Consider the following 57,671-nt stretch of genomic DNA (forward strand, 5'->3'; position numbering starts at 1 on the left):
TGATCAGATGCCACCGGCTGAATATGAAAACCTGTATTATCAACGGCTCGGAAGTGTCTAGATTATCCGTGGCGATTCAATTCATTAATTCACCGGTGCGTTCGCTAATACGATAGCCGCTGGTCATGGCCAGATAACGTAATTCAACAAGACGGCGTTTAGAGGAGAACACTTCATTTTCACTATCGAGTAAATCCAGCAGCGTACGCTCGCCAAGACTAAATTGATCCTGATAAGCCGTGCGCACTTTGACGCTGCGGTCGGCGTATTCTTCCGCCGAAGGAAGCTGAGCGCGTGCGTTTTGCAGTGCGGTCCAGGCCAGGCGCAGCTCCTGATTCAGCTGGCGCAGCGTGTTATTACGTACATCCTGAGCCTGCTTGTGCAGATAAGCACGGGAGTTCATGTTGGCTTTGTCGCTGCCGCCCTGGTACAGGTTGTAATGCAGTTTGACCATCGCTTCCCACTCTTCGGTGTGTGCGCGGGTGGTATCGGTGTTGTTGCTAATTCCGCGTGAAAGCTCAACGTCCACACGTGGATAGAAGGTTGATTTCGACGCTTCATACTGCTGGTGCGCAGCTTCGATATCCGCATTGGCAGACTTCAGTAATGGATTATTTTTTTCCATCCGACTTTTGGCATCTTCCAGCGAGGTTGGCAGCTGAGAGTCAATGCTCTCTGGCTGGCTTAAACCCTGCGGATCCATGCCCGTCACGCTGACAAAGGTAGTTTTCGCGTCTTCAAGGTTAGTCTGCTCGGTCAACAGGTTGTTACGCGCCTGTGCCAGACGCGCTTCGGCCTGCATAAAGTCCCCGGAGCGCCCAACGCCCTGATCGGTACGCAGTTTTATCTGGTCGTAAATGCGTTCGTGGTTCGCCAGATCGTCTTCAGCAAGGCGCACAAACTCTTCGCGTTGCAGCACGTCGAAATAGGCCTGAATCACCGCATAAGCGGTGCTTTCGCTGGTGTTCATCACGCTGTAAGCGCGTGAGTCTACGGTCGCTTTTTGTCGTGCCACTTCGCTGTTGGTCGCAAAGCCGTTAAACACATTTTGCTCAAGGCTGATAGTCGCCTCGTTAGGGGACTGAGTCAGGCCGTTATTGCGACCAGTCGCGCGGGTAGTTGCATCATCAACATTTTTGCGCCCGGCCTCTGCGTTTAAATTTAGTGATGGTAAATAACCACCTTGTGCGGCCCGCAGATCTTGCTCTGAGGAAAAACGGCTATTAATTGCAGCATTAACTTCAGGATGATTGGCTAATGCATCTTTAACTGTATTTTGTAAGTCTTCTGCATTTACTGCATTTATTGAAAAACATGAAAGCAGAAAAACTAAAAGCTTCTTCATGACATGAATGCCCTATATCTCACGGTTATGACATCCAGTTGTCATCGCTATCATCCATTTTTACAAACACGTTATATTAATTAACAAATGTGAATTATCTTAATTGAAGCCTGTAATCAGCTATTCAGCGACATGTTTTGTCACATCGTGTTTTTTTTTGGTTATTTTTTATTATATTCATTTGCCAGTCAAGTCTCATGTAATTGCATTCTATAAAATGTGTTTTTTTCTACATTGAGATATTAATGTTTACATTAATTGAATGTGATATTTGTTCGTTAATATATTAACGAGTTTATAAAAATAATGATGGTAATTAAGTGAGGTTACGGTGAGCAAATTACTCGGTGTGATCAAAGCAATTATTGGACAGGTTTACGTAGTTGATGCCAATGGTGCACAACGACTGGTTCATGAAGGCGACAGGGTATATAGCGGTGAAGAAATTGTGACCGGTGCCAGCGGCGCGGTAAGTATCTCTTTACCAGACGGAAAAACGCTGGATATAGGCCGTAATAGCCATTGGGGTGAGCATGGGCTACAGGTTAGCCATCATCCGGAAAGTAGTGCTCAGGATATTGCCGCCGCACAAAAGGCCATTGCCGATGGCGCTGACCCGACGCAGGTGCTGGAAGCCACCGCGGCGGGTAATGAAGCACCGGTAACCTTAGAAGGCGGCGGTGGGGGGCACACTCTGGTTCAGCTTGAACTGACCGGGCAGGTGGTTGATCCGACAGCAGGTTTTAACACCAAAAGTCTGGGAAGCCCGAACTGGGATATCAACTTGCCAATTGGGGGAATTGATGCAGGTTCCGCGAGTGTTTTCCCGCCTGAGGTACAAATTACCGAGTTTGCCGGCAACGACGGTTTCATTAACAAAAGCGAATTCCACCAGACCCATTTAAGCGGCACCAGTAATCAAAATCACATCACACTCACCTTCACCGATAGCCAAAAAAACACATTTACCGTTACTGTTCCGGTGAGCAACGGGCACTGGAATATTGATACCGATCTGGGGGGACTGGTTCCGGGAAATGTAACAGTGGTGGCAATCGCGACCGATGTGACGGGACGAACGGCAGAAAGTTTTGATCATGCGCTGATTGATATTACCGGACCACACATCGACATTACCGTTGATAATGTCACGCCGGATAACCTCATTAACTACGAAGAGTCACGTCAGCCGCAAACCCTGATCCACGGGTCGGTCGGCGGCGACACTAAACCTGGCGATATCGTTACTTTATTGGTTGATGGTAAAGAATATACCGGTGTTGTTACCGACCCCGGAAATGGGACTCTGACTTATACCATCCCGGTACTGACCCAAGGGTTACTGCATGACCCGAACATCCACGCCACGTTAACCTCTACTGACGACGCAGGAAATACCACCATTGTTTCCACGGATCATCATGTCGATAACGACCTGTATGCGCAAAATGCCGTGACCATTGAAACGGTGGCGAATGATGATGTCGTCAACGCTAATGAGTCTCGTATGCCGACCATTATTTCTGGCATTGCCAGCGGTGATGCGAAAGCGGGTGATCCGGTTACGTTGACCATTCAGGGCAAAGCGTTTCACGGCACGGTTTTCGACGATCATGGCCAGCTACGCTATGAAATCGTTGTGCCTTCCGCAACCCTCAAAGAGGGGGCCAACGATGTGCAGATGACGCTGGTCAGCCATGACGCGGTAGGCAATGAAGCCACTGCCGTGACGCACCGCACCGTGGTGCTGGATACCCAGGCGCATAACGTGCTGACTATCGACAATGTGACCGACGATAACACCCTGAACCGTGTAGAGCTGTATATGCGCAATCAGGTGATTTCCGGTACCGTCAGCGGGGAAGACGCGAAAGCTGGCGACCCAGTACTGGTAGAGATCAACGGTCACCAGTACAACGGTCAGATCATCGATCTCGGCAATAGCACGCTGGGCTATCGTATTGCGGTGAACGCTGTCGATTTTACCAACAACGCTGCAAAAATCGATGGTTATATGGACGTGAAGGTAACGGTCACCTCTCACGATGCGGCGGGCAACCTGGCGATTGCCACCGACACCCACAGCGTGCATGTCGACAATTTCGCGGAAAACACGGTACATATCGATACCGTGGCGAACGACAATGTGGTCAACGCCATTGAAAACCGCATGACCACGCTGATAAACGGCGTGGCAGGCGGCGATGCCAGCGCGGGGGATGTGGTTACCGTCAGCGTGCAGGGGCAGCGTTTTACCGGCACGGTGGTCGATGAAAACGGCGAGCTGCGCTACGAAGTGGCGGTGCCGGTCGGCACGCTGAAGGAAGGTAAAAATGATGTGCTGGTGACGCTGGTCAGCCACGATGTGGCGGGCAACGAAGTGACCGCGCTCGCGCACCGTACCGTGGTGCTGGACACCAAGGCGCATAACACCGTCAGTATTCATGATGTCACTGGCGATAACACCCTGAACTTTACTGAGCTGTCAGCGGCGAAGCAGACAATTACCGGGAACGTTCGCGGGGAAGATGCGAAAGCGGGCGACCCGGTACTGGTGGAGATCAACGGCCATCAGTATCACGGCCAGGTGATTGATACCGGGAAAAACACCCTCGGCTACCGCATCACGGTAGATACTTCTGACTTTGCCAACAACAGCGTACCGATTGACGGTAATGTGGAAGTGAAGGTAACGGTCACCTCTCACGATGCGGCGGGTAACCTGGCGATCGCCACCGGCACTCACAGCGTGCACATTGATAACTTCGCTATCAACCAGGTCAGCATTGATGCGGTAGCGACGGATGATGTAGTCAACGCCATTGAAAACCGTATGGTAACGCTGATTAGCGGTGCGGCTGGCGGTGATGCCAGAGCCGGCGATGTGGTCACTGTTAGCATGCATGGGCAAAACTATACCGGAACGGTCGTTAATGATAACGGCCAGTTGCGCTATGAAGTGGCGCTGCCGAAAACGGCCTTGTTGGAAGGCAAAAATGAGGTGGTGGTCTCGCTGGTCAGCCACGATGTGGCGGGCAACGAAGTGACCGCGCTCGCGCACCGAACCGTGGTACTGGACACCAAAGCGCATAACACCGTCAATATTCATGATGTCACCGCCGATAACACCCTGAACTTTACTGAGCTGTCGGCGGCTAAACAGACGATTACCGGTTTCGTTGGCGGTGAGGATGCAAAGGTAAACGATCCGGTCTTACTGGAGATAAATGGCCATCAGTACAGCGGTAAGGTGATTGATTTTGGCCGCGGTAAGCTGGGTTATAGCATCGATGTGGATTCTTCTGCATTTGCTGATAACAGCGGTCATGTGCTGACGAATGTGAAAATTACCGCGATGGTCACATCTCATGACGCAGCGGGAAACCTGGCGATCGCGACGGATTCCCATAAAGTCCATATCGATAACTACGCGGAAAACACGCTTAAAATTGATGCAGTGGCCACGGACAATGTGGTCAACGCCATTGAAAATCGGATGCCTACCATAATCAGCATCGTCGCTGGCGGCGATGCCAAAGTGGGCGATGCGGTGAAAATAAGCCTTCATGGGCAAGACTTTAACGGCAAGGTGGTCAACGAAAACGGCCAGCTACGTTATGAAGTGGTTCTGCCGCATGGAACCCTGCATGAAGGTAAGAACGCAGTGGTAGCGACACTGGTCAGCCATGACGCACTGGGCAATGAAGTAACCAGTGAGTCGCACCGTATTGTCACCCTTGATACTCATGCGCATAACACTATCTCGCTGGATAATATCGCTACGGACAATGTCCTCAATTACCAGGAACTGTCCGCGACAACACAGCGTATTACCGGCATCGTCGGTGGGGAAGATGCGAAAGTCGGCGATCCAATACAACTGGTGGTTAATGGTCATCAGTACGATAGCAAGGTCATTGACCTTGGTCACGGGCATCTGGGTTACAGCATTGATGTGGACTCATCGTCGTTTGCGAACAACAGCGACCATGTGTTGACCGATGTCGATGTACACGTCACGGTCACCTCTCATGACGCGGCGGGTAACCTTGCCATCGCTACCGATAGCCATAAAGTTCATATCGATAACTTTGCCAAAAACGCGGTGACGACGAATATCGTCGCGTCGGATGATGTGGTGAACGCGATTGAAAACCGCATGCCGACGCTGATTAGTGGTATCGCGAAAGGCCTCGATGCCAAAGCGGGCGATGTGGTTACCGTCCACGTACAGGGGCAAACACAGGACTTTAGCGGCACGGTGGTTAACGATCACGGCGTTCTGCGCTACGAAGTGTTTGTTCCAACAGGTGTGTTGCAAGAAGGCAGCAACGACGTGATGGTGACGCTGGTCAGTCACGACGCTGTGGGCAATCAGGCGGTTGCGGTGGAGCATCGAACCGTTACGCTGGATACGCAGGCACAAAGTACCGTCGATATTGATAGCGTCACTGTTGACGGCAAACTTAACCATCTTGAGCTGGATACACCGATGCAGCTCATCAGCGGTAAGGTGGGCGGGGACGCGCAGGTTGGCGATGCGGTGATCGTAGAAATCAATCACCAGACGTTTAACGGCAAGGTGATTGATCTTGGCGGCGGTCAATTAGGCTATCAGGTCCCGGTCAACTCAACGGTGTTCAGCGATAATAAAACCGATCAGGATAAAGATGTGACCGTGAGCGTCACGGTTATCTCTCACGATGCGGTGGAAAATGAGGTCATTACTACCGCAACCAGTGTTGTGCATATTGATAACCATGCCGATGCTAAAATCACCGTTGATACGGTGGCGGGCGATGACAAGCTGAACGGCGCAGAAGCCGCGAAACACCTCACTGAGGTGATGGGGACGGTTTCGGGCGATGTGCATGTCGGGACTAAAGTTCAGGTTATTGTCAACGGACATACTTACGATACAACCGTTCAGCGACTCCCGGAACATAACAATGCGCTGGGATATAAGCTGGACGTTCTGAGCCGCGATTTGGTTAAAGACCCGCATATCGTTGCCCGCGTAGTCGGCGAAGATAATGTGCAAAATTTCCATAAAGCGGAGATAACGCACGACCTGGTAGTTGATTTACATGCTAAGGCAATACTGACGATCGATCCCGTCACCGATGACAATATGATTAATGGCGATGAATCAAAACAGCCATTCACCTTGATAACCGGGAGAGTGGGGGGGGATGTTCACGTTAATGACGTTGTTTATCTCACCGTTAATGGTCACGTCCTGACGGGAAAAGTGCACGATGTGGGGGGCGGGGTTCTCGGCTATAGCATTAAAGTCAGTACTGCCGACCTTATCTCCGATCCGCATTTAACCGCGACGGTGAGCACCACCGATGGTGCGGGCAACCCGGCCACGGCTAATGCAGAAACCACCGTTATTATCGATACCCGTGTGGATGCTCAGATAACCATTGATTCCGTGACGCCGGATAATACGCTGAACCTTGCAGAGCAAATGCATGGCTATACGATAGTGAGCGGTACGGTGAGCGGTGAGGTCCATCCTGGCGATCCGTTTACCATGACCATCAATGGCCATAACTATGCCGGGGTGGTGGAAGATCGTGGCAATCAGCAGATGGGCTTCCACCTTCCGGTTTCAACGACCGACCTGGTTGCCAGTCCGCATATTGAAGTCTCAATGGATGTGACGGATGCGGCGCAGAACCATGCCCATATTGTGGCGCACCATGATGTTAATCTGGACAGTAAAGCTGAGGCCGAAATTACAATTGATCCCGTAACAGGGGATGATGTACTGAACGCCGTTGAACTGGGCAAGTCTCTAACGACCATTAGCGGTACAGTCGGCGGTGACTCGAAAATTAATGATGTGGTGCACCTGAATATCGGTGGCCATATGGTTGATGCCACAGTGACGCACCTGCCAAATCTTGGCACTCTGGGCTACTCCATTAATGTTGATACCCAGTGGCTGCAAAGCGATCCACATATTACTGCGACTATTACCACCACCGATGGGGCGGGGAATAACGCCACGGCGGATGCACGTAGTACCGTAGTCATTGACGATCAAGTTGACGCAACAGTGCATATCGACCCAATCGTTACCCATGATGGCGATGCGGTGATCAACCACGATGAAGCCCTGAATCCAGAAACCACCGTCACCGGGACGGTGGGCGGGGATGTTAAAATTGGCGATATGGTTGAACTGACCATCAACCATCAGACCTATTTTGCGCGGGTGGAAAATCAAAACGGTCAGCATGTATTCAGTACTAAGGTTTCGACCTTAGATCTGCTCATGGATCCGAATATTCATGCTGAAGTAACGGCTAAAGACGATGCAGGTAACATCGCGCGTGGGTACGATGATATGCCGGTGCAGGTTGATACCGTTGCTGACGCAGGGATCACCATTGATACGGCCTCTAATGGTCTGCCGCCGGGTCAGACGGTCGCGAATGATCTGTCTGCTGGCCACAGACCTGACTTTATCTCTGTATCCGGACATGTTGATCCCGATGCCATTAAGGGAGATACGATAACCATTACGGTTGGTCAAGGAATTGTCTATACCACCCATGTAGTGACCCTGGCGGATGGCACTCTCGGTTATCAGGCCAACATAGGTACAGGTGATCTTGCCGATGATGGCAATATTGTGGTTTCCATCACCACCCATGACAATCATGGTAATACAGCCACGGCGACAGAGCATAAATTTATCGATTTGCCCTGGTTACACAATACGGCAGTGAGCGGTAATACCCCTTATGGTTTCACTACCCCGCCAGTGGTAACGCCTCCTTCAACGGGTACAGGAACAACACAACCTCACCAACCGACCGTACACCTTACCGTTGATAAGGTGGCGGGCGATGACGTTCTCAATCATGACGAAGCGCTGAAATCGACAACGCCAATCCGTGGCTTTGTGACTGGCGATGTTCATATTGGTGATGATGTTATTGTGACTATTAACAATGTTTCATACACCGGGCACGTAAAGGCTATCCCGACTATGCCGGGACAACTGGCATATGAGGTTGATGTCCCGACCACAGCGCTTCAGGCGCATCCGTCGTTCGATGTCTCCGTCACAGTGAAAAATGCAGCGGGGACAGCAACAGACTCAGCGCACAAAAACATCACCGTAGATACGGAAAATCCGCTGCAGGTCACGATGGATAAGATTGCCGGGGATGATGTGATTAATGGCAAAGAAGCCCTGGCTGGTAAAGTAACCGTTAGCGGTACGGTCAGCGGTGAAGGTATCCATGACGGTAGCGTGGTGAACCTGCAGGTTAACGGTAATACGTTGACAGCCGTTGTTCATCTGCAACATGGTCAATGGGTCTGGTCGAAAGATGTCAGCGTCAATGACCTGCACAATAACCCGGATATTAAGGCGACGGTAACGGCGACGGACGATCATGGCAACCTGGGGAGTGCCTCTGCCAGCAGCCATGTTGTAGTCGATCTGAGTGCCGATGCCGGAGTCACTATCGATAAGATCGCGCAGGACAACGTGCTGAATGCGCAGGAATCGCTGCAACCTAAGATAGCCGTAACGGGTTCAGTATCGGGAGATGTGCATCCGGGTGATAAGGTGACCCTGACGGTTAACGGTAATGAATATGCGGCCACGGTGGACCAGAGCCATCATTACACTGTTGATATCTACACCAAAGACCTGCTGGCGGATCATGCCATTGTGGCGAAAGTAATGGGTTATGACGAGCATAAGAATGTGCAGTCCGCCAGCTTCACGCAGAATTATTCAATTGATACGACGACAACGGGCAGTGTGACCATCAATACCGTTGGTGGTGACGATGTTATCAATGCCGATGAGGTAAAAGCAGGAACCGTTGAAGTCAGCGGTCAGGTCGATGGCGATGTGCATCTCGGTGATAAAGTCGACATTCTCGTCGATGGTGTCACGGTTCATACGCGAGTCATTGAACTGCCGCATATGAACGGGCAATTGGGTTACAAAGCGATGGTGAGTACGGTCGGGCTGCAGAACGATCCGACTATTCATGTCAGCGTGCATGGGCACGATGCGGCGTTGAATCCAATGCATGCCGTCAACGACAAAACGGTCACTATCGACACGCAGGTGGATGCCAGCATCGTGTTGGATAAGGTGTCCATCGATGATGTGCTGAATAATGAGGAAACTCAGCATGCGAAAACCACCATCAGCGGCTATGTGACCGGGGACGTGGATGTTGGCGATCAGGTGACCATCACCGTTAACGGTAAAGACCTGGTTGCTGATGTGAAAAATAGCGGCGGTCAAAAGGTCTTTAGCGTAGACGCCAGTACGACTGACCTGATTCACGATCAAAAGATCCTCGCTCATGTTATCGCCCATGACGATGCCGGTAACCGTGATAAGGTCAATACCGATAAGACTATTACCATCGACAGAACCGCTGCGGGAACGATGGATATTGATAACGTCACCGCGGATAACGTTTTGAATCATCAGGAACTCCAGGGCGCGACGGTGAGGGTCACCGGGCATCTTGGCGGTGATGTTGATGTCTGGGATTCGATCAAATTAAAAATTGGCGGTCAGGATTTTACCGGTTCGGTAGATACGCTGAGCAATGGCGATCGGGTCTGGCACGTTGATGTGGACAGCCATGTCATGGAAGTGAACACCACGTTTTCGGTTGAGGTTAAAGGTCATGATGCGCCGGGCAACCCGTATTCAAAGACAACTTCCCACAGCTATTCTGTTGATCAACAGGCAGACGCCACGCTTATCGTCGATAAGGTTACCGGGGACAACCATATTTCACGTGCCGAATCACAGGATGCCGTCACGCATATTACCGGCAGCGTGAGCGGTGATGTACAGGACGGCGGTCATATTAAAGCGCTGGTAAATGGCCATCAGTACGATGCCATTCTACATCAGGGCAATAATGGGCTGACCTATGATATTGAGGTTGAGACTTCCGCATTCCGTGCCGGTCATAACCGCGTGAACGTATTGGTCGAGGCGCATGATGACCATGGAAATACCACACCCTACACGCAAACGCTGAACGTGACGATGGACGATCCCGTGCCAGTGAAAGGACATTCGGTGGATAAAGGGAATCATGCTGCGATGCAACATGCGCTGCACAACCTGTTCGATGACAACGCATTATCTCTGTCTTACGCACCAGCAGCGACCGGACACGGCCAGGCGACAGCGGTGCTCAGCGCCGATGATAAAGCGAAGGGGGTGCTCGAAAAAGTCGATCTCAGCGATCTGGCCCGTGAACTGCATGAAGGTGTGGATATTGCGAAGTATATTCAAAGCGGCGGCGATCATCACCTGATCGCCAGTCCGGCGAAGGTGGCGCATGGAATTGATACCGCGTTGTCGACTCCGGCAAGCGGCGATCTGCATTCTCCGAGCTACTCGTTGGATCACCTGATTGCTAAACCCGATCAAAACCACACTCACTAACGATTGCCTGCTGTCCTGTGTAAACAGGGCAGCAGCATCATGCAAAATGAAAAGGCACTGATATGAATTCTGATTCATCTGCTGCAAACGTGCAGGCAGAAGGCGTGGCAAAAAGTCCTGAAAATGACAACCAGCAGGCTTTAGCGATGCTGCAAAAAAGCGACCTGGAGATGGTTCGCGTACTCGACGATTTGATTTACCTGTTGATCCGTAAAGGCGTGATTGCCATTACCGATCTTCCACCGATGGCGCAGGTTAAATTAATGAATCGCGCGAACGCGCGCCAGGAACTTGGCGGGTTAGAACAACTGCTTGGTAACGATGAACGTATATTTTAGCTGATGCAGGCAGTTTGTAGGCCGGATAAGCGCAGCGCCATCCGGCTATACAAAGGCGTATCAAGACGCCAGTTTTATCACAATGGCGCGGGCTCACCTAATAATTGCCCCATTGCTCCATCAATCCCTAATTCTTGCAGCACCATAAGCTCACCTTCCGTTTCAACACGTTCGGCAATGAGCGGCAAATCAATACTGCGCGTGGCACTGCACAATACTTCAATAAACAAACGCTTATCATTTTCCTCATCAATTTTGCGGATATAGCTGCTGTCGATTTTCAGATAGGCAAGACCCCATTGCGACAGATGACCGATCATATCGAAACGGCTACCGAAGTGTTGCAGTCCCAGCGCGCAGCGATGCTGACCTACGGCTTTAACAAATGCCGCCATCTGATGGGGGCCTGGTAACTGATTTTCATCCAGTTCCAGAATCAGCTTGCTGGCTAATTTCGGTGAGTACCGTAACGGATTGAGCAGGTCTGCAATGGCGGTAGCGCTGGCGACAGAACTGCCAGAAATACTCAACGCTAGTTTTCCCGGCGCGGTTTTCAACTGGTTCAATGTGAGCTTCAACATGACTTTATCGAGTCGATGACTCCAGCCAAAGCGGTGGATCCACGGCAAGAACCGCCCCGCGGTAATGGCGTTACCCTGCTCATCAATAATGCGCGACAGCACCTTGTAATGCAGGATTTTGTCCGGCTGGCGGCAATCGACCACCGGCTGATAAACCAACTGAAACTGTTGATTTGCCAGCGCATGCTCCAGACGAACAAACCACAAATGCTGATCTTCTGTAGCCGCAGGTATTTCAGTGGTTGGAACGACCTGATGGTTGGTGTGTGTTTCCGCTTCAACCAGCAGGCGATCGGCCTGGATCAGCAATGACTGAGCATTTTCTCCGGCGCTGAATGGCACCATGCTGGTATAGGCAACCGGCTGTTGGTCTGACATTCCGGTGGCGTAAAAGGCCGTGAGTTTTTGGCACAGCGAATTGCATAAATCCAACATCTCACCATGTGTGACGCCAGGGCAGAGTAGGGCGAACTCACCGCCACGAATGCGGGCGAGCGTGCTGTCGAGAGGGGCATACTTTTCTCTGTGCGCGTTCAGCAGGTTGGCGATGTTGAGCAACAGCTTATCAGTATGCGGTCCGCCAAAGCGCTGATTCAGGCCACCTAAATCCTGAACGCGAACCAGCATCAGATATCCTGGTGCCGTATCGGTATCACTCAGTCGCGCCTGGAGCTGCATATCGAATGCCCGGCGGTTGGCAACCCCGGTCTGGCTGTCGAGATAAGCTTCATTGTGCAAGCGTTCGCTGTAGATAGCTTGTTCTTCAAATAACGATTTAAGCTTAGCTGCCATTAAATTCATGGCGCCTACAACGCGGCGTAATTCCGGCGTTTTGGGTAACTCGTGGAGTGTCAGAAACTCGCGACGGGTAATAGCTTCGGATTGTTTTGCCATGTAATTGAGCGGGCGCAGCAGTTTGCGTAGCAGCAAACTGCCGGCGATTAAGCAGGCGAGGCTACAGGACAGCATCCACAGCAGATTACCTAAGGTATTGTCCCACAGACGCTGCACGGCAAAGATAGGATCGCTGGTCACTTCCACGCGAGCAGCCTGCTGCCAACCGCGCATAATCGTTGCTTCACCAGTTTGCGGGGTGACATCCACCAGATCGACGAACCAAGCGGGGACGTTGGGAATTGTCGCTACCGCGCTACGCTCAAGCATTATTTTGCCGTTTGCCAGATCGACGATGCGGATTTTTTTGTAGTAACCACTATCGAAAATGGAGCTGACCATCAGCTCGATCATTGCCGGGTCGTTGACGTTGGGCGTTAGCGAAACGCCTAGCGCCGTTGCGGCATCCTGGGCATGTGAAAGGAGCTGGTTATTGGACTGATTGCGAGAACTCTCCAGCGTCACAATAAAATTGCCGCTGAACACAATCATCATAAAGAGAGAGATTGCCAGAAGTAACTGTTTAAAAAGAGACACGGGCGATTCCTATTTATCCATCGGGAAGCCTTCTTCCCGCATTTTGGTGAAAACTTGCTGCCAGCGAGAAAGCCTCTTGCTGTCCCCAACGCGTTTATTGTTTTGATTGCCGGGGAGCCAAAGGCCGGTGTTGTTAAAGGAGTAGACGGGTAATAAATCCATGCGCTGCGTCGCAGGAGAAATTGTGCTGGTCAGACTGTCGAGAACCAAAGGAATCGCCTCAGGGGTGGCGTACCAGGTCAGCACCATGTGTGCGCGGTTTAAACGCAGGGCTTTAACATAGGTGATGCGAAGTTTGTCTTCGGATACGCCCAACTGGCGGAGGGTGAAATATTTGGCGATCGCGTAGTCTTCACAATCTGCCTCACCTTTGCGCAGCGACTCGATAGGGGTTGCCCAGTAATCGACGTTATGCCAGACATCAATGTCTTCGGTATAGCGGATCTTCTCATTAAAAAATTGATTTACAGCGCGTAATTGCGTTTGCTCGTCAGCATTACGTAACTGGAGCAGAAGCTGTTGCCAGGCGCGGATTCGTTGCTGCGCTTCTGGTGTAGCCGGGCCATAAAGCGCATCGGACTTTTGTTGAATATTGGCAAAATCCCAGGCCGCGCGTAGCGAATGGACTGACAGCAATAGCAGCAGCGCCCCGGGGATTTTCCACAGGCGCAGCAGGCGATGGCGTAAGCAGCGGCGGATAATGTTCAATGGCTATGCTGACAACTGCCCGGAGACGGGTTTTTCAGCTTTTCGCAGGACCAAGGGGACAACCACTTTTTACGTAATTGCACGTTGGCCGGCGAAGCAAAAAAATCTTTCAGCGTACTGTTAACAAACGTCACAAACTGCGGATCGTTTTTCCTCATCATAATGGCATAGTGCATCTCATTGCCGATGCTCTCAGAAGAGACGCTGAACAGTTCAGGTTGCTCGCTATGATTAATTAGCGGCCAGGCCAGAATATCATCAACAAAGAAAGCAGCAGATTCATTATGCGCCATCTTCTCAAATGCGCCCTTTATGGTGGTGCTGGTAATCGTTGAAATATTAAGGTGTTGCTCTCTGTTTGCTTTATTAAATTCCAGCAAATCTTTTGAGCTTCCGGTCAGACTCACCGTGCGACCTTTAAGATCGGCAATTGACTGTATATTATTTTTACGTAATGAGATGATGCGCATCTTTGCGGTGTAATAGTTTTCAGAAAACGACACGCTGGAGGTCCGCTCCGGCGCATTGGTATTTACGCCACAGTCCATATCTATTTTACGCGAGTTTAATGCGGAGAAACGTTCGGAAAAATTCACGGGAATATAATGAATGGTTAAATTGTTGAGCTTCAGATACTGGCGCAACTTATCGGCAATCATGTTGCATACCGCGATGGTATAACCCGTGACTTTGCCATTGTGGTCAGTAAAAGAAAATGGCGGCAGCTGGCGATAACCCACGTTGAGCACGCTGCTGCTCTGAATATGATCGAGCGTCGCAGCGTTCTGTTGCGCCATCAGTGCGGGGGAGATGACGAGGCCTGCCAGTAAAAACAGCCATTGCGCCGTACGCTTCACCCTTGTCATCTCACGATTAATTATATTTTTCATAATCAAAACTGATCTTCTTTTTAGCAGACGTTAATGCTTTCAGGTTATCTGACATGGGAATGTTTAAATTAATGGCTTTCGGCGGAATCGGTGACTGAAACCATTTTTTGTACAGCGCAGTAAATTCGTTGCTGATCATCAGGGAAGAGAGCGTGTCATCAACAAATTCTTTAAATTCTTTATCGTGTAACGGTAGTAACAAGCCCGCCGGTAGCGGGGTGCTGAGCGCAATATCGGAAAGTTCATAGTCATCAGGATTAGGCGTTTGCGCGATCATCCCTTTGAGTAAAACCGTACTGGAGATCAGTGCAGAATACTCACCATTCTTCAGTTCATTGAAGGCGGTAATGTTGTTGGTATCGAGTTGAATATTAATATCCAGGTCATTGGCGGCATTCACTTTTTGCAGTTGCTCAACGTATATCGTGCCGCTTTTTACCAGTACGCTATGTCCGGAAAGCTCTGCCAGATTGTCGTTGCTTTCATTTTTACGCATGACGAAGCGGGTGCTTGAAAAATAAAACGGCAGCGAGAACTCGCTAATGCTGTGGCGACTTTTTGAATAAAAGGCCGGGATACACATGATGTCTGCCATGTGATTTTTAATCAGGACAAACTGCGATGCCGAGTTAGCTTTTATCCACTCGACCTTCAGCTTTTTAAGCTGAAGTTTTGTCTTGAGCGCGCTGACGATACTGTTGCAAATATCAATGGAATAGCCGGCAGGTACGTTGCCATTCTGCCAGGAGAAAGGAAACGCATCATCCTGATAACCAAGGGTAATGCTTTTCTTGCTGGCGATCTGCTCCAGCGTGTGTATCGGCAGGGGAGAGCCTGCTAAGCATGGCGTTGCTAACGCTATTAACAGGGCAAAAACCGTCAACATGCGCTTTACCGGGTGAAAGAAGTCAGACATTGCACAGTCCTTCTTCAATGACCTCTTTGGCAAATGCGGAAAGCACTTCACGCTCGCGCAGCGGATAGCTAAAGAAATATCCCTGCACATTCTGGCACTCAATGTCGCGCAGAATGTCACGCTGCTGCGCGGTTTCTACTCCTTCAGCGGTGACCGACATATTGTACTTATGGGCAAACTGAATCAGCATCACAATCAAATACTGACTGGCATTATCTTGCTGAAGCTTGTCGACCAGCGTGCGCGCAATCTTGATGCGGGTAAAAGGATAGATCAGCAGATAATCCAGTGCCGCGTAGCCGGTGCCTAAATCATCCATCGCGATTTCAATGCCCAGAGAGCGGATCTCTTGCAGCACGGGTAAGGCAATCGACTTATCCAGCTTTTCGGATTCGGTAATTTCTATTTCAAGGCGCTGGGCTGAAAGTTGACTAATGCGTAACGCATCTTTGATAACGTCAACCAGCCCCGGACTGTGCAGCTGGTAGGCCGAGATATTGACGGCTACCCTGATACGTTCCGGCCATTTGGCAGCGGCTTCACAGGACTGACGAATAATCCATTCGCCCAAACGGACAATCAGACCGGAGTTCTCGGCGATGTTGATAAAATAATCAGGATAAATCAGACCCTTGGTGGGATGATTCCAGCGTATCAGCGATTCGTAGCCATACACGCTTTCATCTTCCAGATTGATGATTGGCTGGTAATGAAGCTCGAATTCCTTGTTATCAATACCATCGATGATTTCCTGATTAATAAACAGGCTGTGGGTATGCTTCATCACCATGCCGTCTTCGAAGAAATGGAAGCAACCGCGGCCATGATGTTTTGAGGCGTACATGGCAAGGTCGGCATTGATCATCAACGTCGAGGTATTATTGCCCTGATACGGCGCGGTGGTGATACCGATACTGCAGCTGATGGAAAAAGTATGCGTGCTCCAGGTAAATGGGGTGCTCAGCGCACGAATAATCCGCTTCGCCAGCCGATTCGCTTCTTTGATGGCGTTATCGCTGACATGTTGCAGAATGGCGAATTCATCACCGCCCAGACGCGCTGTGATATCGTTAGGTCCCAGCAAGAGCTGCAGGCGCTGGGCAACGCTGATTAACAGCTCATCGCCCGCTTTATGACCAAAGGTGTCGTTTACTGGTTTGAAGTTGTCGAGGTCAATCAACAGCAGGTTAAATGGTTTTTCGTCCTGATGGATTTCACTGACGCGTTTATCTAACGCCTGGCCAAACGAAACGCGGTTGGGCAATCCGGTCAGTGAATCATGATGGGCCATATGCTCCATCTTTTGCGACATTTCATGCATTCGTTGCAGATAGCCGCGTTCTTTCATGGCGACGCGCAATTTTTCAATCGCCCCGGCCAGATGTCCAATCTCATCGTCCTGATCAAGATAGGGCGTTATACAGTCTGTCTCTTCATGGGCGATGCGGGTAAGGGAGTTAATCAGCAGCGGAACCGGACGGAATAAACGGCGCATAAACATCGTGACCAGTGCCAGCGTTACCAGCAAAATCAGGACAAAAATGATACTGCTTTTTTTCAGCATCGCATCGTAGGTGGCGTAGAGATCGCTTTTTTTTCCAATGCTGCTAATCAGGCTACCGAGGATCTCACCTGAAGGCGTCAGAATAGGAACGGCGCTGATAAAGCACTCTTCGCCATTAATTTGGGCGAAGCCAACATAGTAGTTACCCAGCACATCGCGCGGCAGACGGCCGGGGAAAGAGATGATCCCATCACCCTCTTCTGACTTGTTGTTGATGCCAACAAACCCTTTCTCCGGCGTATACAGAAACAACCAGGTGGGGCTATGGGTCTGTACTGATGCCAGTGCCAGAACGTCAACCGGGTTATAACCGGTTTGCATAATAGAGTCGGTGTCACCAATCTGTCTGTCGGAGACAATGCGGGATATCTGCCCTGCATCGCTGGTTTCGACCGAAACGGTGGTATACACGTTGCGGATGATGTAGGTCATAATCTGTGCATTCGCCTCAGCCCGTTGCACCCACTGCTGATAAGAAAAGTTATCTATCAGGCTCCAGTTGGTAAACGCGCCAGCACTAAACGCAATAACGATACCCGCCAGCAAGAATTGCGTTATTTTGCCAGTGATTGAATGTTGCCACCCTTTTATTGCTTTAAGGGAAAACAGAGACTTTGCCACGGATTATGTTAATTCCTGAAAAGATTATTCGGTGCTAAAATTAATTTCTGTTATTACTTGATGGAATATTATTGTTGCAAATAAGTAGATGAAAGATGTGAAACGTAATGACGTAACAAATAACTAACATTGAACCATGGAGAGTAATGACAAAATAACGGTATGCGAATATAGATAACGCTGCTCTTTTCGTCAATAGGAAAAAGTGTACATAAAAATACATTTTCAGAATGCCCCTTTCAGGATATTAATGTTGACATTCATGATGCTTGAGAAGATTTTTTATACGTACTGGTTGGAGGTGTTGGGAAACTGACAAAGGTTTTTTTGTTTTTTACGAAACATCAATGAATTAGCGGTTTTTCGGATAGGCGTTTTAGTGATTTTATCCCCACAGGATGTCCATTTTTGTCTATAAATGGGTATTTATTTCCTGATTTGATATGAATAATATGCTCTCTTCATTATAGAACCTTATTTTATTTTCTCAGTGCGCGGTCAATGTTGACAATTTTGCTATGGTTTATCGGCTGACCCAAAAGGATTTGTTTGTGACATTCGAGTCTGGATTAAAGTCCTATTGGTATAGTGCATAGCGGATAAATTGATTTGGACGCAATAATAAATTCAAACACGATAAAAAACATTCGGGAATGGTGCCTGCCACTTGTCTTACCTGGCCTTTTTTACCCGCTGGCACAATATCTTAACGGTTACAGCGTTCTCAATAATACTATTTTAACAGTTTACGATCTCAAGCTAGCCGTATTTTCTGCCGCATTGGTCTTGTTTGGTTTTCGGGTGTTGCCGGGATTTCTTCTGTTCCTGACGGTCATGTTTGTGGTCGGTCCGCAAAATGAACGGGTAGATGCGTTGTGCCTGATCATCGCGTCGACCTTAAGTTATGCAGCGTACCGCAAATTCACCGGCAGACGCAGCTGCGTTAGCTTTGGTCGCATCAAAATTAGCTTTAATCGCCTGGTTTGGCTTTGTGGCTACAACGTCCTGCTGTATCTGGTGTTCAGCAAACTCTTTGCAATGTTTGTCGCCCACGGACAACGCCCCGATGTGGATAACATTCCGGCGTTGAGTCTGGGCATGCTGGTACGTATTCAGGGGATCATCAACGGTTGCCTGACGGGGATCCCTTTATTTTACAAGATTTACCGCATCATTCGTCGACCGTCTTTCCTGTTGACCTTTCTGCGGGCCATTGCCGAACAGTGTAAAGGCAATATCGGCGTCTACGGCGTTGTGTCCTGGTGCATCTTGCTGTTTTTTCTGATGTTTTTCTTAACATCACCGGATAATTTGGATGTTTTTTTCTCTATCTATAGCCTGATCCTGTTATTCCCGTTGATGTTATGGGGAGCAATCAAGATTGGCCACTTGTTCACAATGCTGGTGTGGACGATCGTATTAATCATCTTAGGCAAACATAACGACAGCTATATCGCCAGCGATGTTAACTTCATGCTGCATCAGGCGCTGGTTTCGACGTTGATCTTTGTCTTTTCACTCACCATTGTGATCATGGGGGTACTGGCAAAATTTACCCGTCAGCGCTTTAACCAGGCGCTGCTGCTGGGGCTGACTGACCCGATGACAGGCATGGCAAATTTACGGGCGCTGAAGACGGAGCTATTTACCACTGAACGCGCGACCGTATGTCTGATACAGATCCCTGAGCTGGAGCTTTTTTCGCGTCGCTATGGTTTTCATTTCCGCGCCCGCTACCAGAAGATCCTTGCTGAGCATTTGCGCAGACATCTGGTGAAAAGCGAGAAAGTCTATTACCACGCGGGTTATGATCTGCTCATCCGGCTGGAAAATGGCACCTGGGAGCGGCTATGCGATCTGTATCAGGCCGCCAACAGTTTTCGTCTCTTTTACAACAACCATCGATTGGGTTTTCGCAGTGGTTTGGGCTATTGCCTGATTAACGATCTGAGTGATGACATTTATCAGCTGGTGGGGAAACTGGGCATGGTGGCGGGTTTATCACTCACCAACGGCAGGCCGGAAAACCTTGAGGCGCAGCATAGCCGGATCCTTGGCAACCACATTGTTGATAAAACAGAAATTCGCACTGCGCTGCAAAATGCGCTGGATAACAATGCGTTTGTCCTGATGGCACAGCCAATAGTTAGTACCCACGGTGAAGCGCCGTATCATGAAATATTGATCCGTATGCTTAATGAACGGGGTGAATTTATTCCACCGAACAGTTTCCTGCCGGTTGCTCATGATGCGGGGCTGGCACCGGATATCGATCTCTGGGTTATCGAAAATACCCTCAAATTTATGCGTAACCACCCGCAGCATTGTTTTTCTATTAACCTGGCACCGGTGACGGTATGTCGTTCAAATATTGTCATGAAGATCACCCAACTCCTGCACGACTACGCGGTGGAGCCACAGCGGATTATTTTTGAAATAACGGAAGCAGATACGTTATCAGACAAAGAACAAACCGTGGAAACGCTACGTTTAATACGTCAGCTGGGATGTCGGGTGGCAATTGATGACTTTGGCACCGGGTTTGCCAGTCATGCGCGCTTGATGAACATCGAAGCAGATATCCTGAAAATAGATGGCTCGTTTATTCGACGGATCACCGAAAGTGAAATTAGTTACTACATCGTTGAGTCATTTTGCCGCGTTGCTGAAATGAAAAAAATGCAGGTGGTCGCTGAATTTGTCGAGAACGCCACTATTCAGGCCTGTCTGGAAAAAATGAATGTGGGCTGGTTACAGGGATATCACATTGGCAAACCTACGCCGCTGTTCACGCTCGAATCACAGGGCGCTAGCTCCTGATGACCAAAAAAAGAGTAATTTCTTCTCAGGTAGAGAATAAAAATCATGAGTGACATTATTAAAGTAAAAAATCGAACGGCGAATACCACTAGTGAGGGACCGCGCGCTCGACTATTGTCCTGGCTGCACAACATCCATCCCGGTGTGGCGATGAAGCTCGGTATGATTTTGGTTGTTTGTATCGCAACGTTGCTGATTGGCGCCTCTTTTATATTATCGTCTTATCTTTCCAGAGAATTGCAGGTCAATGCGCTGGAGATGATTAAAACCAACACGCGGATATTCCACAACAGTATTTCTAACGAGTTTCAGCGTGTGACTCGCGATGCGGAACATTACAGCAATGTTTATATTAATAATTATCAAAACGTTGCCAATAAACCGCTGCGTTATATGGACTCTACTGAATTAAAAGCGGTGCTGAGCAACCCGAATACCAACTCACATTTCACCGAATTAACCAGCGTATTTGCCAGTACGTTTATTCTGCAAGGCGAGCAATTTGTACGTGTCAGCAGTACGTTACTGGCGAGTTCAGGCAATACGGCAACGGCAACAGCACTAGGGCATGATAATCCGGCGTTGCCGCTGCTTTTGAAAAATAAACCCTTTTCCGGTGTGGTCACACTGTTCGGTAAACAGTTTATTAGTCACTACGAACCGATTGCTGACAAATATGGTCAGGTGGTGGGGGCCGTCGCGGTGGGTTTCGACGTCAAACAGAGTTTGCAACCGATCATTCAGCGTTTGTTGAATGTGCATATTGGTAAAGATGGCTACGCCTACGTGCTGGATGCCGGATTTGAACCCGGTCGTATGTTGGTCCATCCCTCGTTGAGCAACCAGCAGGCAATTAATATTACCGATGCCAATGGTTTTAAGCTGTTTGCCGACATGCTCGAACACAAGAATGGCATCACTTACTACAACTGGGTGAGCGGTTATGGCGCATTGCCGAAGACCAAAGTTGCCGTTTATGAATACGTTGAAGGGATTAACTGGATAATCGCCACCACCAACTATGTTGATGATGTCGCCAAGAGCAGCAATCTGGTGCGTAACGGTCTGCTGCTGTTCACCGCGCTGCTGCTGCCCATCATTTTACTGCTGATTGCTGTGGCCAGTCGTTTCCTGATCTCGCGGCGATTAAACCGTGTCCTGGGGATTGCACAAACCATTGCCGAAGGTGACTTAACGGTAGATGTTCAGGTCGATCACCACGATGAGATAGGCGAACTGCTGAGCGCGGTGGAGATGATGCGTCAGCGTCTGCACTCGTTGGTAGGCGGTATGGTTTCTCATGCAAATTCGGTACATCAGGCATCTTTGCATATTACCGAAGCGGTCGATGGGCAGGCATCAACCAGCGTGGAAACCTCATCTTCAGTAGCTGAAATTACCTCCACCATGGAAGAGCTGTCTGCCTCATCGACACAGATAGCCGAACACTCACGGGCGGTTGTGGATATTGCCAACCAGACGCTCGAGGACTGCAATAAAGGCTCCGAGTCGATGTCGCAATTGCTGATGCGTATGACGGATATTGATACCGACAATCAGCAAAACATGCGTGAAATCATGATGCTCGGTAATAAGTCGACGGAAATCAGTCGCGTGATGGTGATCATTAACAGCGTCGCGGATCAGACGAAACTTATCGCCTTTAACGCAGCGCTCGAAGCTGCCAGCGCCGGGGAAGCCGGTAAGCGTTTCTCGGTTGTGGCGGCTGAAATCCGTCGTCTGGCGGATTCGGTGACGGAATCGACGGTTGAAATTGAAAATAAGATCAGCGAGATCCAAAACGCGATTAATCGTCTGGTGCTGAACGCGGAAAAAGGTGGCGAGAGCATTAAAGCGGGCGCAATTGCCTGTAAAGTCAGCGCCGAACACCTGAACGATATTGTTGTGACTGCCGAGCAAACCTCGACGGCAGCGCTGCAAATATCGCTATCAACACAGCAACAGAAAACGGCGAGTAATCAGGTGGTGATGGCGCTGCGTGAGATCGTTGTTGCCAGTAACTATACCTCGCAATCTATCAAAGACATTCTGGTTGTCAGTCAGGATATGACACAACTGTCGAAAGCGCTGAAAGAGGCTTCGTCCTCATTCACACTGACGGAAACAGATGCATGAATAGCAGCAACATTCGGGTGCTGATCCTCGACCTGGGCAGCGCATCGCGTAATGAGCTGGTCAGGCAACTGGAGGATCACCCGCACATTAAGGTGGTGGGGCAAGTAGCCCATCGCAGGCAGGCGATCCGACTATTGCAACAGCTGATGCCTGACCTGCTGATTCTGACGCTGGATATTTCGAGCGTCGATAACGTCGAGATCGTGGAAACGATCATGGCAACCAGCGCAATCCCGATCCTTGTCATGAGATTTTGTCCAGAGAATCAATGGGATGATGACTACATTTCCCGTGGTGCGTTGGCGGTGTTGCACCATAGCAGTGATTCACCACTCTCAACGGATGCTTTGCATCGTAAAGTAGAATTATTGGTCGGTGTGAAAGTTATTCGACATATCAAGGGATTACGCTATCCAGGCGAACCGGTAATCCCCACTGCACGACCGATGATAGACGTTGTAAAAACGCCACAGGACTGGCCCTTTGTGCTGGCGATTGCCTGTTCGACGGGCGGGCCGCAGGCGCTCAGTAAGCTGTTGCAGGATCTACCCGGTACGTTCCCGTGCCCGGTACTTATTGCCCAACATATTGCCGATGGCTTCGCGAAAAATATGGTGCATTGGCTGGATAGCGTGACCGATCTGAAGGTGCGACTGGCGCAGGAGGACGATCGGGTGGAAGCGGGGTATGTGTATATATTGCCGCCGGAGCAGCACCTGATCGTCAAAAGCAACCAGCGTTTAGCGGCGATCCCAAGACAGGAAAGCGACGTTTACCATCCCAGTTGCAACCTGTTGCTGGAGTCGGTGGCTGAGGTGTTTCGCGAAAAAGCCGTCGGACTGATTATGACCGGCATGGGCAGCGATGGCTGCCGCGGCATTGAGCTTATTGTCCGCCGTGGCGGAACAACGCTGGCGCAGGACGAAGAAAGTTCGGTGGTATTCGGTATGAATAAGAACGCGATCGACAAGCAACTAATACACCGCACGATCCCTCTGGATGGTCTTGCTGCGGTACTGCTTTCGATGGCTTGCCACGGGCATGTTGAGAGTAAATTGCCATGATCCCTAATCTTCCTGACTATGCGCGCCTGATCAAAGAGCGGGTCGGTTTGCATTTCGATAACGCCATGGAAGCATTGCTGAAAACGGCGCTGGGTCGGCGAATGGCCGAGCGAAAAATCAATGATTACTATGAATACTATGAACAACTGCGTAGCTCGCAGAATGAGTTTGATAGTTTCATCACGCTGATTACGATTAACGAAACCTATTTTTTCCGTGAAAGCGATACGCTGGATTTAATCTGCGATAAATGGATCCCGCGTCTGTTGCAACAGCGCAGCGGCCCGGTGCGTATTCTGAGTGCCGGATGCTCTTCCGGAGAGGAAGCCTACTCGTTGGCGATCAAGCTGCATGAGAAATACCTCGGCGGGATGGCCCAGCGCATCGAAATTTACGGCTGTGATATTGACCCGGCAATCCTGGCAAAAGCCCGCAACGCCTGCTATTCAAGCTACTCGTTTCGTGGCGTCGACCCGAGTATTCAGCAACGCTACTTCACCCGCTCGGGAAACCTCTACCGGCTGCATGATGAGATCCGTGAGAAGGTCTCCTTCCATCGCACCAACATTATAAAAGAACAGTTACTGCCGGAAGTGGACATCATTTTGCTGCGCAATGTATCCATCTATTTTGATACGCCAACGCGTCGCGAGCTGCACAGTAATTTGCTGAAGATGTTGCAACCGCAGGGAGCCTTATTTTTTGGCAATGCGGAAACGCTGGCTAACAATTTCGACATTCTGAAGCTGGAGCAGGAAGAGGGGATTTTCTATTTTTGCCACCATCGTGAAGCGCCAAAGGCTGCGCCTGTACCCAGAGTTGCGGTGCGCATTCCGCAGCCGAGAACGGTGGTTGAACAGGTTCCTCTGGTGCCCACGGCGCAGCAGAGTAATGACTGGCTGAAGAAAGCACGCGCCAGCCTCGATGAAAAATGTTTTTCTGAAGCTGAAAAGTGTATCGCCTGTGTATTACGTGACGATCCCCGTAATCAGGATGCGCTGCTGATCCAGGGGGTTATTGCCCTCGAGCAGCGTGAATTTTCTCAAACAGCCGGAAACGCACAGCAGATCCTCGCCCAGGATGAGTGGTCGGCAGAGGCCAAAATGCTGCTCGGCCTGGCGATGATGTGGCAACACCAGACCCAGCAGGCCATCGCCTGGTTCAAGCAGGTGGTTTATCAGGAACCCGGCTACTGGCCTGCACACTATTATCTGGCTGAAATGTACCGGCAAAGCGAGTTATACCAGCCTGCTCAACGGACTTATCGTGTGGTGATGCAGTTACTGAACGACGAGATAAACAATCCGTCATCGGTTTGTCGTCTGCGTTTGCCAATGGTATTTCCTGGCAATACGTTTCGTTTCCTGTGTGAACACCAACTGGCGCAATTCGCCCATCAAAGTGGCTAATAAGAGCGATTATGGCTATCGATCTGAAAAAATTCGTTCTGCGCTTTATTGATGAAGGGAGAGGCCATTTGCAGACGATCAGCGAAGGGGCGTTTCTCCTCTCCGCTGATGAACATACCGACGCCTGGATAGGTGAGATGTTTCGCGCTGCGCATACCCTGAAAGGGGGCGCGCGGATGCTGAAGCTGCAAAGCATTGCCGATGTCACGCATCATCTTGAAGATGTATTGAGTGAACTACGTGATAACAAACTGACGCCGGACAGGGCGCTGGGCAATCTGATCCATGAGTCTGTGGAGTACCTTTCTGGTCAGCTTACCCAGCTTTTTGTCAGCGAAGGGGATAATCAGTTGCCACCGGCGGATGCCGGGCTGTGCGAACGCCTTGCCCGCGCCAGTCGGGGAGAGGATATCACGCTGACTGTCGAAACTGCCGGGGCAACAGAAAAACCGGTAGTCCCAGCGCCTGCAACACCTTCCAGCATGGATGCCGGTATTAAGCAGGCGGATTTCGTTCGGGTAAAGCTGAATAAGCTCGATGGCCTGATCGACATTCTGGGGGAGGTGCTCGCCGGACATGATCGCCTGGAACAGCAGATACAAAACCTGAGTCAGCTGGTACCGCGGTTACCGGGATTGAGCGCTGAACAGCTTCGCCAGCAGATCCACGACTTTAGCGCCCAGTTAAAAGAGAGCGTCCAGCTCCAGCATTTGCAGATGTTTGAACTATACGATGTGGCGGCGCGGATCCGTATGCTGCCACTGTCAACGTTGTTTGAACCTATTTCGCTGCAGGTCAGCGAACTGGCTTCCACACTGAATAAGCAGGTGGTGTGCCGCTTTGTTGGCGGAGAAGTGGAAATCGACCGCCAGCTCATTGACCGGCTTTCGGAGTCGCTGACGCATCTACTGCGTAATGCCGTCGATCACGGGATTGGCGAGATCGACGAACGTCTGGCGCTCGGTAAATCCACTCGCGGCACGATTACCATCACTACTCAGCAGGACGGCAGCGGGATATTACTGCGTATCGAAGATGATGGCCGTGGTCTGAACTATGAGGCCATCAGCGCGAAGGCGGTCAGTAAAGGTCTGGTTCCTGCTTCAATGGCCGGGCAGCTCTCCGAGCAGGAATGCAATGAGCTGATTTTTCATCCCGGCTTTTCGACCAGCAAGATCGTCTCCGAGCTTTCTGGTCGCGGCGTTGGTCTTGATGTGGTGCGCAAAACGGTGGTGACAGACCTGCAAGGCGATTTGCAGGTTTATAGCCGTCCGGGAGTCGGAACCAGCTTTAACCTGCGGTTGCCTGTTTCGTTAACCATGATGCGGATTCTGCAATTTGAAGAGCAGGGACACCTGTTTGGACTGGCTGCGCAGTATGTGGTTGAGGTAGTGGAATGCACTGCTCAGGGGATCAGCGATATCGCCGGACGTCCTGCCATTATCTTGCATAACGAGTTTATCCCGGTGGTTTGCGTAGGCAGCTTGCTGGGCATTCATGAACGCCAGAGCAGCTTTTCAACGCCTGGACAGCGATTAATCGTGGTGCAGAACCAGTACAGCAAAATGGCGCTGCAAGTGGATAAGCTCCTCGATGAACGCAAGATGATGATCAAACCGTTACCGAAGCATATGCAACAGCAGTCGCTGGTCTCCGGGATGGTACAAACACCGGATAACCAACTGGTCAGCATCCTGCACGTTCCTGCGCTGATGGCGATGGCGCAACAATCACGGCAAACCAGTACACCAGCGCCCGCCACGAGCGTAACGCAGGATGCATGGCATGTGCTGGTGGTCGATGACTCATTGAATACCCGTGAGATAGAAAAGAACGTGCTGGAAGCGCACGGCTATCAGGTGACACTGGCAGAAGACGGGCTGTCGGGGCTGCAAAAAGCGAAACTGACCCAGTTTGATGCCGTACTGACGGATGTCGAAATGCCGTTTATGGATGGCTTCACCTTCACCAAATCGTTGCGTGGGGAGAAAAACTACCAGCATACGCCAATCATCATCGTGACGTCCCGCGCGAAGGAAGAGGACCGGCGACGGGGGATTCAGGTGGGCGCGGATGCCTATATCGCCAAGGGCGATTTCGAGCAGGACAGTTTGATAAAAACATTAAAAATGCTTTTGTGCTGATGGCGCAAAATCGAGAGAGAAAATGCGAATTTTATTAGTTGATGATGATCTTTTTGCGGCTGAACTGGCATCCATATTTTTGCAAATGGACGGCTACGATGTGGTGATTGTGGAAAGCGCGATTTCCGCCCTGGCATGCCTGGACTCGGATAACAGCATCGACCTGGTGATTAGCGATCTGCATATGCCAGAGATCAGTGGGTTGGATTTGCTGGCGCTGTTACGCGCTCAGGATTGGGCTAAGCCTTTTATTTTACTGAGTGCCAATGAAGTAACGGGCAGCGACGCTCTGTACGACCGTTGGGTGAAAAAAGATGAAAACCTCGCGGAAAATCTGGGGGCTGCTGTCAATGCGCTACTGCAACCATCTGCGATTAACTGAATAAGCCTACGTGTTTGATGAAACAAGAAAATAAGCATATAGCGATGGCGGCAGCGCAGGAAAAAATAGCGCGTTTGCGGCAGGGGTTTCTACGCCGAATTCCCGACATGCTGGCACAAGCGGAAAGATTACTCGTTCAACTGGTCGCAGAGCCTAGCGAAGCCTGTCGCAAACAGCTACATATTCTGCTGCACAGTATTCACGGTTCGGCAGGGTCCTTTGGCTTTAGCCCGCTGGCTAATGCCTCAGCAGAAGGTGAGCGTTTACTAACCGAGCCGGAAACAGAGCAAAGCACATTGCATTACGATGAGCTGCGTCGAATCATCAGGTGGCTGTACACCCTGACCCAGGAGCAGCTCAATCTTGAACATCGTATCAGCGATACGGAGTTCACATTACCGATCGCCGCACAGCGCCCGGAAGAGGGATATGTTCGGCGGGCCAGTAAGCCTATCTACCTGTGTGATGATGATATTGACCAGGTCGAGCTGCTCGCGACCCAACTGCGCTGTTTCGGCTTTACCTGCCATGTGTTCGCGAACACGCAGGATTTTACTCAGGCCGTATTGTCGCAACCGCCTGCCGTGGTGATTATGGATGTCAGCTTTCCGGACAATGCCTACGGTGGGCCGCTGGCGATGTCGGATCTGAAACAAAAAGTGGGCAAACCTTTCCCGGTGCTGTTCCTCTCGTGTCATAGCGATTTCAATGCCCGCGTCAACGCCATCAAATCTGGCTGCGATGGCTACTACGTAAAACCTGCGTCTATCACCGATTTAGTCCAGGAACTTCATCGCCTGACTCAACCGTCGCTGAAAAAGCCTTACCAGGTATTGTTGATCGATGACGAACCCGCAGTGGCGGAATACAACGCGGAGATGCTGCGCTTGGCGGGCATGGAAGTGCATGTGCTGGAAAAACCTCACTATCTACTGCATGTACTGAATGCGCAGCCGATCGATCTGGTGTTGATGGATTACCACATGCCGGAGTTCAGCGGTGAGGAACTGACAAAACTGATTCGCCAAATACCGCAGCATATTGGCCTGCCTATCGCCTATCTCTCCAGTGAGACCAACAAGCATGCGCAGTTGGGAGCAATGAGCATCGGCGCGGAGGATTTTATCCTCAAACAGAGCGACCCTGAGGAGCTGATCCGCGCCGTATCGATTCGTGCGGAAAGAATGCGAGTCCTGCGTGCCCGTATGTCGCAGGACAGTCTGAGCGGGTTATATAACCACTCAACGACCACCCATTTTCTCAAAAGCGCGATTGCCGAGTCGAACTACAGCGGCAACCCGTTTTGTATGGTGATGGTGGACCTGGATCGCTTTAAAAGTATTAACGATACCTACGGTCATGCGGTCGGTGACCAGGTAATTGTCGGTATTTCGCAGTTGTTCTCCCATCGATTACGCAGCACTGATATCGTTGGCCGTTACGGTGGTGAAGAGTTTGTCATCATTATGCCCAACACCAGCAGTGACAAGGCTGCGCGCGTGGTCGAACGATTGCGCAGGGATTACGAGCAGGTCACGTTTTCCGTTAACGACGCCAGTTTTCACAGTACCTTCAGCGCGGGCATTGCCCAGTGGCAGTTTGGCGATCGGATTGAAACGCTGCGCGAGCGTGCCGATCAGGCGCTGTATGCCGCGAAGCAAAATGGCCGTAACACTTTCTGCATTGCCGAGTAAAAGGAGTCAATATGAGCCAACAGCTGGAGCAGATGCTTGCGCTGAACCATGGTGAAAAACCGGAGTGTGAAAACGTTGATGAACCCCAGCGCACGCTGGTGTTATTTCAACTGGCGGGTAAAAATTTTGCCTTCTATGGGGCGCAAATTAAAGAGATCCTTGCTGAGCGCCCGATCTCCTGGGTTCCCTGTTGTGCGCCAATGCTTGAAGGGGTCATCAACTATCGTGGACGGGTGGAATCGGTGATGAGACTGGACAGCCTGATCGATAAACCTACCGTTAATTCGGCAGGTAAGCGCACTATTCTGATTGGATGCGCCGAGAAAATGCAAAGTGGGATCCTGATAGATAAATTGATTGATGTGTTGGAAGTCGCCGAAAGCCAAATTCATTTGCCAGGAGATTCGTTGCCCCCGGCGTTACAAAGCATCGCTGTGGGGGTGGTTAACGTGATGGAAACCTGGTACACGCTGCTCGATCTGAATCTGGTCTTTGAGCGTTATCAGGAGACCAGCGGTTATGACGGCTCCCACTAATTTGGCGGCGGTACGTATTACTTTGGGAGCGCTAACGTTGTATATACCGGCAAACCAGGTTGGTGTGTGCTCGTTAGTGACTCAGGTTGTGCCTGAAATCCCCCGATTTAGCCAGTGGCTGGGGATTGCGGATGAGCCGCAGGAGGGATGGCATTTGCATTTGCGCGTCCCTGACAGTGGCGTTGAAACCGGCTGGTACCTATGGGGACAACTTGAGAATGTGATGCTCTCCGGCGACATTATTTTTGCCGTACCTCCGCTTCTGGCGCGTAACTGTCATCTACCTGCGCTTCGTGCCCTGGTGGGCCGCGAGGCGTTTAGCCCGCTATTAAGCTGGCGCTGACACGCTGCGGGAGCTTTAACGGTCCCGCAGCATGAGAAGGCTGGGAGTGCTATATCCCGTTACTGGATATAAGCATCAACAGCCCGACTGACCAGCTTAGTCATAAAGTTGTCAATCTTATCAATGGTCTGCTTGTCCTGAAGATCGTAGGTTTTTGCTACGTCATCCAGGTTTTCATAACCGACCCAAACTCGCCCGATCTTATCCTGCCATACGGAGACACGTAACGGCAGATCCAGCGCGACACCCTGTTTATCCTGCATCAGTTTTGTGCCGACTTTAGGGTTACCAAATACCAGGACTTTCGTTGGCCTCAGGTTCATTCCCGCGCCCTCGGCATTTTTCTCGTGATCAATTTCAGTGAATACCGGAACGCCTTCGCTTTTCAGAATGGCTTTCAGTCGGGAGACCGTTTCATCGACAGAGAATTTACTTTCCTGGTTTTTGATCTTCTCTGAATTTAACCCAGAACCCAGCCCGATTTTATAGGCTTCAGCGATATCACGAGCCACCTGAGTCATGTCTACGCCTTCTTTGTTGGTCAGCATTGTCACGCAAACCAGTTCATCACCGGCGGTAAAACGGCTCAGATAGGCACTAAATCCACCTGTGGTTCCTTTGATTTCCAGAAAACCAGGATGGCGGGTAAATTCCCAGCCGGCCATGGCAGGCACGACTTTGCCATTTTTCAGTTTTGCCGGGCTATAGATAATGTCGCGCAGCTTTTTGTCTTTAACCAGCGTGCTGCCGGCAAGACCGATATCCCACTTACTGATGTCTTCCGCTGACGACCACAGACCACCATAGGCGTACAGATTATCAGTGGCGATCGCACTGACAGGCGCCAGTTTGTCACCCGCTGCGACGTAACCTGTTGCAGGCTCAACAGGGTTGATCCAGTCAATTTCTGACTTAAATTTCGAATGCTGATTATGTTGCTTATCAGGCGTCGGGCGATCAAGGAATGCTTTCGTTGGCATGTCTTTTGCGAACATGGTGCTTTGCAGACCTAACGGCGCAATTTGGTATTTGTTGACGAAGTCTACGTAACTCATTCCGCTGACTTTCTCGATAGCCATACCTAGCAGGATAAAGTCAGTTGCGCTGGAGTTGATATCCGTGCCGTTTTTAAATTCGAGCGGTTTATCTTTAACAAGATCAACCAGCTGCGCAGGTGTATATTTTTGCTCTTGTTTATAGCCGAAAGATCTGAAATCAGGGATCCCGGATGAGTGCTGCATTAATTCCAGAATCGTAATGTTATGCCAGCTTTCCGGTAGGCCAGGCAAATAAACACTCACAGGAGTATTCAGATCCAATTTGCCTTGCTCTACAAGTTGCATTACTGCGACTGCAGTAAAAGCTTGCGTGATAGGGCCAATTCCCCACATGGTTTTGGTGGAAGCAAGCTCATCATTGGCTGCTGTTGCCAGACCGTATCCCGCTGAGCGCGGAATATAAGGCGCCTGAACAATCGCCATGGATAAACCCGGCAGATTATTTTTCGCCATTACCTCAGCAATGATCTGATCGATATATTTGCCGTTGACCTTTAATTGTGGATCACCACGGTTAACTAAGTAAGTTGTCTCATTTGTATTGGCAGCGGCCAATACCTGAGTAGCTGAAACTGACATGGAAAGTAAAATACATGCCGAAATAACCTTTAACTTAAGATTCATGGAAAAGCTCCGCGCTTAATGAAATTTATTTTGATGGCTAATGGATAAGTGATGTTGTACATACAATTACCCTCGGTAACCGTACTCATAGCTATTACTTAGCTGCTGCCTTTACCTTTTCAACCGTGGTGTCGGTGTCCCATAAATCATTGGCAATGATGCGGTAGTTGGTTAGAGCGGCGAGATAACCGTCACCTTCCGGAATGCGCGGACCCGCTGTCGCATCTTTAACGACGACAACTTCAAAACCTTGCTCAATCAATTCACGCATATGGGATTCAATACACAGATTGGCAGCCATACCGGCGAGAATGACCTGTGAGACACCGCGTTTTCTTAATTGCAGTACCAGGTCGTTGGTTTCTGGTCCGAAAATCTTATGCGGTGAGGCAATGACCGTTTCGCCATCATAAATATATGGCTTAAACTGCGGTAAAAAGTCTGCGCCGGAATTTTCAAAATTTTCCATTGTCAGTGGACCTTTACGATTGAACATTCCAGTGCCGTGCATAAATGTTTCTCCCGGTGCGGTAGATTGCCATTTATGGTCGTGCGGAAAGTAATAATGCGGAGAGACAAAAACAGGCATTTGTGCTTCTTTTGCCATTTTGAACAACGTTTCGAGATTTTCTACGGTATTATTTTCAATAATGCTGTCTTTGAAAACCTCCCAGCCAATACCCTGAGGGCTTAAAAAATCGATCTGTGGATCGACTACCACCAACGCAGCTTCCTTATTATTAAGTGTTATACCTTTGCGTGGTAAGCCATAGGCCTCTGGTTCAGAATAGATTTCTGACATGCTCATCTTGCTCATAAAATTTACCTGTATTTTTATCTAATGTGATAGTGACTATCTGATTATTAAATAGCGCTGGTAAATATGGCATGGTTTCAGAACGGGGCATTTGTTCAGGACGCTGGGAATATTGTCATTACGTATTCTAAAAACGATAGCGGGCATATCACTGCCCACTCCATCAGAGGTCGTATTGCTGGCGTCGCCGTTCTAAACGACGATCGCGCAGGGTGGAATAAATAAAGGTCATCACAAACAGTAGCGAAAATAGTACGACGATGGTGGGGGCCGGTGCACTGTCGATGAAAAAAGACAGGTACACGCCCATAAACGAGGTAACGACCGACATAATCACCGCCAGCCACAAGGCGTGGGAAAATTTCCGCGTCATTAAAATCGCAATGGCGCCAGGCGCAATCAGTAAGGAGATCGACAAAATAATCCCTACTGATTTTAGCGTGGCGACAATCGTCAGGGCGATCATGCACAGCAGGCCGTAATGTAGCAGCGCAGTATTAAGCCCACTGGCCTTTGCCTGATGCGGGTCGAACGCATGCAGCAGCAGATCTTTCCACTTAAGCCCAATAATAAGCGCTATCCCAAGCGTAATAACCGCGGTTTGTATGATGTCGCTGAACGATACGCCCAGCATGTCGCCGAACAGAATATGATCGAGATGGACCTCTGACTGGATAGAGACGTAGAGCACCAGTCCTGCACCAAACATGCCGGAAAAGACGATTCCCATCAGGGTATCGCGTTTGATGCGGCTGTTATCGTCGAGATAACCCGTCGCCACCGCACAGAACAGCCCGGCGATAAATGCGCCAATTGCCAGTGGGATGCCCGCAATCCACGCCAGTACAATTCCCGGGAAAACCGCGTGGCTCATTGCATCGCCCATCAGAGCCCAGCCTTTGAGTACTAAAAATACAGACAGCAGCGCGCAGGGCACGGCGACAATGGTGGAGATGACCAGCGCATTGACCATAAAACCAAACTGAAAGGGTTCCAGCAGCGTTGTTAAGATCATACTGACTCCTTGTTCACCAGACGGGCGCGGCGGCGATTCGCCAGCAGACCGTGTTTTGGCGCGAAGACAAATGCCAGCAGGAACAGCAGCGTTTGCAGAACGACAATAATTCCGCCGGTTGCACCGTCCAGCCAGTAGCTCAGCCAGGCGCCGAAAAAGCTGGTCAGGCTGCCAATAGCTACGGCGATAGTGAGCAGGCGTGGAAAACGATCGGTCAGCAGCCAGGCCGTTGCACCTGGCGTAACCACCAGGCAAATCACCAGAAACGCGCCGACGGTTTGCAGCGCGGCGACTGTGGAAACGGAGAGCAGCGTAAAAAATAACAGCTTCAACCGGCCCGGATTCAGACCGATAGAGCGCGCGTGGTTTTCATCAAAAAAAACCACCATCAGATCTTTCCACTTCAAAAACAGGATGGTTAGCGAAATAACCCCGATGATGGCCAGTTGTAGAATATCTTCTGGCGCAATCGCCAGCACGTTGCCGAGAATAATGGTCTGAATGTTCACCGACATCGGATTGAGCGACACCATAAACAGCCCGATACCGAAAAAAGACGAAAAAATCAGTCCGATAATCGCATCTTCCTTCAGGCGCGAACGTTGATTAAGAAACAGCATACTGCCCGCCGCCAGTCCGCCGGAAAGGAATGCGCCAAGCGCGAAGGGAAGCCCTAACATATAAGCGCCTGCCACGCCCGGAACGATAGAATGCGACAGCGCATCGCCAATCAGCGACCAGCCTTTGAGCATCAGATAGCAGGAGAGAAACGCACACAGGCCGCCGACCATCGCCGAGACCCACATGGCGTTGAGCATGTACTGGTAGCCAAACGGCTCCGTTAGCCAGTTCATGGTTATTCCCCCTCGTTTGCCGTGCGTCGAGAAATAAACGGGCGTTCATCATCGGTAATCACGTGCTGTTCACCGCCGCTCAGCGCAACGTGACGCAGTACGCCGCTGAATGCCAGTTCAAGATTCTCGGGGGTAAAGGTGGTTTCGGTGGGGCCACTTGCCAGCACCGTGCCCTTAATCATCACCGTGTAATCACAAAACTCAGTGACGGATCCCAAATTATGGGTAGAGACCAGCATGGTTCGACCCTCATCACGCAGTTCACGCAGCAGGTCGATGATCCGGGCCTCGGTTTTTACATCCACACCGGTAAAGGGTTCATCCAGTAAAATAACCTGTCCGTCCTGTGCGATGGCCCTTGCCAGAAAAACACGCTTTTTCTGCCCACCGGACAGTTCACCTATCTGACGATGGCGATAATCCAGCATATCAACCCGCGCCAGCGCCGCATCCACGCAGGCGTGGTCAATTTGTTTTGGTCGACGCAGCCAGCCCATATGGCCAAAGCGTCCCATCATCACCACATCTTCCACCAGTACCGGAAACGACCAGTCCACCTCTTCTGACTGGGGGACATAGGCGATCAGATTCTGTTTGAGCGCCTTATTTACCGGCTGTTGCAGAATTGAGATTTCCCCCTGCGCCAGGCGGACAAAACCCATCAGCGCTTTAAAAAGCGTTGATTTTCCTGAACCGTTTACGCCGACCAGAGCGGCAATTGAGCCGCCCGGAACCTGAAAAGTGGCGTCCCGCAATGCGGTATGACCGTTGCGATACGTCACCGTAACCTGATTTACGGTAATCGCAGAGTGACTCATGGTTGGCTCTCCAGACCCTTGTTGATGCCGTTAACAATGGTTTGCGTGGTGACGCGCAGTAAATCCAGATAGGTCGGTACCGGACCGTCGGCTGCACTGAGCGAATCGACATACAGCACGCCGCCGTAATGTGCGCCAGACTCACGGGCAACCTGACGCGCAGGTTTGTCGGACACGGTGCTTTCGCTAAATACCGTTGGAATATGATGCGCTCTGATGGCATCGATAACCTTGCGTACCTGCTTGGGCGTACCTTGCTGATCGGCATTGATCGGCCACAGATACAGCTCCTTGAGATTGTTATCTCGAGCTAAATAAGAGAATGCGCCTTCGCTGGTGACCAGCCAGCGTTTATCAGCAGGGAGCTTTGCCAGTTCTGTATGCAGTGGCGCCAGAGTCTGCTGGATTTTCGCTTTATAATTCTGTGCATTATTCTGGTAGGTTGCAGCATTGTCCGGATCGTATTTCATCAGCGCATCGCGAATATTATCCACGTAGATAAGCGCGTTCTCCGCTGACATCCAGGCATGCGGGTTTGGTTTACCGTTATACGGCCCTTCGCTGATGCCCATTGGCTGCACGCCGTTTGAGACCATCACTTCCGGTACGCCGGACAAATTTTGGTAGAAGCGGGCAAACCATAGTTCGAGGTTAAGACCGTTGGAGAGAATAAGCTGTGCGCCTTGTGCCCGTTTAATATCACCTGGGGTTGGTTGATATTCGTGAATTTCAGCCCCCGGTTTGGTGATAGAACTAACGTCCGCCGCGTCACCTGCCACATTGCTAGCCATATCGGCAATCACCGTAAAGGTGGTTACCACTTTGAATTTTTCTTTCGCCCAGGCGGGTGACAGCGTCAGCGCTGTTAACGCGCTGGCAAGGAGAAATGACTTCAGATGGGGCAGATGCGGCATAGTATCCCTCACAACAAAGTGGTTAATTTATCATCGAATATAGCCTTTGCTATGTTATATAGCACATGGCATAAACAAATGAAAATAATTCTTATTTGCGTAGGGTGCTAAGGAATAGATGGGGGATAATGTGTTTCACGCCGGTACGATTGCCGGCGTGAAGGGGATGAATAACCCGGTGATTATGACTTTTGGAACTCAGTGACGGTTTCCCATGCTACCTGTTGTAACGCTTTGGCTGTGGCAGGGGTCATGTCTGTATCAACAGGAAGCGCGCCGCCGACCGGAGACCGGTTATACAGGGTGGCGAAGAATACGCAGGCGGCGAGATACGTTCCAGAAATAGAAGGGTGGACACCATCATGATAATACAGGTTGATTTCCGGATGGGTCTTGCGCGCTTTCTCGAAAGCAAGGCCTACCGGAGCCACATATCCCCCCGTTTTCTGCGCAATCGAGATATAAGCGTCCGCCAGTTTTTGGCTGTCTTCGGGTTTAGCTTTCTTCGGCCAGGTCATGAAATAGACAACTTTTGCACCCGCTTTATGTGCCATGTCGGCCATTTGGGTGGCAGAGTCAACGAAGTTTTGTCGGGTACTTTCTTTCTTTGAAATCGTTTCTGTGGAGTTTCCCTGTAGTACCACCACATCCCATTTCTGTAACGTATTCTGGTAGCGCATATTCTCAATCTGCCAGCCTAAATGACCGCTGGAAATCGTGATCCCCCGATATTTATAGCCTTTAGCATGGTCAGGCAGTAAAGACTGCGTCAAATCCCGTAATCGGGTATTGATATTATTGTTATAGAACGTGAACGAGTTACCATAAAGCGCGACGATTTTATTCTCGCCATCCATTTTTGCATGTGCGGAAGGCGCTAATAACGTATCCGCGTGAGCGCAGATACTGCTCAGCGCCAGGGCCGTTGCTGTGGCAAGCAAAGTTATCTTTTTCATCGGTTATCTCTTAGAAATCATAACGAAGTCCAACGATGAGCGCATCATCATTGGTTTTTTTGTTCTTACTGGCGAATTCTTTATCGTAAGTAAATGATAACCACGTATCTTCAGCCAATGTTAATTGTGCTTCAGCACGCCAGTCTTCTTTTTCCGCAATATCTTTACCATCTTCATTTAAAAAACTATATCCGGTGAGAACCTTGACGGTGCCAAAATTGTAGGAAATGAGTGAATCCATCCCTTTATAATTATTATCACTTTTGTTATCGCGAGAAATAGAAGTACGCAATGCGGTTACCGCGACTTCATAGGCTTTATAGCTGAGTTGTAATCCTCCCATAATTTGATCGTTTTGATTACGCCCATCGGTGGTCACTACGCCATCCTGTCGTTTGTAACGACTGGCCGCGAGTGCTGGTGTAATTCTAAAATCACCAAATTTGAAAGACTTGCGATAGCTGGCCATCGCGCCGTAATCCAGGGCTTCGTTATCGCTGTTGCCATTACCGGAAACCCATGCCAGCTGAATTTCATTTCCGGCAAATTTGGCGTTCCACTGTACGGTGCCATCCTGTCGGTTGAACTGGTACGAATCATCAATGGTTGTAATGCCATAGCTATAGATATTAGGGGTGAAATTTTTGTACTTATCGGTCATTTTCATAACCTGATACAACGGGTTTTTGGTTCTCCCGGTGATCAGTTCACCCCATGTTTTATTTGACAGACCGACATAGGAATAGCGGGCCTCCATATCGCTTTCACCGGTATTGTTATCATTTTTCTCGGTACGCACCTGCCATTCCAGGCGACCCACGATTTTGGTATCTGGCAGAAGATCCAGATCTCGGGTGAGGTAAATACCTACACGGCCACCCAGATCGCTTCGGCTTTCACTGCCAGCAAATGAATTCTGGCCACTCGCAATTTTACCCTCAACGCGGCCATAGATATCCAGAGTATTCCCATCCTTATTATAGACGTTTAAGGCGAACGCCGAGGAACTCATACCCATTAGTAATATTAGTGAATAGTTTTTTAGCTTCATGTCATCCCTCAAACCAACATTAGTTTCCTGACCATAAAATAAAGTTCACAGCGGGGTGATTGTTTGTGGAAAAGGAATGTTAGCGGTATGGGAATTATTTTTTCTCGTGATGAAATGTGATTATTCACGCATAAATATCACTAATTTCACTGTTGTATTAATGGTTCTTATATTTAATGCGCGTTTTTTATTAAATATTACGCCTACTTAAAATGTAATTCACAAATTACTGTGAAGTACATCGCATTTCTACTTGGTGAAAAAACTGAAAATGGGAATGTTGTATTCTCATTGCCGTTTTTTGGGTGGGAATACTATTTTCCCCTATAATCTGGAAAACAGATCCTGCAAAATTGATTAATCACATTTTCGATTATGACGCATTCATTGGCCGGAGAGGCGCTGTATGTTCGGTAAGCAAACAACGGTATTTGATTCTGATCTTTATTCTTCATTGTTCACCCAAGGTCGGATGCGGGAAATATGGTCTGACGACAATCTGCTGCGGTGTTGGTTGCGATTTGAGGCAACAGTCGCTCGCGTGCAAGGTGAGCTGGGGATTATCCCTGCGCAAGCCGCCGTCGAAATTGAAAAAACGTGCAGGGAAATACGGATAGATTGGCCAGCCCTTGCACAGGAAACACAGACGGTTGGTATGGCGATAAAACCGCTGATCGATCAGATCTCTGCTTGCGGTACACCGTTAGTAAGTCAGTATCTGCACTGGGGATGTACTACCCAGGACCTGCTGGACTCTGGCATGGCGATGAGACTGCAACAAACGTTGCAGCTGCTGCGCGAGCAATTGCTCGATGTTGGCGAAGTGATGAAAGCGATGGCAATACGTCATACCCGAACGGTGATGGTTGCACGCACCAATTCGGTGGATGCCTCTGCGACAACATGGGGGTTGCATGTTTGCAGTTATCTGGCAGAGATTAACCGCCATCTGATAAGACTTCAGCAGCTGTACCCGCGAGCTGTAACCGGGCTCTTTGGCGGCGCGGTAGGTAATTTGGCCTCCGTAGGCGAGCAGGGAATGGAAACGCGTGAACGACTGATGTTGGCACTGGGTCTGAACGTACCCTGCGGCATTAATAATGCCAGCCAGGATGCGGTTGTTGAAGTTGTGCAGTTTTTTGCCCTTGTTCACGGCACGCTATGTCGTCTGGCCAACGATGTCGAAACAATGGGACGCACGCCGATTGCTGAAGTGCTTGAGGGAGAAGGTGGTGGAGGGTCGAGCACGATGCCGCATAAGGTTAATCCGCGCGCCAGTAACATGATGCAAACGCTGGCAAGGATGGGATGGATGTATGCGTCTGGCGCCCCAGCAATGCTGGATCAACAGGATGTGCGAGCCGCCTCAATGAGGGTATTAAACTGGACAATCCTCCCGGAGGCCTCAAATGCTTTATCGACCAGCCTGACACGCGCAAAGAATCTGCTTTCGCATCTCATCATTAATGAAGAGAAGATGCGTGCTAATTTCGATTGCTCGAAGCACTTTATTATGTCGGAATCACTGACGATGAAACTTGCCGCCAAAATCGGCAGAGAGTCCGCCTATAACTTAGTGAAAAACCTGCTAAAGCATGCAACTGGAGAGCACAGCTTCATGGAGATCGTGCAGGCTAGCCCGGAAATCCGCGCATCATTGTCTGTAGAGGAAATTACCGCCGCCTGCGAGCCGCTGTCATATATCGGGGCTAACGACGCGCTAATCGCTGAAACTTTAGCTGAGTTCGATCGCGTGAAAACGGTAGAGATTGCCTGATTTGTCTTGCTGCCGGGAGGGGTAACTCTCCTGGCGGTGCTAAGTGTTGTGTGCTGATGCAGAAAACGTTTCGAAAAAGACAAATAATTCCTCCAGTTGTGCAAAATTCCCCTCGTTATCTCCCTTCTCATAAGCCAGATGCAATATGAGTTCGATAAAAAAGAAGCCGAGTATACGGCTTTGAAAAATGGACTGTACGTCGCTGGGAAGAACAAACTGCAGATCGCAGAACTTACCGTAAGGGTTCGCTTCTGAGTTGGTAACCAGTACCACGACGGCATTCTTTTTTCTGAACCATTTTGCAATATTGAGGGCAACCCGATTAAATCGATAGTAGGAGAACACAATCAGGACATCCTCTTCCTCAATATTGATGAGACATTTGGGGAGTTCGCTGATGTCCGTCGGTAACAGAGTGATGTCACTGCGAAAGTACTTTAGCAGTGTACAAAAATGCGTCGCCATTGCATGAGAAGATGAAGGGCCGACGACATAAATATGACGCTGATTGTTCAGTACCAGATCGATAAACGCATTAAGACTTTCAATATCGATATTATTTTTAAATTGATTAAATAATTCTGATACTTTATGGGTGAAATCAGTAACGATAGTTTCAGTTGTGATGCAAGGATTGTTACGTAGTTTGATGTTTTTCTCAAAAGGTGCAGATATTTTATTTTTTGACAGAGTAATGTCTAATGCTTTGCGGAAAGCAGCATAACCCGTAAACCCAATTTTATTTAAAAATCGGCCAATGGTTGCTTTACTTACCATCGCGTTTTGTGAGAGGTCAACAATGCCATGATAGGGAAGTTCATTGAAGTGTTTATTAATATACTCATTAAGTCGACACTCAGATTCAGTCAGATCACCCATATTAAGAGTAAGTGAGTTATACTCATCCAGACTTAATGTGTTTTTTTTGTACATGGATAACACCCGATGGCTGTTGTATATCAACGTTGTTATAGGGTAATACGCTTTCGACGTCAATCATAGAATGAATATGTTGGAAACCCGTATCCAGCCTTCTTTGGAAGGTGCGACCATATTCAGATGAGTTGCGATCTTACTCACAAAAAGGGGTGGGAAAACACCTTTCCCGTATTTTACAACCACACAACCCATTACAATTAAATCTCAATATTTGAGTATGTAATACGATAAATTTACGGACATATTATTGCTGCTTATATATGGGTGTGGTTTTTTACAATCCTACATAAGATATGATGATATGACGGGTAACCCTACCAGATTTGTATGGCATAGGAATTGTTATTATGACGGCGTTTATTATAGCAATAGTGATAACAGTTATTGCTGCATGGTTAATTGTGAAAAATTATCAGCCGCAAACTGTTTTATTACTCGCTGGACTGGCATTATTGACCATTACCGTACTGTTTTATCCTGAAAACAGTATTCTCTATGATAAAGCGAAATCCACTGGGTCAACCTGGTTGGATATCTTTAGCTTTGCAAAAGAATCGCTTACCACACAAATTGCTGGTATTGGTCTTATCATCATGGCTGCGGGTGGATTTGCCAGCTATATGGATCACATTAAAGCGTCGAATGCGATGGTCAATATGTGCATTCGCCCGCTGCAGGTAATTAAAGCGCCTTATCTGATCCTCGCGCTGGGGTATATCTGTGCACAGCTTCTGCATGTGGCAATTTCAAGTGCGGCGGGGCTGGCGATGTTGCTGCTGGTGACATTCTTCCCGGTTCTGGTTCGTCTGGGGGTCAGTAAAGCCTCTGCGGCCGCGATGATTGGTCTGTGCGCGTTTATGGATCTAGGGCCCGCGGTAGGTACGGCGAATCTGGCGGCTAAACATGCTGGCATGGAAAGCGCTATCTACTTTGCCCATTACCAGATGCCGGTGGCGGTGGTGGTGATGCTGGCCGTGGCGGTGGTGATTTACTTTACCGCGAAGTATTTCGACAAAAAAGATGGCTTCGTACCGGGGGCGCAAAGCGTGGCGCAAGCGGAAGAAGAAGGCCGAAAGGTACCCGCTATTTACGCGCTGTTACCCGTCCTGCCTGTCGTACTGGTGCTGGTCTTTAGCCCTTTGGTTATCAAGTCCATCAAAATAGACGTGGTCACGGCGATGATCCTTGGCGCTGTCGTCGCATTTTTCTTTGAACTGGTGGCTACCCGAGATTTCAAAAGCTGCTGTAAAGGGATACAGGTCTTTTTCAAAGGAATGGGCAGCATGTTTACCAGCATCGTTTCCTTGCTGGTGTGTGCGGATATCTATGCCCAGGGGCTGCAGAAAATTGGCGCGGTGGACTACCTGTTACAGTCAGTGCAAAACGCAGGGCTGGGCTTTACCAGCATGACCCTGGTGATGACCGCGCTGGTGGGCGTAACCGCCGTCCTGACGGGCTCTGGCGTTGCCGCCTTTTTCTCCTTCTCCGGCCTGGCCCCCTCCATTGCGGCAAAATTTGGTGAGAGCGCCGTCAATATGATCCTGCCTATGCAGTTAATGGCGGGAATGGGGCGCTCAATGTCCCCAGTGGCTGGAATCATTATTGCGGTGAGTAAAGCAGGAGAATGTTCACCGTTTATGATCGTCAGAAGAACGCTGCTTCCAGCGCTGGCCGGTATCGCGGCGATGCTGGTTGCCAACTATGTCCTGATTTGAATCCCGAGAGCCTGCTAATGCTGGCTCTTATTTTTTATCTGGTTGTAATTTATGGATGGCAACGTGACAAACGATGTTTTATACGTCCCGTTTACGGGGAAGTTACTGCTTGAATCTCCGTTATTAAACAAGGGAAGCAGCTTCACGCAGCAAGAAAGGCATGACTTTAACCTGAGTGGGCTACTGCCTTGCGCCATTGAGAATATTGATGAACAAGCCGAACGGGCGTATCAACAATATCTTGAGGCTGAATCCCACAACGCTCGACATATTTACCTGCGTAATATCCAGGATACTAACGAAACGTTATTTTATTACCTGTTGAAAAAGCATCTTCCAGAGATGCTGCCTATCGTTTATACCCCGGTAGTCGGGGCCGCCTGTGAAAAATTCTCGTGGATATATCGTCGTGCACGCGGTGTCTTTATCTCCTGGCCCGATCGCGATCGTATTGACGATATTTTGCATGATATTCCGCGGCACGATATCAAGGTCATCGTCGTCACCGATGGTGAGCGCATTCTGGGGCTAGGTGACCAGGGCGTTGGCGGTATGGGGATTCCTATCGGGAAACTGTCGCTCTATACCGTCTGTGGTGGGGTTAATCCGGCGAATACGCTACCCATTCTACTGGATGTCGGCACGAATAACGCGCGACTGCTGGACGATCCGCGCTATATCGGCTGGCGTCATCCGCGCATAACTGGTGAAGACTATTTCGCATTTATTGGAATGTTTATTGCTGCCGTAAAACGGCGCTGGCCTAACGTTCTGCTGCAGTTTGAAGATTTTGCCCAGCATACCGCGGTGCCGCTGCTGGACCGTTATCGCGATGAGCTGTGCTGTTTTAACGATGATATTCAGGGCACGGCGTCGGTGGCTCTGGCGACTCTGGTTGCTGCCTGCCGGGGCAGCGGTCGTGACTTCCGTCAGCAATCAATCGTAATTGTGGGGGCGGGGGCTGCAGGATGCGGGATCGCCCGGCATATTATTGCCTGCCGTATCAGTGAAGGAATGAGCGAGGCCGAAGCCAGACGGACCATTTTTATGGTGGATCGCGACGGTCTGGTGATGACCACCAATAATGCTTTAGCTGATTTCCAGCAGCCGCTGGCGCAGTCTCCCGAGGCCGTATCTGACTGGCAGTATGAGGGGCTGGCACCGTCATTATTGGAGGTGATCCACAATGCCAAACCCACGGTGATGCTGGGGGTGTCGGGTCAGGCTGGATTGTTCTCGCAGGAGGTCATTAGCACGATGTACCAATACTGCGAGCGCCCGATCGTTATGCCGTTGTCGAATCCCACTTCGAGAATGGAAGCGCGACCAGAAGATATCATTCGCTGGACCGAGGGGCAGGCCATCATCGCGACCGGCAGTCCCTGCGATGTGATTGAATTTAATGGACGCTCCATTCCGGTGGCGCAGTGTAATAACGTGTATGTTTTCCCGGCCATCGGTCTGGGGGCTATCGCCAGCGGCGCGACACGCGTAACAGAGGCTATGCTGATGGCGGCAAGCCGTGCGCTGGCTGATGCTTCCCCGTTGGTGCGTAACGGGGAAGGCGCTCTGTTGCCGGAGATTGGGACAATCGGTGAGGTGACCCGCAGCATTGCCTTTGAGGTCGGTAAGGCGGCACAGCAGTCGGGCGTGGCAGAGAAGATGAGCGACGACGCGCTGTTGCAAAGCATCAAAGATAACTTTTGGTTACCACACTACCGTCCTTATAAACGTAGGGCAATTTAGTCGCTGTGACGAGTAAGCGGTACTCGGGTCTTGGTTGCCTTCATGATTAAGGTGTATTATTTATGCAACTTAACTATGGAGGCATCATGTCCGGCAAACGTATTGCACGTGAAAAAATGACGATCCAGAGAATGATTTCGCTCTACGAGAGCCAGTGCCCGCAGGCTTCAGACGAACCGGGGCATTATGATGCGTTGTTTGCCTATGCGCAAAAGCGCCTCGACAAGTGCGTATTTGGTGAGGAAAAACCAGCCTGCAAACAGTGTCCGGTACACTGTTATCAGCCTGCTAAACGCGAAGAGATGAAGCAAATTATGCGTTGGGCTGGACCTAGAATGCTCTGGCGTCACCCGATCCTGACAGTGCGTCATCTGATTGATGACAAACGTCCGGTTCCGGAATTACCTGAGAAATATCAGCGCAAGAAGTAATCTGGTAATTTTGTGCCGGATGGCGGCGATGCCTTATCCGGCCTACAAGAGCAAGTGCATTGTCGCGTAGGCCCGATAAGCGTAGCGCCATCGGGCATTAACTATCCGGTACCGAATGGCGATTACGCTTTGGTGGCAATCAGAATAGCTGAGGCTTTGATCAGCGCAACAACGCGGCTTCCCTGGCTCAGTTTCATTTCTTGCTGACTTTCGTTGGTGACGACGGCAACAATCTCAAAGCCTGCGTCAGTTTTGATATGTACCGTGGCGTTGACTGCGCCTTCGGTGACCTGGGAAACACTGCCAGCAAACTGGTTGCGGGCAGAGAACTTCAGACCGCAGTCTTCAGTTGCCAGCGTCACCCATGGCGCTTTAATCAGGGCAATTGCCTCTTTCCCTTTCGCCAGACCCAGTGCCTGCTGGCTGCTATGGGTTACAATAGCGACCAGTTTCGCGCCGCCAGCCAGCGTCAGTTCAACTTCATCATTCACTGCACCCGTAGCGACTGCGCTCACCGTACCGGTTAATTGATTACGTGCTGATACCGCCATACTGCCTCCTTTCGTTGAGATATGACCCAGTATAGCCGCACTTACTAAACCAGCGCATCCTTATCAATACCCAATCGCTTCATGCGTGAGAGTAACGTGGTACGTTTCAGCCCCAGCCTTTGTGCCGCGCCTTTGGGACCGGCAACCACACCGTTGGTTTCTTTCAATACGCGCATAATCAACTGGTATTCATCTTCGCCGTCCTGCGCGACTTCGGTTGCCACCGGAGGCGTAGACGGCGTCAAAGGGGCAATATCCGGAAGGGACAGTTGCAGTACGTTGCCCCGGGTGAGCAGAACCGCACGTTCTACCACGTTTTCCAGCTCACGCACGTTACCCGGCCATTCCATACAGCTCAGCGTGCGCAGAGCCTCGGCAGGAATACTGTCGATATTGCGTCCCATCCGACGAGCAATTTTAAAGGTGAAGGCTTTTACCAGCAGCGGAATATCTTCCGGGCGCTCACGCAGCGGCGGCAGATGGATCGGGAAGACGTTCAGCCGGTAGTACAGATCGTTACGAAATTCGCGATCGGCAACCATCTTCTTCAGATCGCGGTTGGTAGCGGCGATCAGGCGCACGTCGGTCTGGATCAGCTTATTACTGCCCAGGCGTTCAAACTCCTGCTCTTGCAGTACGCGCAGTAGCTTAGGCTGAAGCTCCAGCGGCATATCGCCAACTTCATCGAGGAACAGCGAACTTTTATCTGCCAGCTCGAAACGACCAATCCGCTGCGTGCTGGCACCGGTAAATGCGCCACGCTCATGACCGAAAAGATCGCTTTCCAGTAATCCGGCAGGCATTGCCGCGCAGTTCATTTTCACCATCCGACGGGCGTTACGTCCGCTCAGGTTGTGAATGGCCCGTGCGATCAGCTCTTTACCTGTTCCGGTCTCACCCAGAATCAAGACGGTGCTGTCGCTTTGCGCCACCATTTCGACCTGCTTGAGTACGCTGTACATCGCTTCGCTGCGCCCGATGATTTCACCGAACTCACTCTCTACGTTGTTGAGTTGTTCAGTCAACGCCAGGTTTTCATCGACCAGACGTTCCTTCAGGCGGTGAATCTCCTGGTAGGCAAGCGCGTTATCCACGGCAATTGCCACACGCTCGGCGATTTGGCGCAATAGCTTGAGGTTGGCGGTAGTGAACACTTTCTCTTCACACTGTGCCAGCTTGAGTACGCCGAGCATAGTATTGCCGGACATCAACGGTAGCAGGCACAGGGTTTGTAACTGGTTGCCCCAGGTTTCGAACAGCATGCGTTCATAAGGGGCAAGGATGTCACGCTCGCTCAGGTTAATCAGCAGCATCTCTTTGCTTTTGAAGACCCGTTCAGAGAGCGTGCCCGCTTCGTCCACTTCACTCTGTTCGTGTGCCGGATGATGTTCATCCAGATAGTGAGTGGAATAGATACTGAGTTTATTTTTGCGATCGCTGCGTAACACGATACTGATGGCATCGATGTCGAAGTAGTGGTGGATCTCTTTGGCGACTTCGCTGACCAGCTCATCAATATCCAGCCGGGAGAGCACGGCATTGGTGATAGCGACCAGGATACGAAAGTTGTCACGCTCACGACACAGCAGATCGTAATCGACGTTGTTGCTGACTCTGCTTTGAATTTGTTCAGCAACGACGCCGACTATCTGAGTGAAGGTCTGTAGACGGTTATATTCTTTTTCACTCCACGGACGATCTTCGTTACGGATGAATTCGCAACCGCCAAAGATGCGCCCATCTGCCGCCAGCGGCAGCAGGCAGTAGTGGCCAAATTCAGAATACAGTCCACCTGAAGCCAACTGTGGCCAGGTTTCCGTGAACTCATGATAGTTGCAGTGCAACGCATCGGGGCGAGACAAAATACGGCGTACCGGACCATGTGCCAGCACCGTTTCGTCTTCATAATCGATGGGTTTACCATTTTCACGCGTTGCAAAATAACGCGCACGTTGCGTTTGTGCCTGCCATAAGACAATAGCCGCGCAGTCGGCGAGCGCTGAACGCTTGACCAGCTGCGAAAGCGCCTCGCTTAGAGACGGGAGATCGGGCTGCTGTAATAATGTACGAGTAATATCGAACAGGCCTTGCTGTCCGAGGTCACTCATCGGTGTATACGACATATTGCTTTTCCAGGGAAAGCACCGCAGAACGGTGCGAAAACGGTAAATGAATTATAGGTATAAGTCGTAAATTATTGCCGGATGGCCTGCCACTGAACTGGCCAGGATATACAATCCGTTGGCCCGATCAGCAAAGCGGTATCAGGCATAATGCAGCATTAACGCCGGATGTTGACGCTAATGCGTCTTATCCGGCCTACAGCATGCTGCCAACCGGCTGCTAGCATATACGAGGTAATGGTTCGGCGTGTGGTAAATCGAGGGTTCGTTTCACGCCGTAGAGTCCGGCAAGACGAACACCTTTGCGTTCGACCACTTCACCAATCATTGCAGCATCGCACCCTAACGGATGCGCGCGCAGCGCGGCAAGTACGGTTTCAGCGGCCTGGCGTTCAACGGCAATCACTAGTTTGCCTTCGTTAGCAAAGTTGAGCGCATCCAGACCCAGCAGCTCGCAAACGCCACGCACCGCTGGCTTCACGGGCAGGGCAGCTTCAGACAGCTCAATACCAAATCCGCATGCAGCGGCAAATTCATGCGTGACTGCATTCACGCCGCCACGGGTGGCGTCACGTAGCGCCTTCACGCCAGGAATATCACGCAGCGTCTGGATAAGCGGCGTTAATACCGCGCAATCGCTGACCAGTTCGCCATCCAGACCTAGCTGTTCACGTAGGTTAAGGATAGTTGCGCCGTGATCGCCAAGAGAGCCACTTACCAGCAGCACATCACCCACGCTGAGAGTCTGTGCACCCCAGTGAATGTTGGCGGGAATTGCCCCCATTCCGGCAGTGTTAATGAACAGCTTGTCTGCTGCACCACGCTGCACGACTTTGGTATCGCCAGTCACGATGGCGATACCTGCTTCGCGCGCGGTTGCTGCCATGCTGTTAACAACGGTTTTCAGTGTCTCCATCGGCAGGCCCTCTTCGAGGATAAAACCGCAGGAGAGGTAGCGTGGAATAGCTCCGCTGACCGCCACGTCGTTAGCCGTACCGCAGATGGCCAGCTTGCCGATATTGCCGCCGGGGAAGAACAATGGATCGATAACGTAGCTGTCAGTTGAAAACGCCAGACGGTCGCCTTCTGCCACCAGTTGTGCCAGTTCCAGACGCGCTTGATCTTCTTGTTCCGCCAGCCACGGATTCGCGAAAGCCTCCATAAACAGACTGTTGATCAACTGCTGCATAGCCTGACCGCCGCTACCGTGGGCGAGTTGTACGCTGTTCATGCTTCACACTCCTGCTGACGATACTGATACCAGGCGGCACATGCGCCTTCTGAGGAGACCATCAGGGCGCCAAACGCGGTCTCCGGGTTACACGTTTTGCCAAATAACGGGCACTGATGTGGTTTACATCTGCCCGTCAGCACTTCCCCACAACGCGCGCGCGGATCGTCATACACCTGCTGCGGCGCTGGCTGGAAATGTGCTTCGGCATCAAAGCGCTGATAGTCCGGCGTCAGGTGAACGCCAGAGGATTCGATAACGCCCAGACCGCGCCATTCGCTGTCACCATTGACGCAGAACACCTCGGCAATGGCCTGTTGCGCTAACGCGTTACCGGCATCCGGTACCACGCGGCGGTACTGGTTTTCTACTTGGCTTTGGGCTGCAATTTTCTGCTCAATTAACATCACTACGCCTTGCAGGAGATCAAGCGGTTCGAAACCGGCGACCACCAGCGGGCGATGGAAATCTGAAGCAATGAAGTTGTAGGCGTCGGTGCCAATCACCATGCTGACGTGGCCCGGTGCTAAAAAGGCGTCGATACCGTTGTCCGGCTGTTCCAGCAGGCTACGCAGCGTAGGGATAAGCGTGATGTGCTGGCAGAAAAAGTAAAAGTTCTGCACGTCACGCTGCTTTGCCTGTTGCAGGGTGATAGCGGTCGTTGGCATTGTGGTTTCAAAACCCAGGCCAAAGAACACCACTTTACGCGTTGGGTTTTCCTGCGCCAGCTTCAGTGCATCCATCGGTGAATAGACAATACGGATATCCGCACCGCGCGCCTTGGCTTGCAGCAGGGAGCCTTGCTTACCCGGGACGCGCATAGCGTCGCCAAAGGTGCAGAAAATCACTTCTGGATGGCTGGCAATTTCTACACAGCTGTCGATTCTGCCCATTGGCAGAACGCAAACCGGGCAACCCGGACCATGAATAAACTCCACGTTTTCCGGTAACAACTGGTCGAGCCCGAATTTGAAGATAGCGTGGGTATGACCACCACAAACTTCCATGATTCGCAGCGGGCGTTCAGCCGTGTAGGAGAGGTGGGCGGCACGTTCACACAGGTGCTCTATCAACTGCATCACCTGCTCTGGTGCGCGGTATTCGTCAACAAAACGCATTTATTTTTCCTCGCCGTACAGCAACGCGCCGACATCCGGCTCAACGTCAAACATGTTTTGCAGCGCGTCGAGCGTATCGCGCGCTTCAGCTTCATTAATGATGCTCATGGCAAAACCGACGTGGACCAGCACCCACTGGCCGAGGCGCGGTTGGCCATGTTCATCACAGCTACCGACCAGCGTCAGGTCAACGTCGCGCTGAATACCGCAAACGTCGACTTTGGCCTGGTTGCCATCAATGGTGCGGATTTGACCCGGAACACCTATGCACATCGCTGCGTCTCCAGCCAGGAGAGCCATTGATCCATCCCTTCACCACTGGTGGCGGAAATTAGGATAATCTCAATCCCCGGGTTCACTTCCCGGGCGCTGGCGATGCATTTTTCAACGTCAAAATTGAGGTACGGCAGTAGATCCACTTTGTTGAGCAGCATCAGCGATGCGGCGGCAAACATATGCGGGTATTTCAGCGGTTTGTCTTCACCTTCGGTTACTGAAAGCACGGCCACTTTATGGCGCTCGCCGAGGTCGAAGCTGGCCGGGCAGACCAGGTTGCCGACGTTTTCAATGAACAGAATACCGTTATCGTCAAGCGGCAAACGCGGCGCGGCGTCAGCAATCATTTGTGCGTCAAGGTGGCAACCTTTACCGGTGTTGACCTGAATGGCGGGTGTGCCAGTGGCGCGAATACGGGCGGCATCGTTCACCGTCTGCTGGTCACCTTCAATAACGGCGCACGGCACGCTATCTTTCAGCTTCATCAGCGTTTCGGTCAGCAGGGTGGTTTTACCAGAGCCCGGGCTTGAAACAAGGTTCAGTACCAGATGCTGACGGGCCGCAAAGCGGGCACGGTTGCGCTCGGCGAGGCGGTTGTTTTTGTCCAGTACGTCAATTTCCACTTCCAGCATACGGCGTTGGCTCATACCTGGTGCGTGGGTTCCTGCCTCACCGTGACCGTAGTGCAAATCGCCTTCTTCGGTCTGGCTCGGTGTGAAATTTGAGGTCTTCACACCGGTAATATTCAGCGCCGGACGAGCCGCTGGGGCAAATGGCGCGCTGCGAAACGCCGAGTGGGGATTATGCTCATCACCCTCTATATACAGGTTGCCTTCAGCGCAACCACATGTCGTACACATCGCTCACTCCTGATCTTTTTACTTGCGATACATCTGTTGCCGGATGGCTGCGTTGCCTTATCCGGCCTACAAACGAGCTCTTTCTGTAGGCTGGATAAGACGCTTAGGCGTCGCCATCCGGCGCTGGAGTTTCATCTATTTCAATACGTCGAATCTGTAAGCCGTCATCGGCCACAATTCTCAGCATATCGCTGTTGCATTGCGGACATCGGCGCACGCGTTGCGTCAGTAACGTGACGTATTGCTGACAAGATTCGCACCAACATTCGGCTTCTTGTTCTTCGAGGTGGAGTTTACAACCTTCTGCAAGGGTCCCGCGGCATACCAGATCAAAACAAAAGGAGAGAGCGCTGGTTTCTACGCAAGAAAATGCGCCAATTTTGAGCCAGACCCCAGTTACTCGCTGAGCACCGTGTTGCGTGGCCTGTTGTTCAATCAATTCCAGTGCCCGTTGGCAGAGGGTTATTTCGTGCATACCGCCTCCTGTGAAGTTGCCGTATTAAAAGCAATAAGCATGCCAGGTTGATTTTTTTCATTTGTGACAATGACGACGATGACGAAATGACATGTCGTCACCCGCCTTTGATTTTTTATCTATATGAAAATTAAGTGATTTAATTTTGGCATGAAATATGCTTAAGGCTGTTCATCTCTGCTAAACGGGTAACCTGACATGACTATTTGGGAAATAAGCGAAAAAGCCGATTACATCGCTGAACGGCATCGTCGCCTACAGGACCAGTGGCGTATTTACTGCAACTCGCTGGTTCAGGGGATCACCCTGTCAAAAGCGCGTTTGCATCATGCGATGAGCTGCGCGCCGGACAAGGATCTCTGCTTCGTCCTTTTTGAACACTTCACTATCTACGTCACGCTGGCGGACGGCTTTAACAGCCATACCATCGAATACTACGTCGAAACGAAAGACGGTGATGATAAACAGCTGATTGCACAGGCAGAATTGACTATCGACGGTAAGGTCGATGAGCGTATTAGCAACCGCGATCGCGAGCAGGTGCTGGATCACTATCTCGAAAAAATCGCCACCGTCTACGACAGCCTGTACACCGCGGTTGAGAACAATATGCCGGTGAATTTAAGCCAGCTGGTTGAGGGACATAGCCCGGCTTAAACCTCGGGTGCTGCCCACTTTGTCATGGTGCGGTCTACACACTGCGTCACGACGTTTTAGGGAATGGGCATGTCGAAAAATGTCGAAATGACATTTGGTAGACATGTTTTCGTCAAAAATGACTATCACCTGAGGAATGCCTGGTGAATCGTTTTGTAATTGCTGACTCCACTCTTTGTATTGGCTGCCACACCTGTGAAGCCGCCTGCTCAGAGACACATCGCCAGCATGGCCTGCAGTCAATGCCGCGCCTGAAAGTGATGTTAAATGAAAAAGAATCCGCGCCGCAGCTTTGCCACCAGTGTGAAGATGCGCCTTGCGCCACCGTGTGTCCGGTTAATGCCATTAACCGCGTTGATGGCGCCGTACAGCTGAACGAAAGCCTGTGCGTAAGCTGCAAACTGTGCGGGATCGCTTGTCCGTTTGGCGCGATAGAGTTTTCCGGTAGCCGTCCGCTACACATTCCGGCAAACGCCAATACGCCAAAAGCGCCTCCGGCTCCGCCAGCGCCTGCTCGCGTGAGTTCGCTGTTGGACTGGGTTCCCGGCGTTCGTGCCATCGCGGTGAAATGCGATCTGTGTAGTTTTGACGAGCAAGGTCCTGCCTGCGTGCGCATGTGTCCGACCAAAGCCCTGCATCTGGTGAGCAACATGGATATCGCCCGCGCCAGCAAACGTAAGCGTGAGCTGACTTTCAATACCGATTTCGGCGATCTCACCTTGTTTCAGCAGGCTCAGAGTGGGGATGCAAAATGAGCGCAATTTCACTGATTAACAGCGGCGTAGCCTGGTTTACAGCGGCTGCGGTTCTGGCATTTCTGTTTTCATTTCATAAATCGCTGAGCGGCTGGATTGCTGGAGTTGGCGGTGCGGTCGGCAGCCTGTGTACGGCAGCTGCGGGTTTTACCGTTCTGACTAATGCGCTGGCGGTGAGCGGCGTGATGCCGTTTATTGGTCACAGTCTGCAAATTACTCCGCTGAATGCTATCTGGCTGATTACGCTGGGCCTGTGCGGCCTGTTTGTCAGCCTGTACAACATTGACTGGCATCGTCATCCGCAGGTGAAAGCTAACGGCCTGCTGGTGAATCTGCTGATGGCCGCGGCGGTATGTGCGGTGGTTGCCAGCAACCTCGGTACGCTGGTGGTGATGGCGGAAATCATGGCGCTGTGTGCCGTGTTCCTTACCGGATGCAGTAAAGAAGGCAAACTGTGGTTTGCACTGGGGCGTATTGGTACGCTACTGCTGGCGGTCGCCTGCTACCTGGTGTGGCAACGTTACGGCACTCTGGAGCTGCGTCTTCTTGACCTGCGCACCCAGGAGCTGCCGCTCGGGTCTGACATCTGGCTGCTGGGCGTGGCAGGTTTTGGCCTGCTGGCTGGCATTATTCCGCTGCACGGTTGGGTGCCACAGGCACACGCCAATGCCAGCGCACCGGCTGCGGCGCTGTTCTCTACCGTCGTCATGAAGGTTGGTCTGCTGGGTATTCTCTCCCTGTCGTTGCTGGGCGGTAACGCGCCGCTGTGGTGGGGGATTACGCTGCTGGTGCTGGGCATGATCACCGCGTTTGTTGGCGGTCTGTATGCGCTGATGGAGCACAACATCCAGCGTCTGCTGGCGTACCACACGCTGGAAAACATCGGCATTATTCTGCTGGGTCTGGGTGCTGGCGTGACCGGAATTTCCCTGAATCAACCGGCGCTGATTGCGCTGGGTTTGACCGGCGGTCTGTATCATCTGGTTAACCACAGCCTGTTCAAAAGCGTTCTGTTCCTGGGTGCAGGCAGCATCTGGTTCCGTACCGGTCATCGTGATATCGAAAAACTGGGCGGTATCGGTAAACGTATGCCGGTTATCTCGCTGGCGATGCTGGTTGGACTGATGGCGATGGCCGCGCTGCCGCCGCTGAACGGTTTTGCCGGTGAGTGGGTTATCTACCAATCCTTCTTTAAGCTCGGCAATAGCGGCGCATTTGTCGGTAGCCTGTTAGGACCGTTGCTGGCGGTAGGGCTGGCAATTACCGGCGCGCTGGCGGTGATGTGTATGGCGAAAGTCTATGGCGTTACGTTCCTTGGCGCACCGCGCACGAAGGAAGCTGAAAATGCCTGCTGCGCGCCAATCCTGATGGGGGTGAGCGTCGTCGCGCTGGCTATCTGCTGCGTGATTGGCGGCGTTGCTGCGCCGTGGCTGCTGCCGATGATCTCCTCTGCCGTTCCGTTGCCGTTGGAAACCGCGAACACCACCGTTTCTCAGCCAATGATCACGCTGCTGCTGATCGCGTGTCCGCTGCTGCCGTTCATCATCATGGCCATTTTCAAAGGCAACCGTCTGCCGTCGCGTTCACGCGGTGCGGCGTGGGTGTGTGGTTACGATCACGAGCAGTCAATGGTGATTACCGCGCACGGTTTTGCCATGCCGGTGAAAGAAGCCTTTGCCCCGGTACTCAAACTGCGTAAATGGCTGAACCCGGTATCACTGGTTCCGGGCTGGCAGAATGCGGCTGCACCGGTGCTGTTCCGTCGCCTGGCGCTGATTGAGCTGGCGGTGCTGGTGGTGATTGTGGTTTCACGAGGAGCCTGAGAATGAGTGTTTTATATCCGTTAATTCAGGCGCTGGTGCTGTTTGCCGTTGCGCCGCTGCTGTCCGGTGTTACCCGCGTGGCGCGTGCGCGTTTGCACAATCGCCGCGGTCCGGGCGTTTTGCAGGAATACCGCGACATTATCAAACTGCTGGGCCGTCAGAGCATTGCGCCTGCGGATTCCAGCTGGGTTTTCCGCCTGACGCCGTTTGTGATGGTGGGCGTGATGCTGACTATCGCCACTGCGTTGCCGGTAGTGACCGTTGGCTCGCCGCTGCCACAACTGGGCGATCTGATCACCTTAATTTACCTGTTCGCCATCGCCCGTTTCTTCTTCTCTATCGCGGGACTGGATACCGGTAGCCCGTTTACCGCCATTGGCGCCAGCCGTGAAGCGATGCTCGGCGTGCTGGTTGAACCTATTTTGCTGCTGGGACTGTGGGTAGCGGCACAGGTTGCGGGTTCAACCCATATCAGCAATATCGCCGATACCATTTACCACTGGCCTGCTGCGCGCAGCATCCCGCTGATTCTGGCACTGTGCGCCTGTGCTTTCGCCACCTTTATCGAAATGGGCAAACTGCCGTTCGATCTGGCGGAAGCAGAGCAGGAGTTGCAGGAAGGTCCATTGACTGAATACAGCGGCAGCGGTTTTGCCGTGCTGAAATGGGGCATTAGCCTCAAACAGCTGGTCGTTCTGCAAATGTTCGTTGGCGTGTTCCTGCCGTGGGGACAGATGGAAACCTTCACCGCCGGTGGGCTGCTGCTGGCGCTGGTGATTGCCGTCGTCAAGCTGGTCCTCGGCGTGCTGGTCATCGCCCTGTTCGAAAACAGCATGGCGCGTCTGCGTTTTTGCGCCACTTCACGCGTGACCTGGGCCGGTTTTGGGTTTGCGTTTTTAGCGTTCGTCTCCTTGCTGGTGGCGTGATTTAAGAGAGTTTGAGCATGTCTGAAGAAAAATTAGGTCAACAATATCTCGCTGCGCTGCACCAGGCCTTTCCGGGCGTGGTGCTGGATGAAGCCTGGCAGACCAAAGATCAGCTGACGATCACCGTCAAGGTGAACTACCTGCCGGAAGTGGTTGAGTTCCTGTACTACAAACAGGGCGGCTGGTTATCCGTGCTGTTTGGTAACGACGAACGTCAGCTGTGTGGGCATTACGCCGTTTATTACGTGATGTCGATGGAGCAGGGCACCAAGTGCTGGATAACCGTCCGCGTTGAAGTCGATGCCAATAAGCTGGAGTTCCCGTCCGTCACACCGCGCGTTCCAGCAGCGGTGTGGGGCGAGCGTGAAGTGCGCGATATGTACGGTTTGATCCCGGTTGGTTTACCGGATGAACGTCGTCTGGTACTGCCGGATGACTGGCCGGACGAACTCTATCCGCTGCGTAAAGACAGCATGGATTATCGTCAGCGCCCGGCGCCGACTACCGATGCTGAAACCTACGAATTCATCAACGAACTGGGCGACAAGAAAAATAACGTGGTGCCGATTGGCCCGTTGCACGTCACCTCTGATGAACCCGGTCACTTCCGCCTGTTCGTTGATGGCGAGAACATTATCGACGCCGACTACCGTCTGTTCTATGTCCACCGCGGCATGGAGAAACTGGCGGAAACCCGTATGGGTTATAACGAAGTAACGTTCCTGTCGGATCGCGTGTGCGGCATCTGCGGCTTTGCGCATAGCACCGCCTATACCACTTCCGTTGAGAATGCGATGGGCATCGTGGTGCCGGAACGTGCGCAGATGATACGCGCCATTCTGCTGGAAGTTGAGCGTCTGCACTCGCACCTGCTGAACCTCGGCCTGGCCTGTCACTTCACCGGTTTTGATTCCGGCTTTATGCAGTTCTTCCGCGTGCGTGAAACGTCGATGAAGATGGCGGAAATCCTCACCGGGGCACGTAAAACTTACGGTCTGAACCTGATCGGCGGTATTCGTCGTGACCTGCTGAAAGAAGATATGATCCAGACCCGTCAACTGGCGCAGCAGATGCGTCGTGACGTGCAGGAACTGGTCGATATGCTGCTCAGCACGCCGAACATGGAACAGCGTACCGTTGGTATTGGTCGTCTGGATCCAGAAATTGCCCGTGACTTCAGTAACGTCGGCCCGATGGTTCGCGCCAGCGGCCACGCGCGTGACACCCGCGCCGATCACCCGTTTGTCGGTTATGGTCTGCTGCCGATGGAAGTTCACAGCGAGCAGGGCTGCGATGTTATTTCTCGTCTGAAAGTCCGTATCAATGAAGTCTACACCGCGCTGAATATGATCGACTTTGGTCTGGATAACCTGCCGGGCGGCCCGCTGATGGTGGAAGGCTTTACCTATATTCCTCACCGTTTCGCACTGGGCTTTGCTGAAGCGCCGCGTGGAGATGACATCCACTGGAGCATGACCGGCGACAACCAGAAACTGTATCGCTGGCGCTGCCGTGCGGCGACCTACGCCAACTGGCCGACGCTGCGCTACATGCTGCGTGGCAATACCGTTTCCGATGCCCCGCTGATTATCGGTAGCCTCGATCCTTGCTACTCCTGTACTGACCGTATGACCGTGGTCGATGTGCGTAAGAAGAAGAGCAAAGTCGTGCCGTACAAAGAACTTGAGCGCTACAGCATCGAGCGTAAAAACTCGCCGCTGAAATAAGGAATCGCCATGTTTACCTTTATCAAAAAAGTCATCAAAACCGGGGCGCCGA

General features: G+C 51.0%; 43 protein-coding genes (1 of these 43 running past the window's edge). 21 read left to right on the forward strand and 22 right to left on the reverse strand.

The features are described from left to right. Positions 1-76: 76 nt before the first annotated feature. Complete coding sequence (locus tag OGY18_RS20200) at positions 77-1,345, reverse strand: TolC family outer membrane protein (RefSeq protein WP_286554173.1); 1,269 nt, start codon at positions 1,343-1,345, stop codon at positions 77-79. Positions 1,346-1,676: 331 nt separating this feature from the next. Here OGY18_RS20200 and OGY18_RS20205 point away from each other — a divergent pair, with 331 nt between their 5' ends. Continuing rightward, entirely contained in the window at positions 1,677-10,805 is a 9,129-nt protein-coding gene (locus OGY18_RS20205; RefSeq protein ID WP_286554175.1) for a retention module-containing protein, read from the forward strand. Between the two features lie 62 nt (positions 10,806-10,867). Further along, a complete protein-coding gene (locus OGY18_RS20210; protein WP_079938737.1) occupies positions 10,868-11,143 on the forward strand; it encodes a hypothetical protein in 276 nt (91 codons plus the stop codon). A 77-nt stretch (positions 11,144-11,220) separates the two neighbouring features. Here the strand turns inward: OGY18_RS20210 and lapD are convergent, their stop codons facing one another. The 5 genes from lapD to OGY18_RS20235 are packed head-to-tail and all read right to left on the reverse strand — an operon-like array spanning position 11,221 to position 17,854. Next, positions 11,221-13,155 carry a cyclic di-GMP receptor LapD gene (gene lapD / locus OGY18_RS20215; RefSeq protein ID WP_286554180.1) on the reverse strand — a complete coding sequence of 645 codons (1,935 nt, stop codon included), beginning with the start codon at positions 13,153-13,155 and terminating at the stop codon, positions 11,221-11,223. 9 nt (positions 13,156-13,164) lie between these two features. After that, the gene (lapG, locus tag OGY18_RS20220) at positions 13,165-13,857 is read right to left on the reverse strand and encodes a cysteine protease LapG (RefSeq protein ID WP_032934107.1); all 693 of its coding nucleotides are present in this window, start codon (positions 13,855-13,857) and stop codon (positions 13,165-13,167) included. 2 nt (positions 13,858-13,859) lie between these two features. Beyond that, complete coding sequence (locus OGY18_RS20225; protein WP_286547819.1) at positions 13,860-14,753, reverse strand: transporter substrate-binding domain-containing protein; 894 nt, start codon at positions 14,751-14,753, stop codon at positions 13,860-13,862. Beyond that, positions 14,737-15,669, reverse strand: a complete 933-nt coding sequence (locus OGY18_RS20230; RefSeq protein WP_149281310.1) for a transporter substrate-binding domain-containing protein — start codon at positions 15,667-15,669, stop codon at positions 14,737-14,739. The genes OGY18_RS20225 and OGY18_RS20230 overlap by 17 nt, the downstream gene beginning before the upstream one ends. Next, positions 15,662-17,854 (reverse strand): putative bifunctional diguanylate cyclase/phosphodiesterase, encoded by a 2,193-nt coding sequence (locus OGY18_RS20235; protein WP_149281311.1) that lies wholly within the window; start codon positions 17,852-17,854, stop codon positions 15,662-15,664. The genes OGY18_RS20230 and OGY18_RS20235 overlap by 8 nt, the downstream gene beginning before the upstream one ends. 609 nt (positions 17,855-18,463) lie before the next feature. On the opposite strand from OGY18_RS20235, the gene OGY18_RS20240 reads away from it, so the two are divergent. From OGY18_RS20240 to OGY18_RS20280, 9 genes are read left to right on the forward strand one after another with little or no spacing between them, the layout of a single operon-like run. Then, the gene (locus OGY18_RS20240) at positions 18,464-20,674 is read left to right on the forward strand and encodes a sensor domain-containing phosphodiesterase (protein ID WP_003825844.1); all 2,211 of its coding nucleotides are present in this window, start codon (positions 18,464-18,466) and stop codon (positions 20,672-20,674) included. 45 nt (positions 20,675-20,719) lie between these two features. Beyond that, the gene (locus tag OGY18_RS20245) at positions 20,720-22,810 is read left to right on the forward strand and encodes a methyl-accepting chemotaxis protein (RefSeq protein ID WP_063940964.1); all 2,091 of its coding nucleotides are present in this window, start codon (positions 20,720-20,722) and stop codon (positions 22,808-22,810) included. Continuing rightward, complete coding sequence (locus tag OGY18_RS20250) at positions 22,807-23,874, forward strand: chemotaxis protein CheB (protein ID WP_003825849.1); 1,068 nt, start codon at positions 22,807-22,809, stop codon at positions 23,872-23,874. The genes OGY18_RS20245 and OGY18_RS20250 overlap by 4 nt, the downstream gene beginning before the upstream one ends. After that, a complete protein-coding gene (locus tag OGY18_RS20255) occupies positions 23,871-25,283 on the forward strand; it encodes a CheR family methyltransferase (RefSeq protein WP_149281313.1) in 1,413 nt (470 codons plus the stop codon). The genes OGY18_RS20250 and OGY18_RS20255 overlap by 4 nt, the downstream gene beginning before the upstream one ends. Positions 25,284-25,294: 11 nt before the next feature. Then, positions 25,295-27,427, forward strand: coding sequence for a hybrid sensor histidine kinase/response regulator (locus tag OGY18_RS20260; RefSeq protein ID WP_063940966.1), 2,133 nt, complete (start codon positions 25,295-25,297; stop codon positions 27,425-27,427). Positions 27,428-27,449: 22 nt separating this feature from the next. Then, positions 27,450-27,809: a response regulator gene (locus OGY18_RS20265; RefSeq protein ID WP_003825854.1), complete on the forward strand. Its 360-nt coding sequence runs from the start codon at positions 27,450-27,452 to the stop codon at positions 27,807-27,809. A 17-nt stretch (positions 27,810-27,826) separates the two neighbouring features. Next, the gene (locus OGY18_RS20270; RefSeq protein WP_048236647.1) at positions 27,827-29,503 is read left to right on the forward strand and encodes a diguanylate cyclase; all 1,677 of its coding nucleotides are present in this window, start codon (positions 27,827-27,829) and stop codon (positions 29,501-29,503) included. Between the two features lie 11 nt (positions 29,504-29,514). Then, on the forward strand, positions 29,515-30,039 hold the full coding sequence (locus OGY18_RS20275; protein WP_003825859.1) for a chemotaxis protein CheW: 525 nt from the start codon (positions 29,515-29,517) through the stop codon (positions 30,037-30,039). Beyond that, positions 30,023-30,382, forward strand: coding sequence for a hypothetical protein (locus OGY18_RS20280; protein ID WP_003825861.1), 360 nt, complete (start codon positions 30,023-30,025; stop codon positions 30,380-30,382). Before OGY18_RS20275 ends, OGY18_RS20280 begins: the two co-directional genes overlap by 17 nt. 59 nt (positions 30,383-30,441) lie before the next feature. Here the strand turns inward: OGY18_RS20280 and OGY18_RS20285 are convergent, their stop codons facing one another. The 8 genes from OGY18_RS20285 to OGY18_RS20320 form a co-directional block, all read right to left on the reverse strand. Then, positions 30,442-32,064, reverse strand: coding sequence for a serine hydrolase (locus OGY18_RS20285; RefSeq protein ID WP_003825862.1), 1,623 nt, complete (start codon positions 32,062-32,064; stop codon positions 30,442-30,444). Positions 32,065-32,158: 94 nt separating this feature from the next. Next, positions 32,159-32,881, reverse strand: a complete 723-nt coding sequence (locus OGY18_RS20290; RefSeq protein WP_003825864.1) for a cysteine hydrolase family protein — start codon at positions 32,879-32,881, stop codon at positions 32,159-32,161. 163 nt (positions 32,882-33,044) lie between these two features. Continuing rightward, positions 33,045-33,896: an iron/manganese ABC transporter permease subunit SitD gene (gene sitD / locus OGY18_RS20295; RefSeq protein ID WP_032944764.1), complete on the reverse strand. Its 852-nt coding sequence runs from the start codon at positions 33,894-33,896 to the stop codon at positions 33,045-33,047. Then, the gene (gene sitC / locus OGY18_RS20300; RefSeq protein ID WP_008785642.1) at positions 33,893-34,750 is read right to left on the reverse strand and encodes an iron/manganese ABC transporter permease subunit SitC; all 858 of its coding nucleotides are present in this window, start codon (positions 34,748-34,750) and stop codon (positions 33,893-33,895) included. The genes sitD and sitC overlap by 4 nt, the downstream gene beginning before the upstream one ends. Before the next feature lie 2 nt (positions 34,751-34,752). Further along, positions 34,753-35,568 carry an iron/manganese ABC transporter ATP-binding protein SitB gene (gene sitB, locus OGY18_RS20305; protein WP_003825870.1) on the reverse strand — a complete coding sequence of 272 codons (816 nt, stop codon included), beginning with the start codon at positions 35,566-35,568 and terminating at the stop codon, positions 34,753-34,755. Then, positions 35,565-36,482 (reverse strand): metal ABC transporter substrate-binding protein, encoded by a 918-nt coding sequence (locus OGY18_RS20310; protein WP_191236052.1) that lies wholly within the window; start codon positions 36,480-36,482, stop codon positions 35,565-35,567. The genes sitB and OGY18_RS20310 overlap by 4 nt, the downstream gene beginning before the upstream one ends. A gap of 182 nt (positions 36,483-36,664) precedes the next feature. Next, entirely contained in the window at positions 36,665-37,438 is a 774-nt protein-coding gene (locus tag OGY18_RS20315; RefSeq protein WP_286554186.1) for an SGNH/GDSL hydrolase family protein, read from the reverse strand. Between the two features lie 10 nt (positions 37,439-37,448). Continuing rightward, positions 37,449-38,489 (reverse strand): porin, encoded by a 1,041-nt coding sequence (locus tag OGY18_RS20320; RefSeq protein WP_032944758.1) that lies wholly within the window; start codon positions 38,487-38,489, stop codon positions 37,449-37,451. A 406-nt stretch (positions 38,490-38,895) separates the two neighbouring features. On the opposite strand from OGY18_RS20320, the gene OGY18_RS20325 reads away from it, so the two are divergent. Continuing rightward, positions 38,896-40,266, forward strand: a complete 1,371-nt coding sequence (locus OGY18_RS20325) for a class-II fumarase/aspartase family protein (RefSeq protein WP_286554190.1) — start codon at positions 38,896-38,898, stop codon at positions 40,264-40,266. Positions 40,267-40,305: 39 nt separating this feature from the next. Here OGY18_RS20325 and OGY18_RS20330 read toward each other — a convergent pair whose 3' ends face one another. Continuing rightward, on the reverse strand, positions 40,306-41,199 hold the full coding sequence (locus OGY18_RS20330) for a MurR/RpiR family transcriptional regulator (protein ID WP_079938758.1): 894 nt from the start codon (positions 41,197-41,199) through the stop codon (positions 40,306-40,308). 353 nt (positions 41,200-41,552) lie between these two features. Between OGY18_RS20330 and dcuC the strand changes: the two genes are divergently transcribed. From dcuC to OGY18_RS20345, 3 genes are all read left to right on the forward strand, one after another. Further along, positions 41,553-42,920 carry a C4-dicarboxylate transporter DcuC gene (gene dcuC, locus OGY18_RS20335; protein ID WP_003825883.1) on the forward strand — a complete coding sequence of 456 codons (1,368 nt, stop codon included), beginning with the start codon at positions 41,553-41,555 and terminating at the stop codon, positions 42,918-42,920. A 51-nt stretch (positions 42,921-42,971) separates the two neighbouring features. Beyond that, positions 42,972-44,666, forward strand: a complete 1,695-nt coding sequence (locus OGY18_RS20340; protein ID WP_286554191.1) for an NAD-dependent malic enzyme — start codon at positions 42,972-42,974, stop codon at positions 44,664-44,666. A gap of 86 nt (positions 44,667-44,752) precedes the next feature. After that, complete coding sequence (locus OGY18_RS20345; RefSeq protein WP_003825888.1) at positions 44,753-45,097, forward strand: nitrous oxide-stimulated promoter family protein; 345 nt, start codon at positions 44,753-44,755, stop codon at positions 45,095-45,097. A 122-nt stretch (positions 45,098-45,219) separates the two neighbouring features. On the opposite strand, the gene OGY18_RS20350 is transcribed toward OGY18_RS20345, so the two are convergent. From OGY18_RS20350 to hypA, 7 genes are all read right to left on the reverse strand, one after another. Then, positions 45,220-45,648 (reverse strand): TOBE domain-containing protein, encoded by a 429-nt coding sequence (locus tag OGY18_RS20350; RefSeq protein ID WP_003825890.1) that lies wholly within the window; start codon positions 45,646-45,648, stop codon positions 45,220-45,222. A 44-nt stretch (positions 45,649-45,692) separates the two neighbouring features. Further along, complete coding sequence (gene flhA, locus OGY18_RS20355) at positions 45,693-47,771, reverse strand: formate hydrogenlyase transcriptional activator FlhA (RefSeq protein ID WP_032944751.1); 2,079 nt, start codon at positions 47,769-47,771, stop codon at positions 45,693-45,695. Between the two features lie 220 nt (positions 47,772-47,991). After that, a complete protein-coding gene (gene hypE, locus OGY18_RS20360) occupies positions 47,992-49,002 on the reverse strand; it encodes a hydrogenase maturation carbamoyl dehydratase HypE (RefSeq protein WP_003825897.1) in 1,011 nt (336 codons plus the stop codon). Further along, on the reverse strand, positions 48,999-50,120 hold the full coding sequence (gene hypD, locus OGY18_RS20365; RefSeq protein ID WP_003825899.1) for a hydrogenase formation protein HypD: 1,122 nt from the start codon (positions 50,118-50,120) through the stop codon (positions 48,999-49,001). Before hypD ends, hypE begins: the two co-directional genes overlap by 4 nt. After that, entirely contained in the window at positions 50,121-50,393 is a 273-nt protein-coding gene (gene hypC / locus OGY18_RS20370) for a hydrogenase 3 maturation protein HypC (protein WP_003037411.1), read from the reverse strand. Beyond that, positions 50,384-51,256: a hydrogenase nickel incorporation protein HypB gene (hypB, locus tag OGY18_RS20375; protein WP_003037409.1), complete on the reverse strand. Its 873-nt coding sequence runs from the start codon at positions 51,254-51,256 to the stop codon at positions 50,384-50,386. The genes hypC and hypB overlap by 10 nt, the downstream gene beginning before the upstream one ends. Positions 51,257-51,359: 103 nt before the next feature. Further along, positions 51,360-51,731, reverse strand: coding sequence for a hydrogenase maturation nickel metallochaperone HypA (gene hypA / locus OGY18_RS20380; protein WP_003825904.1), 372 nt, complete (start codon positions 51,729-51,731; stop codon positions 51,360-51,362). A gap of 198 nt (positions 51,732-51,929) precedes the next feature. Between hypA and hycA the strand changes: the two genes are divergently transcribed. The 6 genes from hycA to OGY18_RS20410 form a co-directional block, all read left to right on the forward strand. Next, positions 51,930-52,388 carry a formate hydrogenlyase regulator HycA gene (gene hycA, locus OGY18_RS20385; RefSeq protein ID WP_003825906.1) on the forward strand — a complete coding sequence of 153 codons (459 nt, stop codon included), beginning with the start codon at positions 51,930-51,932 and terminating at the stop codon, positions 52,386-52,388. Between the two features lie 143 nt (positions 52,389-52,531). Further along, entirely contained in the window at positions 52,532-53,143 is a 612-nt protein-coding gene (hycB, locus tag OGY18_RS20390; RefSeq protein WP_003825909.1) for a formate hydrogenlyase subunit HycB, read from the forward strand. After that, complete coding sequence (gene hycC / locus OGY18_RS20395; protein ID WP_003825912.1) at positions 53,140-54,966, forward strand: formate hydrogenlyase subunit 3; 1,827 nt, start codon at positions 53,140-53,142, stop codon at positions 54,964-54,966. Before hycB ends, hycC begins: the two co-directional genes overlap by 4 nt. A 2-nt stretch (positions 54,967-54,968) precedes the next feature. Next, positions 54,969-55,892, forward strand: a complete 924-nt coding sequence (locus OGY18_RS20400; RefSeq protein WP_003825914.1) for a respiratory chain complex I subunit 1 family protein — start codon at positions 54,969-54,971, stop codon at positions 55,890-55,892. A gap of 17 nt (positions 55,893-55,909) precedes the next feature. Next, the gene (gene hycE, locus OGY18_RS20405; protein WP_003037393.1) at positions 55,910-57,619 is read left to right on the forward strand and encodes a formate hydrogenlyase subunit HycE; all 1,710 of its coding nucleotides are present in this window, start codon (positions 55,910-55,912) and stop codon (positions 57,617-57,619) included. A 9-nt stretch (positions 57,620-57,628) separates the two neighbouring features. Further along, positions 57,629-57,671, forward strand: partial view of a formate hydrogenlyase complex iron-sulfur subunit gene (locus OGY18_RS20410; RefSeq protein ID WP_003825918.1) — the start only. It continues 500 nt past the right edge of the window; 43 of the gene's 543 nt are visible here — the first part of the coding sequence; its start codon is at positions 57,629-57,631; its stop codon lies off the right edge, out of view.

The organism is Citrobacter sp. Cpo142, from assembly GCF_030332425.1.
Classification (GTDB): Bacteria; Pseudomonadota; Gammaproteobacteria; order Enterobacterales; family Enterobacteriaceae; genus Citrobacter; species Citrobacter portucalensis.

Excerpts from the sequence above, each read along its gene's own strand:
- hypA (WP_003825904.1), bottom strand. The coding sequence starts at position 51,731 with ATGCACGAAATAACCCTCTGCCAACGGGCACTGGAATTGATTGAACAA.
- hypD (WP_003825899.1), bottom strand. The coding sequence starts at position 50,120 with ATGCGTTTTGTTGACGAATACCGCGCACCAGAGCAGGTGATGCAGTTG.
- OGY18_RS20290 (WP_003825864.1), bottom strand. The coding sequence starts at position 32,881 with ATGAGCAAGATGAGCATGTCAGAAATCTATTCTGAACCAGAGGCCTAT.
- OGY18_RS20250 (WP_003825849.1), top strand. The coding sequence starts at position 22,807 with ATGAATAGCAGCAACATTCGGGTGCTGATCCTCGACCTGGGCAGCGCA.
- hycE (WP_003037393.1), top strand. The coding sequence starts at position 55,910 with ATGTCTGAAGAAAAATTAGGTCAACAATATCTCGCTGCGCTGCACCAG.
- OGY18_RS20275 (WP_003825859.1), top strand. The coding sequence starts at position 29,515 with ATGAGCCAACAGCTGGAGCAGATGCTTGCGCTGAACCATGGTGAAAAA.
- OGY18_RS20340 (WP_286554191.1), top strand. The coding sequence starts at position 42,972 with ATGGATGGCAACGTGACAAACGATGTTTTATACGTCCCGTTTACGGGG.
- dcuC (WP_003825883.1), top strand. The coding sequence starts at position 41,553 with ATGACGGCGTTTATTATAGCAATAGTGATAACAGTTATTGCTGCATGG.
- OGY18_RS20310 (WP_191236052.1), bottom strand. The coding sequence starts at position 36,482 with ATGCCGCATCTGCCCCATCTGAAGTCATTTCTCCTTGCCAGCGCGTTA.
- OGY18_RS20265 (WP_003825854.1), top strand. The coding sequence starts at position 27,450 with ATGCGAATTTTATTAGTTGATGATGATCTTTTTGCGGCTGAACTGGCA.
- sitB (WP_003825870.1), bottom strand. The coding sequence starts at position 35,568 with ATGAGTCACTCTGCGATTACCGTAAATCAGGTTACGGTGACGTATCGC.
- OGY18_RS20245 (WP_063940964.1), top strand. The coding sequence starts at position 20,720 with ATGAGTGACATTATTAAAGTAAAAAATCGAACGGCGAATACCACTAGT.
- OGY18_RS20280 (WP_003825861.1), top strand. The coding sequence starts at position 30,023 with ATGACGGCTCCCACTAATTTGGCGGCGGTACGTATTACTTTGGGAGCG.
- hypC (WP_003037411.1), bottom strand. The coding sequence starts at position 50,393 with ATGTGCATAGGTGTTCCGGGTCAAATCCGCACCATTGATGGCAACCAG.
- OGY18_RS20330 (WP_079938758.1), bottom strand. The coding sequence starts at position 41,199 with ATGTACAAAAAAAACACATTAAGTCTGGATGAGTATAACTCACTTACT.
- OGY18_RS20270 (WP_048236647.1), top strand. The coding sequence starts at position 27,827 with ATGAAACAAGAAAATAAGCATATAGCGATGGCGGCAGCGCAGGAAAAA.
- OGY18_RS20225 (WP_286547819.1), bottom strand. The coding sequence starts at position 14,753 with ATGAAAAATATAATTAATCGTGAGATGACAAGGGTGAAGCGTACGGCG.
- OGY18_RS20230 (WP_149281310.1), bottom strand. The coding sequence starts at position 15,669 with ATGTCTGACTTCTTTCACCCGGTAAAGCGCATGTTGACGGTTTTTGCC.
- OGY18_RS20210 (WP_079938737.1), top strand. The coding sequence starts at position 10,868 with ATGAATTCTGATTCATCTGCTGCAAACGTGCAGGCAGAAGGCGTGGCA.
- OGY18_RS20350 (WP_003825890.1), bottom strand. The coding sequence starts at position 45,648 with ATGGCGGTATCAGCACGTAATCAATTAACCGGTACGGTGAGCGCAGTC.
- sitD (WP_032944764.1), bottom strand. The coding sequence starts at position 33,896 with ATGATCTTAACAACGCTGCTGGAACCCTTTCAGTTTGGTTTTATGGTC.
- sitC (WP_008785642.1), bottom strand. The coding sequence starts at position 34,750 with ATGAACTGGCTAACGGAGCCGTTTGGCTACCAGTACATGCTCAACGCC.
- OGY18_RS20260 (WP_063940966.1), top strand. The coding sequence starts at position 25,295 with ATGGCTATCGATCTGAAAAAATTCGTTCTGCGCTTTATTGATGAAGGG.
- OGY18_RS20285 (WP_003825862.1), bottom strand. The coding sequence starts at position 32,064 with ATGAATCTTAAGTTAAAGGTTATTTCGGCATGTATTTTACTTTCCATG.
- OGY18_RS20325 (WP_286554190.1), top strand. The coding sequence starts at position 38,896 with ATGTTCGGTAAGCAAACAACGGTATTTGATTCTGATCTTTATTCTTCA.
- OGY18_RS20320 (WP_032944758.1), bottom strand. The coding sequence starts at position 38,489 with ATGAAGCTAAAAAACTATTCACTAATATTACTAATGGGTATGAGTTCC.
- OGY18_RS20255 (WP_149281313.1), top strand. The coding sequence starts at position 23,871 with ATGATCCCTAATCTTCCTGACTATGCGCGCCTGATCAAAGAGCGGGTC.
- OGY18_RS20315 (WP_286554186.1), bottom strand. The coding sequence starts at position 37,438 with ATGAAAAAGATAACTTTGCTTGCCACAGCAACGGCCCTGGCGCTGAGC.
- hycA (WP_003825906.1), top strand. The coding sequence starts at position 51,930 with ATGACTATTTGGGAAATAAGCGAAAAAGCCGATTACATCGCTGAACGG.
- OGY18_RS20345 (WP_003825888.1), top strand. The coding sequence starts at position 44,753 with ATGTCCGGCAAACGTATTGCACGTGAAAAAATGACGATCCAGAGAATG.
- OGY18_RS20400 (WP_003825914.1), top strand. The coding sequence starts at position 54,969 with ATGAGTGTTTTATATCCGTTAATTCAGGCGCTGGTGCTGTTTGCCGTT.
- hycC (WP_003825912.1), top strand. The coding sequence starts at position 53,140 with ATGAGCGCAATTTCACTGATTAACAGCGGCGTAGCCTGGTTTACAGCG.
- hypB (WP_003037409.1), bottom strand. The coding sequence starts at position 51,256 with ATGTGTACGACATGTGGTTGCGCTGAAGGCAACCTGTATATAGAGGGT.
- OGY18_RS20200 (WP_286554173.1), bottom strand. The coding sequence starts at position 1,345 with ATGAAGAAGCTTTTAGTTTTTCTGCTTTCATGTTTTTCAATAAATGCA.
- flhA (WP_032944751.1), bottom strand. The coding sequence starts at position 47,771 with ATGTCGTATACACCGATGAGTGACCTCGGACAGCAAGGCCTGTTCGAT.
- hypE (WP_003825897.1), bottom strand. The coding sequence starts at position 49,002 with ATGAACAGCGTACAACTCGCCCACGGTAGCGGCGGTCAGGCTATGCAG.